The sequence below is a fragment of the Verrucomicrobiales bacterium genome, assembly GCA_016793885.1.
Lineage (GTDB): Bacteria > Verrucomicrobiota > Verrucomicrobiia > Limisphaerales > UBA11320 > UBA11320.
The window spans coordinates 1-57671 of sequence record JAEUHE010000020.1; the positions used below are offsets into that span (position 1 = coordinate 1).

The window sequence follows — 57671 nt, forward strand, 5'->3', positions numbered from 1 at the left end:
GGGTTGTGAGAAAACCACGACTAACCCAGGGTAGGCGCTCCTGCGTCGCGCCAACCCTGGGCTTTGAGCCGGAATCCCTTTGGGATTCTAACATTTGGTCGAAGAACTTGTGGGTAATGCTTAGAGAGGGCTGCCGCACTCCATATGGCCCAACTCGGTCGGGAAGCGTCTTGGAGTGCTGTAGCCCTCTAAAGCTTTTCGGCAACCGACGGAGTCGGGAGATCTCACCCACTTTTAATCACACCCGCGACGATGGCTTCGCGTTCCCCGGCTTGACTGGACCGAGCGGGTAGCAGAACTTGTGCAGATGTATCGGGTCCGCGCAGCGGATGGAACAGAGCATGGCCCTCTTTCGGTGGAAACCGTGAGAGCCTGGCTCGCTGATGGACGGGTTCTTCACCGGTCGGCCGCCCGATTGGAAGAGGGCACGGAGTGGAAGCCTTTGAGCGAATTTCCTGATTTTGCCCTGAGTTCCGTGTCAGTTTCCTCGGCCTCACTACCCCCGTCGGCCGCCCAGCCTCCTCCGCCAGTCCTGCCGCCTCCGCTTCCGCCCATCCCCCGTTCATCGCCCCAGGCCTCATCCCCTCGTCCCCGGTTCAGCATCCTGGCGATTGCCTCTCTGGTGCTCGGCCTGTTCGGGTTCCTGGTCTTTCCGGCCCTGGTCGGACTGGTGTGCGGATTCGTCGGGTTGTCGAAGATTCGCTCCAGCCGTGGGGCGCTCAAAGGCCGGATGCTCGCGAACATTGGCATCCTGCTCTCCTTTGCCATGCTGGTCCTCGTCGGCGTGGGCGTGTTCTGGGCCGTGAACCAGCATCGTCAACACCGCCCCGGCCGGCCGGCCGTGAGATCCACGGGTTGCGAAGAGAATCTCAACCAATTGGCCCATGCGGTTCGCCAGTACGCCAACGATCATGGGGACATTCTTCCGGGGGCCACGAATTGGTGTGATCAAGTCCGAGACTATGTCCCGACCATGGAGGTCTACACGTGTCCCGGCGGTAGTTCCGATCAGCGCTCGAGCTTCGCTCTGAACCGGAATGTAGCGGGAAGAAATCAAGAAACCTTGAATCCTGCCACCGTGTTGCTCTTTGAGTCAGGGGTGGGGTGGAACGCCGCTGGCACTCCAGAGATCGCCGGTTCTGCCCGGGGTTTTCTTCATGTTGTCCTGGTCAATGGAGAATTATTGCGGATCGCCCCCGAAGGTGTTTCGAGCCTGCGCTGGGAACCGTAGCCTCATTTGAGATGACTCCCGAGAGACCTCCCCCTTTGCCTCACAGGCATTCCGACGGCTCCGTGCCGAGATCGCGGTGGTGGCAGCCGGCGGTCGTCAATGTCAGATGGTGTGTCATTGTGAATCTGCTGGGCTGCCCGGGATTAGGGACCATCATGGCTCGGCAGCGTGGGGGCTATTTACAGCTGGCCTGCATGCTGACGGGGACCTGCCTTTTGATCGGGTTTATGGTGAGCTATGCTCGGGCGCTGGTGCGTCTGTTTCAGTCGGCCAATCCCGAATCCGGACCCGACCTCACGGGCCATTATTGGCTGCTGGGCTGGGGAGGAGGCCTTTGCGTGGCAGCCTGGATCGCATCCGCCTTCTCTTCATGGCAACTCTGGCGGTCTCAAAAAAGACAGGGCTGACGGATCGCTCGGCTCAGCCGCTTGAGATATTCTTCGCGCGGGATCTGGCTGGCGCCGAGTTGCTCGGTTGTGGGGTTCAGAACTTGAGTGTCGAAAAGTTGGAAACCGCGGGATTCGAGATGTTGAAGCAGGTGATGCAGGGCCACCTTCGACGCGTTGTCCGCGCGGTGGAACATGGATTCTCCGGCGAAAAGCGCCCCCACCTGGACCCCGTAAATGCCCCCCACCAAGTCATCCCCCAGCCAGCACTCCACGCTGTGGGCGTGTCCTGCGTGGTGGAGCGCGGTGTAGGCTGCGACAAACTCCTGGGAGATCCAGGTTTCCTGCCGCGTGGGTGTGGTGACCGCGCAGGCTTCGATCACCTGTTTGAAGGCCCGATCGCGCGTGATGGAGAATGGGTTCTTGCGCAGAAATTTCGCGAGGCTCTTGGAGAGGCGAAAAGAACCGTGTTCGAAAACAGCGCGAGGGTCAGGAGACCACCAGGTGATAGGATCAGCGCTCCACGGAAAGATCCCGCTTTTGTAAGCTAACAGCAGGCGCTCCAGCGAAAGATCCCCCCCGATGGCGACCAGCCCGTCGAGCTCTCCCCGCTGCGCTGTTCGAGGATCGGGAAACCAAAGCTGTCTGGTGAGCAATCGCACGCTGGGTCATTCGTCGGCGGAATCCAAAGCTCGCAGGATCCCGTCGAGCACCATTCCGGAAAAATCCATCCGCAGCAAGTCGTGGAGCCGATCGGGATGCTTCTCGATGGCGGACTCCTGATGCTGCTCCGGGCAGTCGAGGCGGTACCAGCTCGCCACGCGCAGCTCATTGACCACCTGCATGAACCAGTCGACATCTTGGAGCGGCAGGACCAGCCTGGATCCACCGTCCGGTTGCTGCTGAAGGCCAGGACCGCTTAGGAATGCCTCCAACCGACTCCGATAGGCTTCTTTCATTTCGCCGAGCGTGACACTGAGTAACTCCGGATCGGGCGAGGGAGCGGCTGGGCGGCGGTTGGTTTTTTCGCGAGACGCAGGCGGAACGGACCACGGTTCATGCGCCATTGGGTAGGCAGCGAGGGTGAAACTAAGCAGCTGCGTTTCGAGTGCGTTGAGATCGAAAGCCAGGTGCTGTTCGGTTTTGGAAAGCAATTTCACTTAATCCGGCTCCATGGTCGCATGCAGGCTGTAAGCGTGGAGCCGATGGACATAGTGCTCGGCTTTCTCGAGGCTTTCCCGCGCCACCACGCTCTTTCCCTGCTGGTGGACCTCAAGCATGTGCTTTTCGGCGGTCTTTCGGTCCCAGCCGAACACTTTCTGAAACACATGGGAGACATAATTCATCAGGTTGACCGGATCATTCCAGACAATGACGCGGAACACCGGCGCCTTGCCTTCTTTGGACTTGGTCGCGATCTCGTCTTCAGTGTCCGGCACCAAGAGCGGTAATTCCACTTCGGACATATCCTATCCTGGCTCGACGGCCAGACTAAATGGTGGTTCCGTGGGGAATGGTTCCGTTCTTAGGAATGATCACCACGCCGTCGCGAATGTGGTAGAGCGGATGGTCCAGGTCCTGGTCCTTGCCCTCCGGGGAAATGTGGCAGTTGTCTCCTATCCGGGCATTCTTGTCGATGATGGCATTCTCGATGAACGTATTCTGCCCGATGCCCAGCCGCGGCTTGCCGAGCATCTCGTTCTCGATGATGGAATCCTGGGTCTCGTAGTGGTCACAACCCATCATGACCACCCGGTTGAGGGTGGTTCCGCTTCCGACAAGGCTGCGGATCCCGATGATGGACTGCTGTATTTTGGCGTGGTTGATGATGCATCCGTCCGATACCAGGGCGTGATCGATCTGGGCGCCGTTAATTTTTGATCCTGGCAAGAACCGAGGCCGGCTGAAGATCGGGGATGCCATGTCAAAAAAGTTGAAGCGAGGAAGCTCGGCTGCCAGGTCCAAATTGGCTTCGAAGAAGGAGCGAATGGTTCCGATGTCTTCCCAATATCCTTGGAAGACATACGAGAAGACCTGTCGTTTGCCGATGGCGGCCGGAATGATGTGCTTGCCGAAGTCCTTCTCCTCGTTGTTCAGCAGTTGGACGAGCACGTCGCGGTTGAAGACATAGATGCCCATGGACGCCAGGGCATAGTCTTCCTCGCCTTCGATGCCCAGCTGAGCATAGCGGTCTCTTCCCAGCAGCAGCGATTCGAGAACTTTGGGGTCCTTGGGTTTTTCAACGAAGCGGGTGATTCGCTTGGTCTCGTCAATCTGCATGATACCCAGGCCGCCGGCATCCTTGGCCGGAACGGGCATGGTCGCGATGGTCAGTTCGGCTCCCGAATCGACGTGCTGATGCAGGATCCGCCGAAAATCCATCCGGTAGAGCTGATCTCCGCTCAGAATCAAGCAGTAGTCGAAGGAGTGGTTGAGCAGGTGAATCAGGTTCTTCCGGACGGCGTCGGCGGTTCCCTGATACCAGGACGTGTTGGTAAACGATTGTTCCGCCGCCAAAATTTCAACGAAACCGCCGGAGAATTGGTCGAACTTGTAGGATTGATAGATATGCCGGTGCAGCGACGCCGAGTTGAACTGGGTTAGGACGTAGATGCGGCGCAGATTGGAGTTAATGCAGTTCGAGATGGGAACATCCACCAGGCGATATTTGCCGGCCAGCGGAACCGCCGGTTTCGATCGCTCCTTGGTGAGGGGGAAAAGGCGTGTGCCCTGTCCTCCTCCCATGATGATGCACAGCACATTGGTTGTGTTCGGCGTAACCCGCTTAAAAAATGATGTCATATCGAAATCCTATGTAAGACCTTATCCTGGAGCTGCAACCGCAAACCTATACTCGGTTTCTGGCCTGGGGCGCAAGCGGAAGTCGCAAGCGGTTAGAGAAACGTGTAATTTCATGATCAAGACTTTCAGCGAATTGCCGAATCTCATGGAGAGACGGACACGCCCGTGACGCCCCATCGGATTTCCCGTGCGGGGTTCCCAGGCAAATAACTAAATACCAAGCACGCACATGTGTGGAATCGTAGGCTACATCGGAAAACGTGACGCGACACCCATCCTCTTGGAAGGGCTCCGCCGTCTCGAATATCGCGGTTACGATAGCGCCGGAATCGCGCTCGTCAGCGACGGGCAGCTCAAAATCCGGAAAAAGAAAGGCAAGATTGACGAGGGGCTTGCCCGGCTTATTCCCACGCAGCCGATCCATGGGATCGTCGGCATTGGCCACACGCGTTGGGCGACCCATGGACCGCCGTGCGATGAGAACTCCCATCCTCACTTGGACCACTCGGCTCGGATCGCCGTGGTTCACAACGGGGTCATCGAGAACTTCGATACCCTCAAGGAGCGGATGATCCGTGATGGGCACAAATTCCACTCGGCGACCGACACCGAAGTCCTGGCGCACCTCATCGGGGAGCACTATGGCAAGGTGAAGGGCCACAAGGACGGGGTTCACCCGCTCACCCAGGCGGTCATGAATGCGTTGCGGGAGGTCATCGGAACCTATGGTATCGCCGTCGTCTGCGTCGATTATCCCGACCTGATGGTCGGTGCGCGCCGGGGCTCACCGCTGCTGGTGGGAGTTGGGGAAGGGGAACATTTTCTGGCCAGTGATGCCAGTGCCGTGGTGGCTCATACTCGTCAGGTGGCTTACCTCAACGATTACGACGTGGTCACGATCACCCCGGATCGCTTCGATGTCACCAGCCTGGGCAACGATACTGCCAAAGTACAAATCAGCCAGTTGGAGTTCGGAGCCGAGGCGGCGGAGAAGGGGAGATTTCCCCACTACATGCTCAAGGAGATCTTCGAGCAGCCGAAGACGGTCCAAAACGCGATCCGCGGTCGCATCGATTTCGAGGAGGCGATGCCCAAGTTTGGCGGTCTGAACATGACGGTCGCCGAGATGCGGGAGATCGATCAGATTGTCATACCCGCCTGTGGAACCAGCTGGCATGCCGCCTTGATCGGCGAGTATCTGCTCGAGGAACTGGCCCATATTCCAACCGAGGTGGAGTACGCGAGCGAGTTCCGATATCGCAACGCTCCCTTGGAGAAGCATACTCTGGTGCTGGTCATCACGCAGTCCGGCGAGACTGCGGACACCTTGGCCGGCCTGCGGGAATCGCGGCGACGGGGTCACAAGGTCCTCGCGGTTTGCAATGTCGTCGGCAGCACCATCGCCCGCGAGGCGGACGGGGGAATTTACCTGCATGCTGGGCCGGAGATCGGGGTGGCATCCACGAAGGCTTTCACCTCACAAGTCAGCGTCCTGACGCTGTTCGCCACGCTGATGGGCCGTATCCGGATGTTGGCTTCGAACCGGGGCCTTCAGATCCTACGTGCTCTCGAGAAGGTTCCTGAACAGATGGAAAGCATCCTGGAGCAGAACGACAAGATTAAGCAGATCGCCTTGAAATACGCCCAGGCGGATGACTTTTTCTTTTTGGGTCGCCAGTACAGCTTCCCGGTCGCGTTGGAAGGCGCGCTCAAGCTGAAGGAGATTTCCTACATTCACGCCGAGGGGTATCCGGCCGCCGAGATGAAGCATGGCCCGATTGCCATGATCGACGAGAAGACTCCCACGGTGTTTGTCATTCCGACGGACAGCCTCTACGAGAAAGCCATCAGCAACTTGGAAGAGATCAAGGCCCGCAAGGGACCCGTGATCGCCGTGGCAACCGAAGGCAACACGCGCATCAAGGACAAGGTGGATGACGTGATCTATGTCCCGCCCACCCTCGAGCCCATTGCGCCCTTGCTGAGCGCTCTGCCTCTGCAGTTGCTGGCTTACCACATCGCCGTCGCCCGCGGCTGCGATGTCGATAAACCCCGCAACCTGGCCAAGAGCGTCACCGTGGAGTAGAGCAGAGCCGCCGAGGGCCGACACCCACGCTGATCTATTTGCGGAACATCGCGTGATTGGGGTTGCCCATCGACTCGATGTAGGCCAGTAGATCCAGGACTTCATCCTGAGTGAGGCTGTTCACCAGCCCCTCGGGCATGGCTGAGAGCTTGGCTTTGGACTTGGACTTGATCTCGGTCTTCTTGAGTTCTGTTTTGCCACCCGTCAGCGGGCTGGTCAGCAGGACCAGGCGGTCGTCCCGATCCTCGAGCACCCGACCGGTGATTTCCTCATCGTCGGTGCGAATAAAGGTCGTGTTCTCATACTGCTCACTGATGACCTTGCTGGGCTCCAGTATCGAGGACAGCAGATCGAGCCGGGTGAATCGGCTCGAGACAGCGGTGATGTCCGGTCCGATGGCTCCCCCCTCCGGACCGAATCGGTGACACGTGGCGCACTGGGCAGCGAGGAATGCCTCCTTGCCACGCTGGAAGTCGCGGCCCTGCGAGGCCTGGTTAAGCAAGGGCTCCAGGTCGGTCATGCGCCAATCCTTCACGAAGGCGCGAGCCTTCAGATTTGCCTTGGGCATCTCCTTCGATGGCTCCGCGATCAGCAGGGCGAGAGCCTGCTTCTCATCCCCGCTCAGGTGGTTGATGGCATCTCGGCGCAGCCCTTTCATGAATCCGTTAAAGCTAGCGCCGTTGTTGGCTGGAATTCCGACATCCCGAAACCACTGATCGAAAAAGGCTGGGTGAGCCGTCGCCCGGGTCGCCGTGGTGGATCCCGGGAGCGGATCCCCTGGTTTGACATTGAGCCAGGAGAAGAAGCGCTCGCGGTCTCGGGGCGACCAGCCGGGCTTGTGAGTTCTCAGGATCGACATGAAGTAGATCTGATCCTCCTGGACGGTGGAAGCATCCCGCAGATCTAGAATCCGGCTGACGATTCCCGGCGCGCCGAGCGCGGACAGGATGGATGCGAGTTCGCGGTTTAGCGCCGGGCTGGCTGCCGGCAGTTGGCGGTTGAGCTTTTCAACCGCCATCTTTTGCAGCTCAGCCGAGGGAAGCCCGTGACGGGCGAGACTCACCTCGATGACGCGCAGTTTCACCAACTTGTGTTCCTCGTCCAGAGTGTCGAGCGGCCAGCGCGCGAGGGTTTTCAACAAGGATTCTTGATCCGTGGAGGCCCCGACCCGGGCCAAACCCAGCAGGGCGTGCAGGCCGATGGTGGGATTCGTTTCGGCCCATGCTTTGGCTTTCCAGGTGGTGAGATCTTGAGACTCCAACCCAATACGGGCCGCGTAGCGAATCCAACGATCCTTGGAACCCAGATGCGGCCACACCGCCTCCGCTCCGCCCGGCTGCGACACTCCGTGGTAGGTCTCCAATTTCTTCCGGAGGGCCCGCGATTCTTGGACTCCCGCGTCCGCTACCGGAGGAGCCGGGCTGGTGGCCTCATTGCCGGTGTAGCTGATGCGATACAATCCAGCTTGCGTGCCGCGGCCCCCCGTCGTGAAGTACATCGCTCCGTCCTTGCCGACCTCCAAATCGTTCAGGTTGAGGGGTTTGCCCTGGACGAACGATTCGAACGAGCCGGTGTAGCTCGCGCCCATATCCCGGAGATGAACGGCGATCAGGCGGCCATAGGTCCAATCCATCATGTAGAAAGCCCTCTGATACTTGGAGGGAAACTTGGCACCGGTTCCGAACCGGACGCCGGTAGGGCAGCCTACGCCGATATTCACCGTTGCAGGCAAGGAGTCGGCATAGTATTCGGGCCATTTGGCCGAGCCTTCACGGAACCCTTGATCACCCCCGCTCACGAGATGGAAGGCGCGCACGGGACGGTACCAAGGCATCCCCCAATCCCATTCCATGTCACTGTCGAACCCAAACAGCTCACCCTCGAGATTGAAGGCAATGTCGTAGGTGTTCCGCTGACCCGAGGCAAAGAGTTCGCACTGGCTGCCATCGGGGTTGAGTCGCACCACGTAACCGCCCGGGGGCTTGCGTCCCGCGCCGAACCCGTTGCCATCTTCCATGCGGGGCAGAACCAGATCGTCGGCGTAGTTTTTGTGGGGGGAGCTCGCCACCAGATCGTTCGGCACGTCCACAAAATTCCCGTTCACGATGTAGAGCTTGCCATCCTGGCCTAGGACGATGCCGTGCGCTCCGTGCTCTCCCGGACCTCCTTGCCAGCGGCGAAGCAGTTCAACCTGATCGTAGGTGTCGTCCCCGTTCGTGTCCTTCAATCGATAGAGATGGTAACCTTCCTTGCCTTGGCCATTTACATAGAGGCTGTCGAAGGCGTAGAGGAGCCCCATGGCCGCTCGCACAGGTAGGTCGATGGTTTCCAGCTTGGCGATCTGGCCGGCGGAGTCGAGGGTGAGGCGCAGCATGGGCTCGTCGCCCTGGGGTGAGATGATCAGGCGCCCTTTGGAATCGATGGTCATCGATACCCAGGATCCTTCCCCGGGCTGGGATGACCGAATCAGTTCCACGCGGAAACCCGGTGCCACCTTCAAGCTCTCCGCGGGAGTGGCTACGGCCGGTTTCAATACATCGCCCCAAGGCTCGCGTCCCAGGGCGCCCAGGCTCGTGGATGCCACCCATCCTTCGGTAGGCAGCGGTGCGTTGGGGGTGCCCGTGGTGTTCTCCGTCGTGAGCCAGCTGGTGTCCGAGACCAGGGTCTGTTTACGTCCGCCCTCGAATTGAAGGTCGAGTTTCACCAGCAAGGCCGCAATACCCTCGGAGTTGCGGGCGGCGACATGCAGCGTGTTCTCGCCGTTCTGGAGCTTGGCTCCAACATCCGCGCTCGCGGGCCTTGACCACTCGCTGTTCCGCAGGACCCGTTGCCCGTTCAGAAACACCTCTGCTCCGTTGTCGCAAGTTGCAGTCAGAGTGGCGCGGCTGACCTTCGCGCCCACGCTGAAGGTTTTCTTAAAGAAGCGTGTTTCCTTGTCCTTGGGCGTCGCGGCCCAGATCCACTCGGGTGTCTGAGCTTGAAGCCCAGGGCTAGCCAGGCAAAGCAAACCCAGAACGAGGCTCAGAAGTGAAGCAGGCGGCGGCAGAGGCAGTCGGGAGCGCATGGGGGCAGAGAGGTTGGGTTGGGGTTCGGAGCTAAATGGAATAATGGATGAGAACGAGGAGAGTTCGCCAGAGGCGCGGTGCGTGGCGCTGGACGGAGTCAATCCAGCGCCACGAAGAAACTCGTGGCCGGCGTCTGAGTCGGCCCGCGGCGGCTTACTTGCTGGCGAGCGCGGCTTCGATCGCTTCGATGACGGCGGGGTCATCGGGCGTTGTCTTGGGCTCGAACCGTTTGAGAATCTCGCCATTTTTGCCGATCAGGAACTTTCCGAAATTCCACTTCGTGTCGCCGGGGAACGGGGAATCCTTCCCGGTCAGAGCGGTATAGAGCGGGTGCTGCTCGCTGCCTTTGACATGCAGTTTGTCGAACATCGGGAAAGTGACCTGATATTTGGATGAGCAAAACGATTTAATCTCCTCATTGCTCCCCGGCTCCTGGGCGCCGAAGTCGTTGCACGGGAAACCCAGCACGGTAAAACCCTTGCCTTTGAATTTCTGGTGCAGCTTCTCCAGGGACTTGTACTGCGGGGTTAGCCCGCATTGGGACGCGACATTGACAACCAGCAAGACTTTGCCCTGATAAGCCTTCAGGCTGGTGGCTTTTTGATCGATGTCCTTGAGCGGGATATCATATAGGCTCGAGGCCGCGTGGGAGAGTGTGGTCATGAGAGCAAGCAGCGAGGTGACAGCAGCTAGGAATTTCATGGGGGCGAGTATCCGCAGTCCCACGCCAATGTCAAATGCGCTTCCCACAGACCCGGCACCCCCGCGGTCGCCTCAGCCGAGTTGGAGCTCGCCTCGCTGGAAGGTGGCGCACTCCCCGCCGATGGACACGCGATCGCCGTTCAAGCGGCACGACAACTCGCCCCCGCGCGCGGAGACCTGCCGAGCGGTGAGCGTGGTCTTTCCCAGTCGATTCGCCCACAGTGGGATTAGTGAGCAGTGGGCGGATCCGGTGACGGGATCCTCGGGAACGCCCGCCTGCGGGGCGAAGAACCGGGACACAAAATCGCAGGTGCGCCCCGGAGCGGTGGCGATCACCCCCAAGCAATCCAGTGTTGCGATGAGCGCCATCTCCGGACACAGCGCCTTGACCTCTTCCTCGGATCTGAACACCGCAACATAGTCGCGGGAGCGGAGAACCTCTGCTGGTTGGGCCTTGAGGCCGGCGACCAGATGGGCCGGGGTGTCGCAGGCTTGTGGGGGTCGACTGGGAAAATCGAGTTCGATCGAGGGACCGTTGCGGCTGGCGGTCAGGCAACCGCTTCGAGTGTTAAAGCGCACGGTCTCGCCTGCGGTGCCGAGCTCATGGAACAAAACGTGCGCCGAGGCGAGGGTGGCATGTCCGCACAAATCTACCTCCACGCTGGGAGTAAACCATCGAAGCCCGTAGTCCGATCCTTGCGGTAACAGGAACGCGGTTTCGGAGAGATTGTTTTCGGCCGCGATGGACTGAAGTAAATGGTCAGGCACGGCCACCGGCAGCAGGCACACTCCTGCCGGGTTGCCGCCGAACGGCGTCGCGGTGAACGCGCTGACGCGATAGTAAGGAACTCTCACCCCGGGGAGCCTACCAGGAGCCAGCCTGGGCGCAAGCGGCCGAAAAAACCTAAGCCGTAAACCCGAACCGGAACTTCTCTTCCTCCGGCTTGATTTTGAGCGAATGGCAGATGTGTTTGGAGGCGAGCATGCTGGCGGCGGTCTTGACCATCCGATCGAACTCCGGCTTGCTCATCTCCAGCCCTTCGTGACGGATCGCATGGATGTGAAAGCCCCGTTCGAGCAGTTCTTCCACAAACTCCTCGCACGCCACCGGGTCATCGGTGGAGTGATGATTCGGCAACGTTTGCCGCCGGAAGGGAGGGGTGTATTCAACGGTGTATTTCGGAATCATAGGTTCGAGATGGGTTGATGGTGATCGTTCTTTTTGTCTTCAATCCCAGCCTGCCCCACGTAAACCCTCTTCGCCTCACCCGGATTGGGAAGCACTGAACTATTCTTGGCGCCGCCCGGGAAATCTCCGGCTGACGGATCCGCTTCGGTCCTATCGCGCCCGGTAGTAACCGGCGGGGTCGCTGAAAGCCCGAGCGTCCAGGAACACGAAGACCCCGTTCGTATCCGGGGTTGTGGTTCCGAGGAGTTGCCAACTGGGAGCCGAGAGGCTCGGGGCTGATTCCACCAGTATGGTGCGGTTGGTCGCGCTGAGTCCTTCGAGCCTAATCTGGTTGCCGGCCAGAGGGCGGATGCTGCGCAGGGCGAGTGAGCCCACCGGGCTGATGGTGAAATCATTGCCATCGCCGCCGCGATAGCTCACCTGAAAGACCTTTTGGCTGTCCATGAGCAGTCCTCCCTCCGGCAGGGCCTGGAACTGTCCTTGGATGGGATCTGTGCCGTCGTTTTGGATAATCACGGAGGTGGAAGTGATCGGCCCTCCGGTGGGCAGGATGCCGAAGCTGCATTCGGCAATGCTTACGCGGCCGGTGACGCTCAGTGCGCCGGGCACTCCGGAGCTAAAGGCAGTGACTCTCAAACTGGAGCCCGGACCGAGAAGCGCGTCGCCGTTGACGGTGATGCTCCCATTCGGGGAGGCGCCGTTGAGCGTGATCTGTCCTCCATCAAGGCGCAAGGATCCCACGTGATTCAGGGTGGCTACGTTGATCAGATGTCCATTGGTGAGCACAGTCATCGTGGGAAAGTTGGCGAACTGATTGCCGGTCTGGAGTACAAAGCTCGCGAAATTGGTAGTGCCCCCGACGGTGATCGAATTGCGAAACAAGGGGCCACTGAAGCCCGCCCCCCCGAAAAATCCGCGTTTGAACCAGGTGGCTCCCTGGTAAGCTCCCATCACCGGGCCGTTGAATCGAAAGTCGCCTCCTCCATCCAGCGCCAGCAGGGTGGTCGGAGGCGCGCTGAGTTGGCCGGTGACACGGATGGTGCAGCCGGGGGCGGCGTTGATCTCGACCGCAGGGCCGGCGAGTCTGAGCGGCAGAACCAGCTCGACGACCAACCCAAGCATTTGCGAGGTGTAGCTGATCCCGGTCTGGAGGGCCAGTTCCACGCCGGATAGCCTCAGAGAATTGGCTTCGATTCGCAGCTCGGTGAGGACAAGTCCGGAAAGATCATTGGTGTTTGAGAGCTGCGCCGATCCCGCCGGAAAGCGTACTGCATCGCCGCTTTGCGGCACCCCGTTCTGCCAGTTGGCAGTGTTCGACCAGAGGCCGTCGGTGCCGGCTCCGCTCCACAGGCGCTCTTCACCCCAAGCTGAGCACGCCGTCGCCAGAACGAGGCATACTCCCATCCACCACGAGCGAAGGCCCGACGACGGGTGGGGCCGACTGACGAGGCACGGCCTCGCCTTGACCGCTGCCTGTGCCCGCCACGGTAAAGATCGATGCAGTGGAAACGGCTCTTTCTCGCGGGATCTCATAGGACTCTCCTCACACGCTGGATTTTCAGGATGGGCATTCTATACTACAAACGGTGGGAACTTCACAAGCCAAAGCGTTCGGAGGGATGGCTTGGCCAGGGCTCTTTCCGGGTGAGGCCCGCAAGGACAGCGTCACCCCAGGTAGGGCGGGCCTCTCAACGTCCCTATTTCCCGAGCCCTAACGATTTAACAGGTTGAATGCAGCGCCGGCCAAAAGGCCGAGGAACGAGCCGCAAACCAATTCAGGCGGGGTGTGACGTCCCAACTCCAGGCGAGACCAAGCGACACCTGCCAAGAAGAGGGCTCCGAGCCCGAGCCAAGCGGGTTGCCCCCAGAAGAGCAGGATGCTGAAAGTGCCAAACGCCAGATGGAGGGAGCTTTTGAGCCGGTTTCCCAGGAGCAGGGCAGCGAGCACGATTCCTCCACCGAGGCTGAGTGCCCAACCTACGGGCCGATAGGCGTCACGTTGAAGGAGTATCAGACCAGGCAGCAGCAGAAGGGTGAGCAGCACCAGGTTCATGGTCTTCCGGTCTTCTCGTCGAACCGCGTCGACATGGGTCCATCGGCCTGACTTTACCATGAGCGCGGAGAAGAGGAGGGTGGTGCCCACCAGCCCTCCGAGGATTGCAACAACGGTGCGCAGCTGAGTGGCGGTGGCTCCCGATTGGGCGGCGACACTCGTGGCCGAGGCGGGCACGAGCAGAACGGGGTGGCCTAGGATCGATAGGGCTCTCGCCAGTGTCTTGCGCATTGGAGATAAATTGCGGAGATTCGCGCCGCAAGGCGAGCTTCGCCTGTCAAAGATTGGGACAATCGTCGTATGGGCGGTCTTGGCCCAAGGGGGTGGGAGAGGGAAAGGAAAGGGAACGTCCGAGGACGGACGTCGCTCCAGTGTAGTGTGGGCCGTCTCAGCTTAAAGGGCGTGCGCCTGATGACTAACCCCCCTTCCACAAAAGAACTTTCAAAGCTTCCGACTTGGGTTATGGTGAGGCATGTTGTTGTGCGTGGGTAAAGGGCTGTGGGCTAGCCGGTTGAGGTTGTGGCTAGGGAGGCTGTCCATCGCTCTGGGGGTGCTACCGCTTGGTGCGGTGCTGGCCGAGGGGGCTGAGCACGCCACCTGGACCTTCCGTTTTCCACAACTTCGCAGCTTTTCTCCGGCGCTCGTGCTTGTGGCGGAAACGTTGGATGAAACCGCAGCTTGGATGCCCGTTCGGCCCGCTTCCGAGCCTGATCAAACCTGGTATTTTGGGGATCGCGTTGTTCTGCAGGTGTCGATGGGAGTGGATCCCTTCGGACTTCCGGGGATGGAAGGCCTAAAGGTCTCCCGAACTGTGGCTGCGGATCTCTATCTAGTACAGACCGCCAGTCCGTCGGCGGCAGTGGCTTTGGCGGAGTTGCTCAGCTCCACCATCGGGGTGAGCAGCGCTTATCCCAGCTATCGGCGTCCGGTGGAAATTGAGTATGCCTATGCGCCCGCCCCCAACGATCTGTTCTTTGGTCCCCAAGTCGCGAACGTTTCAGGGCAGTGGTATCTGGAGAACCGCAACTCGACCAACGGCTTGCCACTGGGTGTAGATCTCAACGCTCGCGGAGCCTGGCCTTATGCCCGAGGGGCGGGGGTCACCATCGCCATTGCAGACTCCGGCGTGGAATTGGATCATCCCGACCTGGTTGACCGAACGACGGGCGCGCCGCATCGCAATTTCATCACCGGTTCCGATGATGGTTCACCTGTCACGCGATCCGGACTCGGCGGTGCCCACGGAACGGCTTGCGCGGGCCTGGCGGCGGCGACCGCCAACAATGGGCTTCCCATGACCGGAATGGCTCCCGAGTCCGGGTTGGCTTCCTGGGTTATCGTGGACCGACAGGGGAAGCTAACCAGCGATGAACGATTGGCGGAGATGTTCATGCACGCGTTGGAGACGGTCTCGGTTCAGAATCATTCCTGGCGAATACCCACCAAAAAGCAGGACGGCCCAGGCTTGCTGGAAGATGCGGCGATTCAGGAAGCTATTTCCAACGGCCGGGCTGGCAAGGGAGTGGTGATGGTTCGCGCCGCCGGCAACGGGAGAGAGTCGGGGCAGAATGCCAACGACGATTCCTATGCTAACGACTGGCGGGTGATTTGCGTCGGAGCGGTTAGCTCGGTAGGGCGGGCGACCAGTTACAGCCAGCCGGGAGCCTGCTTGTTGGTGACGGCGCCCGGAGGTGGGGGCAGCACGTCGGAGAGCGGTTTGTTTACCACCGACCTCAAGGGGACAGATGGCGCGAACTTTCTCGGGTTTTTCCCGCCCTTCGAATACCTGTCCTCCTATCTGTTTAATAGTCTGGGTTTCGTTGGAACCTCCGCCGCCGCGCCCTTGGTTTCCGGGCTGGCTGCGCTGCTTCTGGAAGTGAATCCGAATCTCACTGTTCGTGATGTTCAGCAGATCCTGCTCCTTTCGGCCCGGCAGTTTGATCGGCGCGATCCCGACCTCGGGAGTAACGGTGTCGGATTGCTCACCAGTCACAATACCGGGTTCGGCATTCCGGATGCCGGTGAAGCGGTGCGATTGGCGCAGCGCTGGAGCAATCGTCCCCCCGTGGAGATTCACGTGATCCCTCCTCAAGAGGCTCTGGTGCCCATCCCCGATGATGGCCTGCGTGTCTGGATCACCGGGCAGGATATTCCCGAGGAACTCAAATCATTGAGAACCTTGCCCAGCACTGGGCCGTTCGCGGACGTCCCTATCGGAGATTTGCCGCTGCGGCCGGCTGGACCTTCCGACGGCGGAGCTGTTCTCAATCTCACCAACTCAGTGGCGGTTATGGAATTCGAACGGGGCAAGGTGGTGCAGCAAATTGAGTACGCCGCCCGGCAAGGGGCCAGCTTCGTCATGGTTTACAACTGCACCATCGATGGAACGAACCCTTGCCCGCTTCGCGTTGGGCTTCCTTTAACGAGTACGGACTACACCTCCATCCCGGCGGTCTTCGTAGGGCGCACCAATGCTTTGGCGCTGCTCGAGCTCTCCCGGACGAACCCTACGGTTCGGGCGCGACTGCAGGTTTCCTCAGCGGAGTTTAGCATTCCCGTCACGAACACCCTGTCTCTTGAGCATGTTCGCTTGAGGATTCAGACCGACCACCCGGTTCGAGGTGACCTGCGGATTACGCTGACCTCGCCTGCGGGCACTCGCAGCATTTTGCAGCGGCTCAACGACGATACCACTCCGGGACCGGTGGACTGGACCTATTCCTCCACCCGACATTTTTATGAGCCCAGCCGAGGGGAGTGGAAGGTGGCGATCTCGGATCTTTCGGCGGGGGGCGTCGGTCAAGTGCTGTCGTGCGGACTCATTTTAAACGGGGTCTCCATCCCCGACACTGACAATGACGGTTTAGATGATGAGTGGGAGAGGACATTTCTGGGCGACCTGTCCCGCGGTCCTCAGGACCGTGTGGCTCGCGACGCCTATTCGCTGATACGAAAGTATGTCAGTGGAATGGATCCTCGCGTGGAGTCGGCACCGTTTTACTTGGACATGTACCGTTGGAGCGAGAATCTGGTCCGGCTGAGTTGGCCCGCAGGAAATGGGGACGATCGATTGCTTTCCGGCGATGCATTGGGGCAACTGAGTCAGGTAACCGAGCCTGGGTTAGCCTTTTGGGAGTCGGTGTATTTTGTGCCGCTCACCAACCGGGCCGAGTTCTTCCGGGTGGAGTGGCCGTGATGGGATTTTTTTTGGGGTAGCCTGCTCCGAGACACGTCACCCAGTTAGATTAACCTTTTGCGCTTCTCGCCGTGGCACCTTCAGCCCTTTCAAGCTCTGAGCATCCATGGGCTCAACAGAGTTTCGCCCTCCCCCGCCACGCGGAGAGCAGCCCGAATCTTCTTGTGATCGCAGGGGAAGGTCGATTAGCCATAGTGAATGGCTAAGATGGATCATGCTCAAGGTATGGTTGGGTTCCAGGGGTTTTCACTTCGCGTGGGGCCTATCCTTGCTTTACTCGGGGTCGTCCTGTCAGTGGGTTGCTCCACGGGGGATGTCTCTGCGCCTTCTACTTCAAAGCCAGCTGCGTCGGCTCGTTCCCTGACTGCGCTGGATCGCTACGTCGCCGCGCCGGACACCAACTTCTCGTGGAAGCTCATCAGCTCCACCAAGGCCGAAGGCTGCACGGTGAGCGTGCTGCAGATGAATTCGCAGGTGTGGCTGACTACCAATGAGGTGGACCGCCCGCTCTGGCAGCATTGGCTGACGGTGGTTCGTCCGGACTCGATTCAGTCCTCCACCGGCTTTCTCTTCATTGGCGGGGGGAGTTCCAAAAGCGGCGCACCGAAAAAGGCTGACGACAATGTGATGCGATTGGCGCTCACCACCAAATCGGTGGTCACCGAGCTGCGGAATATTCCGAATCAGCCCGTGACCTTCGTGGGGGAGAGCAAAGGCATGGTGGAAGATGAGTTGATTGCGTACACTTGGGATAAGTACTTGCGCACGGGCGATGAGAAATGGCCGGCGCGATTGCCTATGACCAAGGCGGCGGTTCGAGCGATGGACGCCATCACGGCGTTCTGCGCCACCCCCGAGGGTGGTTCCATGAAAGTGGATCGCTACATGGTGGCCGGCGGATCCAAGCGTGGCTGGACCACTTGGACGACAGCGGCGGTGGACAATCGGGTTGTGGCGATCGCCCCGATCGTGATCGACATGCTGAACATCGTCCCGAGCTTCATCCACCACTGGGAGGTTTATGGATTTTGGGCTCCCGCCGTGGGTGACTACGTTCGACGCGGGATCATGGACTGGACTGGCAGCAAGGAGTATGAGGCGTTGATGAAGATCGAAGAGCCCTATGAGTATCGCGATCGTCTCACCATGCCCAAGTTCATCGTCAACGCCTGCGGCGATCAGTTTTTCCTGCCGGACTCCTCCCAATTCTATTTTAATGATCTGCCGGGTGTGAAGTATCTGCGCTACGTGCCGAACACGGATCACTCGCTCCGCGGCTCCGATGCCTGGGAGTCGGTGACGGCCTGCCACGACGCCATCCTTAAGCAGGCTCCCTTGCCGCAATTCTCCTGGTCGCGCCAGCCCGATGGTTCCATCAAGGTGCAAACCAAGGACCGTCCGCTCGAGGTGAAGCTCTGGCAGGCGACCAACCCCCAGGCTCGGGATTTTCGTTTGGAGACGATTGGACGAGTCTGGACCAGCACAGCGTTGGTGGATCAGGGCGGGGGAGTCTATGTTGGGTCAGTGGCGAAGCCACCCATGGGTTGGACCGCTTACATGGTCGAGTTGACCTATCCCAGTTCGAGCCCGCATCCGTTCAAGTTCACCACCGACGTTGTGGTCAACCCCAACACCACCGTTCACAAATACGTTCAGCCGAAGCATCCATGAAGGACCAGGACGGGCCACGAACGGAGTCAACGGCAAAGGAACCTGGGCCTTTCAAAACGGCAGCAGGCGCCCGGAGCGCCGACTCGTCGAATCGAGTCAACTTTCGCCAGCAGAGTCTGGTCGCCTCCCAGCAGGCGGTGCGACAGATGATTGCCTCGCGGCCGGCGGCCAAACCGACCTTTCGCATGACGCTGGGCCGCTGAGATCCTGATGGGACGGACAATTCATGATTAGTTTTCTTCGCGGCAAGTTGGTAGATAGCCTTCCCACTCATGTGACGGTGGACGTCAACGGGGTGGGCTACGAGGTTCAGATCCCACTGAGCACCTTTCATGTGCTCCCAGCTCTGGGCTCGGAGGTGAAGCTGTTGACTCAGCTGATTGTCAGGGAAGATGCACACCTACTCTTCGGCTTTGCGACTCATCCGGAGCGGGATATGTTCAAGCTGCTGATTAACACGGTCAGCGGCATAGGTCCCAAGATCGCGCTGAGTTTGCTGAGCGGTTTGAGCGTCACCGCGATTCGGGGCGCCGTTGCCAGCCGCGACATCAAGGCCCTATCCTCGATCTCGGGTGTTGGAAAGAAGACTGCGGAGCGAATTGTGGTCGAGTTGGGGGACAAGGTTGGGGCCTCTGGCGCTTGGGAAGCCAGCAGCGCTCAACACTCCCTTTCTTCCTCGGATCAAAAAGTGAACGATGCCGTTCTGGCCCTGATGGCCCTGGGCTACAAGCAACCTGAGGCATTGGAATCCATTCGGACCACTCAGGCTGTTCTGGGGGGCGAAGCGGCGGTGGAAGATTTGGTGAGAGCGAGCCTCAAGCGATCCCGGGCATGATTGTGTCACAGCCTCCGACGCGGGAAGCGCCGCTCCGATCCAAGAATGTTGTGATCCCTCGCAAATTAAAATGGCATGGAGAATGCCTGGCCTGGCTCATCCATTGGGTGATCCGCGGTCTTGGGTTGACGCTGCGGGTGCGCTTCGAGGCGGCACCGGAGGTGACGGAGCGCGTCCTTAAGGGGCCGGTCATTTTTGCCATTTGGCACAATCGACTCTCGCTCGCCCTGCCGGCGTATGGCTGGACCATCAGGAAACACCGTCCGCATCGGCGCATGGCGGCGATCGTGAGTGCCAGTCGGGATGGAGCGCTGGTCGCCCGGGTTCTGGAGCTCTTTGAGGTTCAGCCGGTTCGCGGCTCGTCCAGTCGTCGCGGGTCGCAGGCCTTGCTGGAGCTCGTTACCCAAGCGGAGCGAGGCTTGGATCTGGCGGTGACTCCGGATGGCCCTCGTGGCCCGGCTTACCGAGTCCAGGAGGGGGTCATCGCGATGGCTCAGCTGACGGGTTTTCCCGTCATCCCGTGTAGTTATGTCCTGGATACCAAGATTCAGCTCAAGACCTGGGATCGGTTTCAAATCCCCATTCCTTTCACTTCAGTCCGGGTTCGTATGGGGGAGCCGGTGGAGGTTCCGCGCGACCTTCCAGCCGCGGAACGTGAAGGGTTTCGCCAGTTGCTGGAGCAGCGGATGGCGGCTTTGGCGGGGGATTAGCGGACTGAGGCCCTCACAACTTTCCGACTCGGCGCAGGAGGTTTCCGCGTCATGCTGGTCCAACGGTGGGGCCATCGATACCCTGCGAATAGTTATTGGCAACCCGACTGTCAGTTCCTAGATTCTCTGCCGCAAGCCGATGCAACGTTTTGTCGCTATTGCTCTCAACGGATTTTTGGAACTGGCACGACAGCCGGTCGTGTTGCTGTTGTGTACCAGTTCGGCGGTGGTCATTATCTTCCTGGCTTCCATCCCCTATTTCGGCTTTGGCAGCGATGCCAAGCTGGTGAAGGACACCGTTCTGGCCGTGATGTTCCTCAGCGGCCTTTTTGGAGCCGTCCTCAGCGCTTCCAATTGCGTGGCCCGGGAGATTCGGACCGGCACGGCCCTGGCGGTGCTTTCCAAGCCCGTGGGCCGCACGCAGTTCTTGCTGGCGCGCTATGCCGGCTTGGTGGGGATCCTCACCGTAACCGTTTACGTGAACCTTCTGGCCTGCCTGCTGGCCACCCGGATGGCTTATGATGCCTATGGGGATGCGGATCTGAGGTCGCTAGCCATCTACTACGGGAGCATCGCACTGGCCTATGTGGCGGCCGGTTTTTCCAACTTCTTCCTCAGGCGGCCATTTGTCTCGGATGCACTCATGGGGGTGGTCATCCTGACGAGCTTAGCCTTTGTCCTCATCAACTTTTACGATCGGGAGGGCAAACCTCAGGATTTTGGTCATGGAATCGATTGGCGGGTGATTTCTGCCGGCTTGCTGATCCTGTTTGCCATCTGGACTTTGGCGGCTCTGGCGCTAGCTTGCTCCACCCGGTTGGAGATGGTGTCTACCCTCGCGGTGTGCACCACAGTTTTCCTCCTGGGATTAATGTCGGACTACCTGTTCGGCCGAGCTGCCGGGCAGGGCGAGTTCTGGGCCAAGATCCTCTATGGGGTCGTGCCGAACTGGCAAAAGTTCTGGATGGCCGAGGCCCTGGGCGAGGGAAATCACATCCCCCTCACCTATTTGGGAACGGCGTTTGCTTACGCCGCAGCGCAGGTGGGTGCCGCTCTGGCGCTGGGCTTGAGCTTGTTTGAAGACCGAGAATTGAGCTAACCATGGAACGAAATGGACAAAGTGGGGCAGTAACGAATTTCCTGCTCCTCCTCCTGGCCGGTGTCTTGGCCTTCAGCATTGGCCGATACAGTCATTCGCTTTCGGCTCAGGTCGCGAGTTACACGATCGCGTTCGCCGTTGTCATCACCTTGGTGAGCTGGGTGCAAATGCGGCTGGAGGAACAGGAGCGTCTGGAGCAGCTGGAATTCGAAGAGGTGACCCGTGGCGGAGCAAGTTCCTCGCTGTTCAACACGGGCGAATCGGAGACCTTTCCGGCCCGTCGCACCCGGGAGATCTACGAACGAATCTTCGTGCCGATTTTCAGCGGAGTGGTGGCGGTAGGCCAGGGGGTGGTTGCCTATCTGGCTTGGCGCTGGCTGACCTCCTCGGGCGCGGTCCCACTCCGGCAGCCGCTTCTGGCGCTGGGTTTGTTCGGCGGCCTCTTCATCGTTTTATTCCTCATTGGACAATATTCCACCGGCGTGGCGCGGCTGGAGAGCCGACGGTTGTTGCGTCCGAGCGGCAATTTCCTGCTGCTGGCTTCCTATCTCATGGCGATCGCCTCCGCTGTGGTTGGGGCGGCGGTGGCCGATTTCCCGCGGGCGGATTTCTATGCGGCCAAGGCGCTTTGCATCTTGCTCGGACTGCTGTCTCTGGAGGGCGTGATCTCCGTGGTGTTCGATATCTATCGCCCGCGAATCAAAGGCAAGGTTGCGCATCCGCTCTATGACAGTCGGCTGGTCGGTCTGCTGAGCCATCCGGAAGGGGTCTTCAGCACGGCCGCGAGCGCGCTGGACTACCAATTTGGCTTCAAGGTCTCCGAGACCTGGTTCTATCAGTTCCTGCGTACGAACTTTCCCTGGCTCGTTCTGGCTCAGCTCGGATTGCTCCTGGTGAGCACTTGCGCCGTCATCATCAATCCGGGGGAGCAAGCGTTGCTGGAACGGCTGGGGCGTCCCGTCACCGGGCGCGAAGTGCTCGGGCCTGGATTGCATTTTAAGTGGCCTTATCCGGTCGATGATGTGCGCCGGTTTCGCACCGACGAGATCCAGTCCTTTCTGGTGGGAGCGATTCCTAATCCGGACACCGAGCACGATCCGGCGTTCCTTTGGACGGTGAGCCACTACAAGGAGGAGTTCAACCTTCCCACTCCCAGTGCCGCGCTGGCGGCTTCGGGTACGTCGCGAAGCGTCTCGACCACCAACACTCCGCTGAGCCTGCTTACCGTCAGTGTTCCGATTCATTACCAGATCAGCGACCTGCGGGCATACGCCTACAACTACGACAATGCGGGGGAGGTGCTGCAGCGCTTGGCCAATCGGGAGCTGACCCTCTACTTTTCCAAAACCGACGTTCACGATCTCCTGACCCGCGGTCAGTCCACCGCCGCCGAGCAGCTCCAACGAGAGCTTCAAAAGCGGGTCGATGAACTCAAGCTCGGCGTCAAGCTGTTGTTCGTAGGCCTGCAGGACATCCATCCTCCGGTCTCGGTGGCCAAGGATTATGAGGCCGTGATCAATGCCAGCCAGTGGCGGGGCACGAATCGCCTGGACGCCCTCGGTTTCCAAGCCATGACCAACAGTCTCGCCACGGCGGAATCGAACCGGATCGTGGTGGCGGAAATATCCCGCAGCAGCAGCGAGGTGAACTACGCACTGGCCCGCGCGGCGCGCTTCACCAATCAATTGGCGGCCGATGCCATCGCTCCGGTGGTTTATCGACGCCGATCGTTCCTGCAGGCCTATACCAATGCTCTGGGGGCTCCCAAGAAAATTGTCATCACCACCACGAACACCGACGGGGTGATTCAGTGGAATCTGGAGGAAACCATCGGCGAGGAGTTCCTGAAGCGCCTTGCGCCGGCTGCGAAACCCTGAGCCCAGCCTTGTTTAGAACCCATTTGAGAGACGACCGATCATGAAAAAGAATCCTATTTCAATCGCAGTGGGAGCGCTGCTCCTGCTGATCTTTGTCATCCTCCTGTTCGTATACCAGGTGAGAACCACCGAAGTCGCGGTGATCACCACCTTCGGCAAGCCTACCGACCAAAAAACGGAGCCTGGCGCTTACTTCCAGTGGCCCTGGCCGATCAACAAGGTCTACAAGCTCGACAAACGCACGCGCAGCCTGGAGATCGGTCTCCAACAGTCCACCACCGCCGATGAAAACAGCCTGCTCGTGATGAGCTATCTCGGCTGGGCGGTGGATGATCCGAAGGAGTTTTTCCCCCGCTTCGACCGGGGAAGCCATGTGGCGGCTGAAAGCAAACTCAAAGAGATGCTGCTGAACGCTCAGAAGCAGGTGGTGGGCCGGCATCGGCTTCAGGACCTGATCAGCCTCGACCCGTCCCAGCTCAAGTTCACCCAGATCGAGCAGGAGATGCTGGAAGTCCTGCGGACGCAGTGCAAAACCCAGAAATACGGGATCGATGTTCAGTTCGTTCACATCAAGCGCTTGGGCTTGCCGGAAGGAACCACCACCGCCGTGCTGGATCGCATGAGTGCTGAACGGCGTCAGCTCGTGACCAAGATCAAGGCGGATGGGGATGCGGAGTCGGCGGAGATTCGCTCGCGTGCCGCGATCGAAGCGCAGAGCAAGATCAAGCAGGCCACCTCCGACGCATTGCGCATCAAGGGCGAGGGGGAGGCTGAGGTGAACAAGATCTTGACGGTGCTCGAGAAGAACCCCGAATTGGCCACCTTCCTGTCCAGCCTCACCGCTCTCGAGTCGATCCTGGGGAGCCGAGCGACGGTCATCATGGAGCCCAATTGGCCCTTGATAGACCTTCTGACGCCGAAGGGTGGCGTCAAAGGCAGTTCTAACCACTGAATCCCGCTATGAGCGAAGGCACCAGCCCCTCATCCGGTTCCGGATCCAAGCCGTCGGGCAAACCCGCCCACGACCATCCGCATTCCCATGCGGGTCATGAGCACGCGCACGATCATGACCATGATCATCCCCATGCCCATGGTCATGATCACGATCACGATCACGGGCATTCGGCCCCGCCCCCGCCGACGCCCGATCCCGACGCAGACTTGCTGAAGGATTCGGGCGCGCAAGCCCTGTCCGAGGCGCTGCGCCGCAGCTTTGGAATCTTGAAGATCGTCATGATCCTGCTGGTGCTTGTTTTCCTTGGATCGAATCTGAAAGTGGTCGGTCCGGAGGAACGGGGCGTCATTCTTCGCTTGGGAACCCCGGTGGGCCAGGGAGAGGCGATGCTGATTCCGCCAGGTCCGAAGCTCGCGTGGCCCTATCCGATCGATGAGTTCATCAAGATTCCCATGAGTCGTCTGCAACAGGTGAGTTCCACGGTGGGTTGGTATCAAACATCCGTGGCGGCTGAGGCGACTGGAACGGAGCAAGGCTTCGATCGTTTCCTCAGTCCGGTCCGCGATGGTTACACGATCACTGGGGACACGAACATCGTGCACGTTCGTGCCACCTTCGGCTACCGCATCACCGACCCGGCGCGCTATGTGTTCGCCTTTGAGAACACCCCGCAGTTGCTGACCAATGCGCTCAACAATGCCATTCATTACGCATCGGCTCGGTCGCCGGTGGCTTCGTTGCTCCAGACCGGGCTGGCCGACTTTAAGGACCGGGTTCGGGAGCGTCTCAATACCCTGATCGAACAGCAGCGATTGGGAATCACGGTGGACAACATCACGGCCACCATTATCGCTCCGCGGCAGGTGAAGGAGTTTTTCGATCAGGTGCTCACCGCCCGCAGCGAAGCCGATTCTGCGAAAAGCGACGCGAACGGTGCCGCCATTCAAATCACCCAGGACGCCAGCAGCACTGCCAACGGGATTGTTTTCGCCGCCCGGAGCGAGCGGGACAATGAAACCAAGCGGGTCTTGGATGAGTCGAAGCGGTTTCAAGCGCTGCTTCCCGACTACTTGCGTGCTCGCGAGTTGTTCCGGCAGAGGTATTTAAGCGAGATGATGCAGCGGATCGGACCCGGACTGCAGGACCGGCTGATCATGACTGACCCTCACGGTGGCCAGAAACGCGAACTGAGGATACTATTGAATCGTGATGAACGGATGCAGAATTCGAAACCAGCGACGCCGGCGGTCTTGGTGCCAGCACCGGCAGGCGACAAACACTGAGCATCTCTTGCCATGAACGTTTCCTCCCATGTTCCCAGCTCACCGGGTCGGTCGCGTCACAATCACGATCACGATCATGATCATTCGCATGATCACCACCATCACCACGATCACGACCACACTCACGATCATGGGGATGGTTCGGGCTGTTCCCAATGTGGACATGACCATTCGCATACGAATGTAAAAATGAAGCAGGTGTTCATCGGCCTGCTCTTTATCCTCAATGCGTTTCTGGTGGAGTGGTTCTTCGAGGACGGGGTCACGCTGGCTTCCTTTAGTGCGATGGCCGGCGCTCTCATCCTGGGTGTGCCGATCGTGATGACTGCGGTCAAGGATCTGCAACGCGGTGTCCTCAGCACCAATGAGCTGGTCGGCATCGCAGTGCTGGCTTCCTTCGCTTCTGGCAACTATATCGAGGCGGGTGTGGTGGCGTTCTTCATGTTGCTGGGCGAGATCATCGAGACCCGAACCGCGGAGGGTGCCCGATCTTCCATCGAATCTCTCATTCGACTGACTCCTACCAAGGCTCGTCGGATTGTGAGCGGGGCCGAGGAAGAGGTGGCGGTGCGGGATCTGGCGATCGGGGACGTGATTCGCGTTCGGCCGGGTGACAACGTCGCGGCGGATGGCGTGATCCTGACGGGGCAGGGTTCCATCAACCAGGCCAACATCACGGGTGAGTCCTTGCCGGTCGACAAGAAAACGGGCGATGAGGTCTATGCTGGCACTCAGAATTTGAACGGCGTGCTGGAGATCAAAGTCAGCCGTGCCGGACAGGACACCACCTTGGGTCGAGTACGGGGGCTCATTCTTGCTGCGGAGAAGACCAAGCTCCCCATCATGCGGATCGTCGATCAGTACATGAGCTTCTATACGCCATTGGTCCTGGTGATCGGTGCGTTGGTCTGGGCGTTCACCCAAGATTTGAGCCGGGTTATCGCGGTGTTCATCGTCGCCTGCCCGTGTGCGTTCGTCCTGGCGACTCCAACCGCGATGGTCGCTGCACTATCGGCGGCGGCTCGGTTGGGGATCCTCATTAAGAATGTGGGCGACATCGAGTTGGCGGCCCGTATCAACGCCTTTATTTTCGACAAGACCGGTACGCTTACGACCGGGAAGCTCGCGGTGAGTCGGTTGAATCCGCTGGGTGACACGACCCCGGCCGATCTGCTGCGCATCGCGGCGATCGCCGAAAAATACAGCAACCACCCCACCGCCAAAGCGTTGTCTCAACTGGCTCAGGAGGCGGGAGTGTCGATGGGGGAACCCGTCGACTTTTCTGAGACGGCTGGACGTGGAGTTACCGCGACGGTGGATGGCAAGAAGGTCTTGGTTGGCCGTGCGCAGTGGCTCAAGGAAAGCGGGGTCCTCGGTGATTTCATCAACTCGGTCGATTTGAACGAAACCGAGGGGTACAGCCTGGTGTTCGTCGCTCAAAACGGGCAGTGCATTGGCTGGATCGGTTTGCAGGACCAGACCCGTGCCGAGGCTCGGGAGTCCTTGGCAGAACTGAAAGCGATTGGTGTTCGCCGAATGGCCATGGTCTCGGGGGATCGCACGCCGGTCGCCAAACGTGTGGCTCAAGAGATCGGGTGCGAGGAGGTTCTGGGAGATTGCTTGCCTCAGAACAAGGTCGAGTATGTGAAGCAGATGAAGAGCAAGGGCTATCGCGTCGCGGTCGTGGGGGATGGTGTCAACGATGCCCCGGCCCTGGCGGCGGGAGACTTGGGAATCGCCATGGGCGCCGCCGGTAGCGAGGTGGCCATCCATAGCGCCACCATTGCCCTGATGAACAGCGACCTGCGCCGTTTGCCTTTCCTGATCCGGCTGTCGCGCCAGACCCGGATTGTGATCAACCAAAACTTCCTTTTCGGAGTGTTCTTCGTCATTGGCGGCTTGGTCTTCGCCGCGTTGAAATACATCAACCCCATCGTCGCCGCGGTCATGCACGTTGCGGGATCGCTGTTGGTGGTGTTCAACAGCTTCCGTCTCGTCCGTCAAGGGGAGGAGTTGGAGCCCTTCCAGGTGCCAGGTGCTGCAGGAACGGGACCTGATGGTGGATCGGATGGGCACTCGCCTGCCGATCATTCGCATCACGATCATGGGGCTCCCGCGGTCGCCTCGATCCAGTTCAAGCCGCGTGCTTCGGCGGGCTGAGGTTAGCTGCCGAACACTACCGGGACCCCTCCGGGGGTGCCGAAAAGCTGTAGAGGGCTACAGCACTCCAAAGGCTTCGCAACAAAACCGAGTCGTATGGAGTGCGGCAGCCCTCTGCCGCTTTGTCCCCCCGGCGTAGCCGGGATCCCCTGCGGGGATGCCGAAAAGCTGTAGGGGGCTACAGCACTCCAAAGGCTTCGCAACAAAACTGAGTCGCATGGAGTGCGGCAGCCCTCTGCCGCTTTGTCCGCCCGGCGTAGCCGGGATCCCCTCCGGGGATGCCGAAAAGCTGTAGAGGGCTACAGCACTCCAAACGCCTCGCAACAAAACTGAGTCGTATGGAGTGCGGCAGCCCTCTGCCGCTTTGTCCCCCCCGGCGTAGCCGGGATCCCCTGCGGGGATGCCGAAAAGCTGTAGGGGGCTACAGCCCTCCAAACGCTTCGCAAAAAAACTGAGTCGCATGGAGTGCGGCAGCCCTCTGCCGCTTTGTCCGCCCGGCGTAGCCGGGATCCCCTCCGGGGATGCCGAAAAGCTGTAGAGGGCTACAGCACTCTAAACGCGCCGAAGCCTCGCACTTGCGCAGCTCTTCGTGCTTGGCATTCCTCCTGGCTAGGTTGCATGCTCGGGTTAATTCAATTCCAACTCATACTTATGCGCGCTCTTCTTCGCTCACGGTCCCTTCAGACTCAGTTGGCTCTCTCTCTCGTGCTCTTCTCCGTTGGCTCCCTGGCGGCCCAGGCTGCGGTGGGGGTGGGAGCTAAACCCATCCGGGGAGCGGAGATGTTCATGGATGGCAGTCGTCAGATGCTGGATGAAAAGTGGACCTATTGGCAGGGGCCCGGGTTCAAATCGAGTCTTCCCATCAAATGGCAGATTGTTCCCGATCCGGTGGATCACGGAACGGTGGTGATGACCGATGATCCTGCGGCGGCCGGCGGTCAGTACGGGGCGGCCGACTTGGTGACCAAGAAGGAATTTCGCGACTTTCGGCTGCATGTTGAATTCCTGATCATGAAGCCCGGTGGCAACAGCGGGGTTTACCTGCAGAACCGACATGAAATTCAGGTGCTGGACGGCGACCGAACCAGCCACGGTATGGGTGCGGTGATCAACGAATCGCCTTCGCCGTATCACGCTTATAATGGAGTAGGAAAATGGAACGCGTATGACATCGTCTATCGTGCGGCGCGTTTCAAGGACGGCAAGCGGGTCGAGAAGGCGCTGGTCACCATGTATTTCAACGGAATTAAAGTGCACACGAACCACCCAATCTCTCAGGTATGGGGAGGCCCACGCTCCGGAATCGATGGCGGCAACGATGGTGGAAAAGGAATCACCGACACGCCCGGGGGGCTCAAGCTGCAGTGTGAGGGTCACGATGTTCGCTACCGTAACATCTGGATCAAGGAGCTGAACTTGAAAAAGCCCGATACCGACTTCAAGCGGTAGGTAACAAGGTCCCACCGGGGGACGGACCTCTCTACAATTGTCCGCGATCGCCGCCACTCAACGCCTGAACGGCTTCCTGCCGCAACACTGAATTCGGGAACTCTCGTAGCCTTTCGCTGCGCTTCTCCCCGAGGTCCGAAGTCTTCAGGTTTCCTGCCCTTACCGCAGCCAAGAGCATCCGCACTCGCTCCTCTCCTCGGAGCATGGCATCCAGAGCGAGTTCGCGGTTCGTACCTTTCAGGTGAGCGAGCGATCCCAGCAGGGCCGCAGCAGATTGAGAACCCGGCATATCCGCCAACCCGCTCACCGCTCCCATTTGCAACTCTTCATTGGTTCCGGCCGCGAGGTAATGGGCGAGTTGCTTCCCACGTTTGTCCCAAGGCTCGACGCCCAGCATCCTCAGCGCATCATAGCGTGTGCCCGTCGGAACCTTCGAATCCGCGGCCATGGCCGAAGCCAGTTCGAGGGCGCGAGTCCATCGAGCCTGTAAGGAAGTGTCGTCCGCTAGAATCGCTCGAATGCGTTCGGCTGGCCAGAGATCGAGCTGGCTGAGCCCGTTGATGATGCCGCCACCCAAAGCGACCGCTTGCCAATCGCGTAGTGCGGTTGTTTCCGAGGGCAGGGATAACTTGAGCAGTTCCAACAGTTGCGGGGCGTCGTTTCTGCGGGCCGTGAGGAGGGTCAGCCGCCAAATCCAGGGGATGCGACGATACTCCTCCGCCGTCTCGAGAGGCAGTTCTCGTGTCAGCTCCGCCAGAATCGCCGCCGCTAAATGGGGATGCGTCGTGGTGGCCCCCTCTTTCTCCGCTTCGCTGCTCTTCGGGTCCAAAATGACCCGAGCCAGCGACGCCGCATCCCGGGGCGGATTCCCCGGCGCAGCGACCGAGCTGGCTCGAGGCCACTGCGGACTTCCACCCGCGGGGACCAGAGCAATGGCGCGAAGATCCATGAGCGCCTGCTTCAGCGAGCCATCCGGGGAGATCGACAGCGAGTGACTCCCCTCCGTCAGGCTGAGGGAGCCCACACGCACCTGCACGTAGTCGCTCCAGTTGGGGCCGGTTGCTTCGACCCGACCGCGAATGATTTGATTTCCCAGATGCAACTGAAACGTATTGCCTGCCGAAGTGGCAGCGCAGGCATAGTCCAGGTAAACATCGTAGTTTCCTGCCCCGGTCGACTCGATTCTCCACGTTGCTTGGTCCGTGGTTCCATGCCACATGCCGATGTTCTCGAAGTCACGCTCAAAAGTAATCGTGCCTCCCCGCAGCTCGGCCGCCGACGCCGGCAAGAAGAGCGAACCGTCCTTGCGGCCCCGCAGGCTGCGCAGGGCTTGACCGGCGATCACTTTGGGTGGAGAGGATCGCCGCAAAAATCCCACGAGTGCGGCGAAATCCACGGGAGGAAGCACAGCCTCGAGTCCTTCCGGCATCAGGGACAGGCCGAGTCCTCGTATGCTTTGCAGCTCCGATCTCAGAAAGGTTTCCGTCACCCCGCCCGGTTGAACCAACAGCAGGCTGGTGCCGGTTTCAGATTGAACGATCCCGCTGGCGCTCCGGCCATCCCGGGTCTCCACCTCATAGGCTACGAATCGCGGCTCCACCACGGCGTTCGGATCCAGGATGTTCTTCACCCAGAAGTCGAGTTCCCGGCCGGCCAGCGGATCCAGATCGGGTCCCACCCGATGTCCCGAGCCTCCCGCTTGATGGCAGGTCGAGCAGTTCTTAATGAAAAGTTCGCGACCTCGATTCGCCGCGTCATTTCCCGGATCGGGTAGGCTCTGATAGCGGTGCAGCACCTCGTCTCTGGACGCTTGCGCTTTGAGCGGAAGCACCAGCTCGGCAAGCTTTTTGATTTCGTCGTTGGAGCTGGTGGAGAGGCGCTCACGGTCAACCGACGAAAGTTCGTTGGCTTGGATCGTGCCTTCGCGGGCCGCCTTTAGAACCGCGAGAGACCAGCTTTCGCGCCCAAGCATCCATCTCAAGAGGTCCTGTCGAATCGCCGGGGAGAGCCGAGCCCAATTCTGCAGTAGGAGCCCCGGGATTTCCGGTGAAGACATGCGGCTGAGGCGTTTCAGGGCCGCCTCGCGTAGCTGGGAACTATCGGCATCGGTGGCCAGGCGTGAAAGCTGCAGCAGGTCGTCGGCGAAGGTTTTTTGGTTGCGGCCGAGCAGTCTGACCGCGGCGACCTGATCGGCCACCTTAGCCCGGGAATCGTTGGCAACGGCCGAGATCTCCCCCAAAACTTCAATCAGGCGCTCCTTGAACGCCGCGTCGAGCGGGGATTCATTCAGTAGCGCGTTTACCGAGAAGAGTGGATCGTTGGGTGCGTCGAGGACGCGTGACAGCGCGTGAAGCCTCCAACCCTTTACCGAGCCAGTTTGGGGAAGTAGGGCTTTCAGCGTCGGCACGAGCTGTGCCTCATGGGGGCAGGAGGCCAAGAGTTTTTCCAGAAAGGGCTGGAACGAGACCGGGGGATCTTCCTGGGGCTGGACTCGGGCGAGCAGGGCTCGGAGAATGACGACTGCATGCGGTCCCGCAGACGTCAGGATAGCGGCTTGTTGCCAAAGCGACGGTTCAGAGCTGGTAGCGATCTGGGCGAGCAGTTCCCCCGCGCGCGGGGTTGTGGAACTGCCCAGCGAAAGCGCCAGCTGGTGGGTGACGCGGGGATCTGGGTGGGAACTCAATGAAGCCAGCGACGTCCAGAGCTGGTCCAGCGTTGGCGTTCCCGGGGAAAGAGCATCGTAATCCAGCCCGGGGCTGATCCACAGTTCGCTCTGAATGAGCGCCATGGCGATTACCGACGGTTCAGGATCTTTGAGCGCTTGGATCAACGCGTCGAGCGGAACCAAGGGTGTCGCGCTAGCCGCGAGCGCTTGAGCCCGCACTTCGGGTCGGCTGGCGTTGCGAGCCAGCAACTTCAGCGCGCGGACCGAGTCGGTTCCGTTTCGCTGCGCCAGTGCGAGCTGAACGCGATCTCGTTCGGTTCCGTTGGCGGAGTCGAGTGAGGCGACGAGGTTCTCCGTCGTCAGTGGGATGAGGTTCCTCACGGGACGGAGGGGTTGGCCGACCGGCCGGAGGCGGTACAGACGTCCCCGGTCCGCTCCCGCACGCATGTCCAGACTGGCCAGACGCTGCGGCGAGATCCAGCGGGGATGCTCCATCAAAAAACGATACATATCCACGATCCAGAGCGCTCCGTCAGGCCCGGTGCGAACTTGTACTGGGCGAAACCAGTTGTCCGAGGATGCGAGGAACTCGATGCCCGTTTCGTCCTCCGGCTTGCGAACCTTCACCATGGCTCCCTGAGGGACGACCTTGAGTCGATGGACGAGGTTGTGCACCGGCTCGCAGGTGAAGAGGTCACCCTTGAACTCGGCTCCCAAAAAGTCGTCACGGTAGATCCCAATGCCGCAGGCGCTGGTCACGCGGTTGAGATGGTCCAGGTCGTTGAAGCGCTCCAGAGCCCGACTGATCGGATGGAGCCGATTTGGATTGGGTTCGTCGAACGGGGAGAGGGAAGGGGGAGGTCCCGCAATACGGGGGTTGCGTCGAACATAGTGATCGTGAATCGGATAGTGGTGGACGAGCGTACTGTTGTCGCATCCGAACCAGCGGTCCCAGTCGTCGCGAACGCGACCCTGCTGGCTGAGGCCAGTCGCCGTTTCGAAACGGGCGCTCGAGAGATCAGCCGCGAGTCGAAAACGGAAATCTCGTCCGCGGATGTCCACCGTCCCGCCGGACAGGTGGTTGGTAATCAGGCCCCCCAGCAGCCCGTTGGCTCCGTAAATCCAACCATCCAACCCCAGGGCCAGTCCGTTCAGCCTGGCTTGATAATTTTCCGTCGAGAACCCCGAAAACAATTTCTGCACTCGGTCGGCCTTTCCATCCCCGTCGGTGTCTTCGGCGTAGAGCAGATCCGGAGCAGCGCACACCAGCACTCCGGAGCCCCAGGCAAACACCCCGGTTGGAAAGGGGATTCCCGGGAGAAACACCTGGCTTCGATCGTATCGCCCGTCGAGGTTGGTGTCTTGGAGGAAGGTGATACGCCCGCCGGGTTGAAATCGGTTGTCCAACCCTTGCGGATAATCGTACATCTCGCAGACCCAGAGCCGGCCGTCGGCCCCCCAATCGATCGCGACCGGTGAGGTCACCAGGGGTTCGCTGGCCACCAATTCGAGCTCCAATCCTGCCCGGACGCGAAAGCTCCTCAGGGCATCCGCGGCCCCCAGCGGCTTGGTGCCGTCGGTTCCTTGGGGGGCGAGGAAGTCGGCCGGAATCTGACCTCGGATGGCATCGATGATTTTCTGTTCCAGCCCCGGTGCAAAGCGCGTGGGCCGGTCGTAGTAGATCATGGCGTCACCGCCCTCGTAGCCGCCTTCCTTCAAGATCCGTTCGCTGGGGATGTAGCACGGCGCTTCGTTGGCGTAGCCGTTCACCCAAAGGCGGGTTCGATCGAATTCGCGTTTCAACCGGAGGGAGTAGTCCACGACGACTTCCCCCGGCAGATTGATCATGGCCAGGGAGTTTCCCAGGGTCCACGTCTGAATGGTATAGGGCAGTTCAGCGGGCAGGACTTCGCCGCGATCCAATTTTGCGAGGTTGAATCGGGCATGGTAGCCGACGGCATCGGTCCGCTTAGCTTTCTCCTCCAGTTCGCCGCGGGTGGGTAGCTTATCGAACGGCAGGATCACACGGCTCATCGCTGCCCGGAGCGGGCCCGCCAAGGGTTTTAGGGGCGTCTTGAGGAGGCGCTGGATTTCGGCGGCAATCTGTTGGCCTTGGGCAGACGCGATGTCGACCTTGTCGCCGGTGACGCCCGAGCTTGGATTCGAATCAGCGCCGCATCCCACCGAAGTGAGAGCCAGCGTCCCGGGGAAAGCGCGCTCGATCTCCTCCTGAGCATAGCCCGCCCAGTCTCCGCTGATTTTGTTGTGGGAAAGCGTCACACAATGGCAGGCATAGCTGGTGTAGATCGCGAGAAGTTGGCCGTCGCGGGATCGCACGGCCAGGACCGGCAGATCGTGGTCGACCGGTCCTCCTTTGGTTCGACGGTTCGCGGCGAAAGTGACCTGGCCCAGCGCGTAGGATAGCGTGGCGGGCTGGAGATTCCTCCAGGCCTCGAGCGCCACACGTTCCATGGCGTCGATGAGTTCGCCGGTGTAACGGTCGACTCGCGCTAGATGATCCGGAGGAATCGGTACGCTGAAAATCGTGGGCGTAAACCGGCTCAGCAGCGGAGCCGTGTGGGTGTGAGTGGCGGTCAGTGCGATCCGCTCGGGCTTCAGCCCCAACGGACCTGCGAGACGGCGAGTGAGCTCCTGATGGATGTAATCCGGCACTCCCAGGTTGTCGATGGCGATGATCAGGGCTGGACCCGTGGCAGGATCCTGGAATGCGAGGGCCTTGGCCCAGATGCGTTGGGAAACCCCCTCTGACTCGGTTCGCCGTCCCCCGAACCCATTGAGACGGATGGGATAGCTGGGAGTGATGTCGATGCGCGCTGTGCCAACCTGGAGTTCAGCGGCAGGGATCGCCGGATGGATGGCCAAGAGCATGAGACCGAGCAAGACCATTCGAGGACCCAACGGGGAGCCGGGTAGACCGTGGTGGCTGGGGGCGTTCATCGAAACGCAGGTTTGCATCAAAAGGAACCTCGCGCAATGGAGAACCGTCCGCTCGAGGCATGGTCAACAGCGAAATTGACAAACCCGAGATTCGGCAAATGATGGACCGGCTTTTAACGTCCTTGTTTAACTTTATGACTCGTCGCGAATTCTTGGTTGGCTCGGGTGCGGTGGTTGGCTCGCTGGCCCTGCCGGCCAAATTGGCTGCCGCTAAACCCTCCGATCCCATGGCTCAATCCACGTCCGTACGTCCGCTTTTCGTTTCCACCTGGCCCTTCGGCAAGCCGGCGAACGAAGTCGCGCTCCAGACTTTCGAAAAAGGGGGAAAGCTGCTGGATGCGATCGAGCAGGGGATTGGCCTCGCTGAGGAGGATGTCTCCAATGCTTCCGTGGGGATCGGTGGGATTCCCAATGCGGCTGGGGTAGTTCAACTTGACGCCTGTATTATGGATGGGCCCGGGCACAAGGCGGGCAGCGTGGCAGCGATCGAGGGAATCCTGCATCCGATTTCGGTGGCGCGCCGGGTGATGGAAAAGACTCCGCACGTCATGCTCGTGGGAGCCGGTGCCCGCGAATTCGCGCTCCAGCAAGGGTTTCCCACCACGGAGCTGTTGACGGACGGGCAGCGGAAACAATGGGAGAAATGGAAGAAAGCTCGGGAAGCCGAGAAGGCCAAGAACCCGAAGAACCATGATACCATCGCACTGATTGCCTTGGGTGCGGATGGAAACCTCTGCGGCGGCTGCTCGACCAGCGGCTGGGGTTATAAGCTGCCTGGTCGGGTAGGCGATTCTCCGATTATCGGGGGTGGGCTCTACGTCGACAACGAGGTGGGTGCGGCTGGCGCCACGGGTCTCGGCGAGAACGTCATGCGCTACTGCGGTTCCTATCAGGTGGTCGAGTTCATGCGTCAGGGCCTGTCACCGGAGGAGGCCTGCATTGAAACCATCAAACGCATCGCGCGTCTCGATCCGAAGGGTTTCGACCTCAGCATCAACTTTATCGCGATCGACAAAAAGGGTCGATTCGGTGCCGCAGGCACCGGTCAGGGGTTCCAGTATTCGGTGACCTACCCGGGCTACAGCAAGGTGCTGCAGAGCCCAGGCCTGACGGCCAAGAACGTGGGTCCGATCGGCGGTAACATCAAACCCTGAGTCCGATTAAGCCTTTTTTCTTCCTTTCGTCCCTAGGCTGGCCTAATTCTTGGATCGTTGCACATGGCCACGATTCCACTCGAAGACACGTTCGTTGATGTCATCAGTAAGGCCCAAAACGGGTTCAAGCTGAGTGATGCCGATTTGGCGAGGCGTGCCGACGTGGCGCCCGAAGCCATCGCTCGCATCAAGAAGGGCGAAGTGCTGGAGGACGAGATCCGTAAACTCGCCCGCAGCCTCAACCTCGGTAAGTCCTCGCTGGCGGAGATGGCCAAGAATAGCTGGGCTCCTGATCCACTCGCGGTGCCCGGTCTGCTCCAGTTCAATACTCGGTTCGGTGACATGACCGTCAACGCCTACTTGGTTTGGGATGAGACGACTCGTCAGGCTGTGGCGTTCGATACGGGTGCCATCGCGCTGGGGATGATGAAGTCGATTCAAAGCCAAAGCCTGCAACTCAGGTATCTTCTGCTGACTCACACTCATGGCGACCATGTGGCGGACGTGGAGCGCTTCCAGTCGGATACCCAGGCGGAGATCTGGGTTTCGGAGAAGGAGCCTTTTCCCGGTGCCAAGACATTCGCCGAGGGAACGGTGTTTAGCGCCGGAGGACTTCAGATCGAGACGCGATCCACCACCGGTCATTCTCCGGGTGGGACCACTTACGTCATTCGCGGGCTGAGCCGGCCCATCGCGGTCGTGGGGGACGCGGTTTTTGCAAGCTCGATGGGAGGTGGCAAGGTTTCCTACCTCGATGCGTTGGGCAACAATCGCCGCAAGATCATGACTCTGCCCGATGACTGTGTGATCTGTCCAGGCCACGGGCCCTTGACCACGGTCGGGCTGGAGAAGAAGCACAACCCATTTTTTCCGGAGTTCCAAAAAGGTTAGTCGTCGTTACTTCATCATCGTTACTATCAATTAGAGAACAAGAGAACACATATGGCAGAACGTATTGCATTCGTTGGAGTGGGTCGCATGGGGTCCAATATGGCCCGCCGACTCAAGGAAACTGGATTTGAAATCACGGCGGTCTATGACACCCACCGGCCGATCGCTGAAGCGTTGGCTAAGGAGTTGGGTTGCTCCGCTCCGACGACCTTGGCGGGAGTGACCGCCCTGGCCGACGTCGTAGTCACCGTCGTGACGGATGACAAGGCCATGGTTCGGATTTTTGCGCCGAAGGGGGACAGCCTGCTGGTTGGCGCCAAGGGACGCGTGTTCATCAACTGCGCCACGGTGTCTCCCAAGACCCACGTCGACGTTGAAAAGCTGGCCAAGAAGGCCAAGGCCGCGTCGCTGGAAGCCTGCATGGCCTCCAGCATCACCCAGGCCCGTCAGGGGACCCTCTATCTGATGCTCGGTGGCGACGAAGCCGTTTACAACAAGGTTAAGCCCGTATTGGAGAAGCTCAGCAACTCCATGCGCTACGTTGGGAAATCGGGTCAAGCCGCGCGCGTCAAGGCGTTGGTGAACATGGTGATGAACATCAATACTGCAGGTTTGGCGGAAGGTCTCGGGTTGGGACAGGCGCTGAAGCTGGACCTGACCATGCTGCGTGAGATCTTCTCGCAGACCGGCGCCAACAGCCGGGTGCTGGTGACTGATGGCGAGGACATGCAGAATCGGGATCACAGCTGCTTCTTCTCCGCCTCGCATGCCGCCAAAGATAGCGGCATTGCCCTCAAACTCGGTCAGGAGGCGGGGTTGACCTTGCCGTTGGCCGCCGCCACCAAGAAGCAGTATGATCGCATGGTGAAGGAAGGCCTGGGCGAACTGGACAAATCGGGTATTGCCGAGCTGACGTTCAAAGGGCGTCACAAGTCCAAAAAGAAGAAGTAACCAGGATTCATCGAGGCGGCTCGGTGGAGAGTCGCGAAAGCGGTCGTTGGATAGTTTGAGTCACCGATTAGAACTCCTCCGCGGGCCTGTCCCGCGGAGGAGTTGTTACTTTTCTGAAAGTCATTCTCCTTATGAAACCACTCACTAAACCACAGCTGAAGGCCGCTCTAAAAACCGTTCCCCTCTGGCGCCGCCAAGGCACGACGATTCGGTCCAGTTTCGAGTTCAAGGGCTTTGTTCAAGCGATCAGGTTCGTGAATCAGCTCGCTCGTCTAGCGGAACGCGCCGGGCACCATCCCGATATAGACATCCGCTGGAATCAAGTGCATCTGGTCTTGACGACGCACGACGCCGGTGGCCTGACGGCCAAGGACTTCGCCCTGGCCGCCCAAATTTCAAAGAAGGCCTCCAGCAAGGCCTCTGCTAAGGCTGAAAAAGCCTGAAGTATCTCTCTCGTTCCGAGCTGGTGTTGGTGTAGAAGTTCAAAGTCGACACCTGGCCCGTGACGATATTCACCCAATTGGGTGCCTCAGCGGGACCAAACAGATTCGTGGTGGTTTGGAGCCCATACGCTCCGAACCAGCTGAGCAACTGGGAGGATCCCTCTATTCGCTGCAGCTGCAGCACCAGCCGTGGCACGATGGTGAGACTGACGGGGGTGCGGTTGGTGCTCAGGCATCCTGACTGGGCATTCCTCGCTTCGGCATAGTAGAGATAGGCTCCCGCCACCAGATTGGTGGGCTGGAAGCTATTGGTCCCGGTGGCCAGGGCGACACCGCCGGTCGCGGAGCTGAACCAGTCAACAACCACATTGCCGGTTGGGGCTTGCACCGCCAGCGGCGGTGAAAGGGTTCCCTCGACGGTGTTGGTGACATCTCCCAAGCTGATGGGAACTGCCGGAGCGGGGTTGACACGCACGAGCACGTTATTGCCCGCGATATCCTCCGGAAGGGCCGCACAGTTGGCATCCTGGAGCGCCCGTACGCTGTAGGTGGACAGTCGGGTGGGTTGAACGATTCGATTCGTTGGGCTCGCGAAGTAGGTCGCCACTTCGCCATCCGACCAGGTGACCGTCCAGGGTCCTTGACCGGATAATGTGACTTGAAGCAGTGCCGTATCGCCGGCGCAAATACTACCGCTGGGACTACTCACGGTTACGGTGGGTCGCTCCGGTGTGACGAGAATGGCTTCGCCAGTGAGATCCGCCGGGCGAGCCTGACAATCGCCAGAAGTCAGCGCGGTCAGGAAGAAGCGATTCGTTACCGCATTCCCACCCGCATTGTTGGTGAGCGAGATGAGTCGAGTCACCGGGCTTTGCAGGATGTTCGACTGAACAAATCCGTCCGACCACGTCAGCGTCCAGGGTCCCGTGCCGGTCAAGGTCGCCTGGATCGGGACGGTCTGCCCCAAGCACGGCGTGGCATCCCCGGATACGACCGCCGAAGGGGGGGCACTGAGGGTGATCGTAGCGTTACCTCTCAATTCGGAGGGATCGGCATCGCAGCGTCCATCGGTAAGACTGGTGAGAAATAGGTTGGTCGTCGTCGTCGGGTTGACCACACGAAGCGCGATCGGCCCGTTGGTAATTTGTTGGAAGCCATCTGACCAGACTAAGGTCCACGGTGCGGTTCCGGTCAGCTCCACCGAAAGAACAGCCGCCCCCTCGGTGCAAACCGTCCCGCCCCCGGTGAGGGTTGCTCCGGTTCTCGGATACACGTTCACCAAGCCTCGCCCCTTGAGCTGGGTGACCGAAGCCGTGCATATCGCGTCGACGAGATTCGTGATGGTGTAGCTGAGCGCGGTCGTTTCGGTGGCGCTTGGATTTACCGGGCTCACCAGGCGATTCGTGATCGCGTGGGCAACGTTTTGAACAAAGCCATCCGACCAGCTTATTTCCCAAGGCCCAGTGCCCGTGAGGGTCAGTTGGATCAGGGCAGGCTGGCCACTGCAAACCGTGTTGGTTCCTGTGACCGTCGAGGTCGGCCCGTTTTGCACCCGAACGATGGCTTCTCCTTGTAGATCGGAAGCCTGTGACCGGCATTCCAGGGTAGCAACGGCGCGCAGGGAGTATCGGTTGGTGACCACGGTGGCGGGTGTCTCGTTGGTGCCGCTCACGATTCGAACCACCGGGCTCTGGAGGACATTCGATTGGACCAAGCCATCCGACCAGGTGACCGTCCAGGGGCCAAGGCCGGTCAAGTCGGCTTGGATTTCGGTCGATCCACGATTGCAAATGGTTGCCACTCCGCTGACCGTGCCTCGCGGGCGAGGCAGGACGTCGACGGTTACCAGACCCGTCAGATCCTCCGCCCGAGCGGAACAGTTCCTATCCGAGAGCGCCTTCACCCGATATTCCGTGGTGCCTGCGGGTCTGACGGTTCGTCGGGCCGGACTGGCGGTGGCATTCTCGATCACCCCATCGGACCAGACGACCACCCAAGGTCCCACGCCGGTCAGGATTGCTTGGATGGATGCGGTGCTTCCTTCGCACAGTGTGATATCGCCGCTCACGACTGCGGTGGGCCGAGGTGCCACATTGAGAATCGCGCTCCCCTTGAGATCGGCTGCCGCCGCGGTGCACGACGCGTTGGACAAGCTCCTGATGGTAAAATTGGTGGTGATGGTTCGGCTGGCGTTCGTGTTGATCGCGGTGACTTCCAACACAGCGGGGCTGGTGGTGGCGGTGCTGGTCGAACCATCGGACCAGGTGACAATCCAGGGACCTCGCCCCGTGAATGCCACCCGCAGCTGCTGCGGCTCGCCGCTGCACACATTCGTGGTGATGTTGGAGAGCGTCGCGGTGAGCTTGGGTTCCACCCGAATCAGGACACTTTCACCGAGGTCCTCGACGTTGGCGGTCCCGCTGGCGTCCGAGAGGCCGGTGAGGAAGTAGGTGACGTTGTTGGTGGGAGAGACGATCCGAGTCACAGTTGCCTCGACTGAGGTCTGCTGCACACCATCCGACCAGGTGAGCGTCCAGGGAGCGGTTCCGGTCAGGGCCACGCCGATGGGTGTTGGTTGGCCGGGACAGACCGTCCCGTCACCACTCAGCGTTGCGGTGGGGGTTGCGTCCGCTGCGAGGGTGACGCTATTGGCTGAGATAGGAGGATCCGAGGGGGCGGTCGAACCGCGCCAAGGCATGAGGATAAGGCAGACACATAGGGTGAGTAGGGTTTGCTGCATAACTAGAGGTCACTCGTGTTTGGGGTTAGAACAACAAATGCTCCGCTGATTTGACTGAACCGCAGTGCACTAACCAAAGCTAGCCTCGCCGTCCATCCTAAAAGCGTTTCTAAGCGAGAATGGAGGACGGCTAGCTAGAGGCGACCACCTTCGGGGTCTGGCGAAATCGCAGGCCTCCAAACCAATTCTTGCTAAACCGTTCCCGACACCCTGCCGATTACACAACTTGTTGGGAAGGGTATGGGGTATGACACCAGCTTTTGGGGTGGTGAGTCGTGCTGCCAGTCGGGGGTGGCTGAGTCATCCTGGTAAATGGGGGGCGGCACCATTGTCTTTGTTTAAGCGGGGAGGTATCAATGCGACAAACTTGGGGGAGCAACATTCGGTCCAGGCGGCATCAAGGTAGCGTTCAACCTTTGAAGCGTTGCCCCGCATTGGCCTTACCAGCAGGCGGCGGTTCGAGATACCGGAGCAGTGGAGTTTCTAGACTCAACTAGGTCTGCGTTATGGATCTCACTTTTACGCACAGTTCGGATGGGGCGGTGAAGCTGACGGGCGACCTTGATCTCCACACGGGATTCCTGCTTCGCGAAACGCTTCTGGAGCTGGTCACCTCGAAGTCTGAGATTCGATTGGATCTAAGCGATGTGCGAACCTGTGATTGGGTCACCCTGCAGCTGCTTTGCTCGACCCGAAAGTCCGCTCTCGCCGCCAACAAGCCGTTCACCATCTCTGCGATCTCGCCGGCGGTCGTGGAGGCGAGCGCCGCGATCGGACTTCCTCTGGCGGCACTTTCCGATAACCAAACCACGTGATTCCTGATCTCTGACCTATGAGCAAAACCATCATGACAGCTGACGACTCTGCCAGCATGCGACAAATGATTTCCTTTACCCTTCGCAACGCAGGTTTCGAGGTGGTGGAGGCGATGGATGGGAAGGAGGCCTTGAGCAAACTGGACGGCGCCCCCCCGGTAGGCATGCTGATCACTGATCTGAACATGCCAGAAATGGATGGCATCGAGCTGATCAAGCGGGTTCGGGCACTGCCTCAATACAAGTACGTTCCGATCATCATGCTCACCACTGAGTCTCAAGATGACCGAAAGCAGGCGGGCAAGGCCGCAGGTGCCAGCGGTTGGATCGTGAAACCCTTTCGCAGCGAGCAACTCGTCGCGGTAGCGAAGAAGTTTCTACCCTAAGCCCAGCATCGCTCTCATGTCGCAGCCCAATCCCGCCATCACCTTTCTTCAGGAAGCCGACGATCTGCTCGGGCTGATCGAGGAAGTCGCGCTGGAGGTGGACCCGCTGGCGCCGGACGCCGAGGATGTGAACCGTTTGTTTCGCGCCTTCCACACGATCAAGGGATCCGGTGCCATGTTCGGATTCGATGCGGTCGCGGCCTTTACACACCACGTTGAAACGGCTTTGGATCGGGTGCGCGAGGGACAGCTTGGTCTCTCGCAGGAGCTGATCGGTTTGGTTTTGGCCGCCAAGGATCATATCAAGTTTCTGCTGGATCCGGCACCAGCACCGTCGTCCGGCTCGGCCGATGAGAGCGGTAGGATTATCGCTTCGCTGAATGGGCTGTGGAATCCCGGTGGCGCCTCGGTTCTCCGGAACGATACTCTCCCAGCTCCGCCCTCGGCTACGATCCCGCCTCCCCCGACGGGCATTCGCCCCCGGGAGAGCTTTCAAATCCAATTTCGTCCGGACCCGGCGTTGTTGCTGAGCGGTACGAGTCCGGTTGCACTGCTCAAGGAGCTGCTAGCCTTGGGCGATGGTACCCTCGTGGCCAAGTTGGAGGAAGTTCCTGAGCTCGCCTTGCTTCAGCCGGATCAATGCCACTTTGCCTGGGATATCCATCTCAGCACTGACAAGGGCCTGAATGCCATTCAGGATGTCTTCATCTTCGTTCAGGACGGTAGCACGATCCTGATCGAACCGGTCCCTCCGTCGGCCAAGGGCGCGCTGATGGTTCAGATTCCGGAAACGAGTCCCCGCGCAGCTTCCCAGCCAAATCCGGCCGCGACTGCTCCAGCCTTAGGCCGAACGGAGGGTCGGTCGGCCTCCACCCCCAAGACCTCCGCCGTTCCGACCGGGGTGGGAGCTCGCAAAGCCCCCGGGAAGGACAACACAGTTCGCGTCCCATCTGAAAAGCTCGACCACCTGGTCAACCTGGTGGGCGAACTGGTCATGAACCAGTCTCGGCTTAGCCAGGCGGCATCACGATTCGACTCCCCGGACCTCGCCGTCCCGGTTGAGGAAATCGAGCGCCTGGTGTCCGAGTTACGGGACGATGTACTCGGTATCCGCATGATGCCGATCGGCTCCACCTTCAACCGCTTCAAGCGGCTGGTTCACGATCTCTCCGCCGAGCTCGGGAAAGAGATCGACCTCCTCACCGAAGGGGCTGAAACGGAACTCGACAAGACGGTGCTCGATCAGCTGGGTGATCCGTTGGTTCACCTCATTCGCAATAGCTTGGATCATGGGATCGAAGCGGCGGATGTTCGTCAAAAGAGGGGCAAGCCTCGCCGCGGAACCATTCGTCTGGCGGCCGCTCACACGGGGTCCAATGTGGTCGTCACTATTCAAGATGATGGCAAGGGCCTGGATACGGCTGCGATCCGAGCCAAGGCCGTCGAGAAACAGCTCATACCGGCGGATGCCAGTTTGAGCGATAAGGAGATTTTCAATCTGATCTTCCTTCCCGGCTTCTCCACCGCCCAACAGGTGACGAGCATCTCCGGCCGGGGTGTTGGCATGGACGTGGTGAAGCGGCAGATTGATGCGCTTCGCGGATCGGTATCCATTGCTAGCGAAGTGGGTGTAGGCACCACGATAGCTCTCACGCTGCCTCTGACGCTGGCGATCATCGATGGGTTGCTGGTCGAGTTGGGGGGGGATCAGTTCATTATTCCGATGTCGATCGTGACCGAGAATGTTGAACTGCTGCGCCACGAGCGGAGCCGGAATAACGGCCGCAACGTCGTCGCCATCCGAGGTGAGCTGGTGCCCTATCTGCGGCTGCGGGAGGTGTTCGACGTTCGTAGTGCCGAACTCGACTTGGAGAAGATTGTCATCGTCCGCCATGAGGACCAGCGCGTGGGACTAGTGGTGGACCGAGTCCTGGGTAGCCACCAGACCGTCATTCAATCCCTGGGCCGGTTCTATCGCAATGTCGGGATCGTCTCCGGTGCGACCATCATGGGCGATGGACGAGTGGCGCTGATCTTGGATCTAGTCGGGCTCATCCAGTCGGCCCGCACCCGCGGCGCCGGCCCCGCGCAACGCTCCTCTTCTGCTCCCCATCTCGGCACCTCACCTTTACCATGAATCCAACCACTTCCTCATCCGTGTCAACCTCCTCGATCTCCGCGACAGCTGAGTACATCACTTTCAAGCTGGGAGATGAACTTTTCGCCATCAATGTCGCCCAGGTGCGCGAGGTGCTGGAGCTTCCCCAGATCACGCGGGTGCCCACGGCGCCTGATTACATGCGTGGGGTCGTCAACGTTCGCGGCAAGGCCATCCCGGTCGTGGATTTGCGGCTGAAGTTCGGGCTGCCTCAGATCCCGGAGACGGTGAACAGCCGCATCGTGGTGATGGAACTGGATCTCGAGGGCGAGGTTACCGTCGTGGGAGGTATCGCGGACAGTGTTCACGAAGTCATTGAGCTGGAGCCGGCGCAGATCAGTCCGCCGCCGCGGATCGCAATGCGTTGGCGCTCCGAACTGATCCAGGGGATGGGCCGGCGCGGCGACCAGTTCATCATTCTGCTCGATATCAAAGCGGTGTTTTCCTCTAACGAACTTTTCTTGCTGCAAGATCCGTCGGATACGGCGGAAGTCAGCCACTAAACCCCACCTAATTTCCTATTCCCATGAAACTCACCATCGGCAAACGTATCGGTCTGGCCTGTGCCGGCCTTTTCCTTCTCACCGCCACCGTCGGGATCCTGAGCTTAATCGGCCTGTCCAGAACCAAGCAAGGGCTCGAAACCGTCTACAACGATCGGGTGGTGCCACTCAAACAGCTCAAAACCATCTCGGACAACTATGCCGTCTACGTCATCGATGCCCTGAACAAGGGCAATGCCGGTACGCTGACCGCTGAGCAAATGCTTACCTCGATCAATGAGGCGGTTGGAAAATCCAACGTCGACTGGAAGGCTTACATTGCCACCAAGCTGACCGACGAGGAATCCCGGATGGTTGAGGACACGAAGAAGCTGCTCGCTCAGACCGAACCCCGGCTGGCGGAAGTGGTGACTTTCTTAAGTCAAAAGCGAGGGAAGCTGGCCGGCGAACTCAATGCCTTTGACGGGCCGCTGTACGATGTGATCGATCCCCTGACCTCGAAGATTGGTGAGCTGGTGGACTTGCAGCTGCGGGTTGCCCAGGAGGAGTATCAGGCGGCGAATGCTCGATACGACCGTGCTCATCTAACCGTGGTGGTCATTCTGGTCGGCGGCATCCTCCTGGGGGGCTTTGCCTGCGTGCTCATCACGCGCTCCATCACCGTTCCCATGCGCTCCGCCGTTGATCTTGCCAATGACATCGCGGCCGGCGATTTCAGCAATCAGCTCAATTTCAAGCGCAATGACGAGGTGGGTGAGCTGTGCGATGCCTTCAATCGCATGACGAGCAATCTGCGTGCGAGCGCTGCCGCTGCGGAGACCATCAGCCAGGGAGATCTCACCGTCCAGGTTCATCCGCTCTCCGATCGTGATGCGCTCGGCAACGCCCTCGCGAAGATGCTCGAGAATTTGCGCAGTGTGGTGGGTGAAGTCAGCCAGGCCGTGAGCAACGTGGCCTCGGGGAGCGAGCAACTCAGCGCGACCGCCCAACAGTTGTCGCAAGGAGCCAGCGAGCAAGCGGCCTCCGCTGAGGAAACCACCTCCTCCATGGAGCAGATGACCTCGAGCATTCAGCAGAACGCCGACAACGCCCGGCAGACGGACAAGCTCGCCTCCAAGGCCGCCGAGGATACCCGATGCAGCGGCGATGCGGTGGTGCAGACGGTCACAGCGATGAAGGACATCGCGGAAAAGATCACCATCATCGAGGAAATCGCCCGCAAGACCGACCTGCTCGCCCTGAACGCCGCGGTCGAGGCCGCCCGGGCCGGCGAACACGGGAAGGGTTTCGCAGTGGTGGCTTCTGAGGTTCGCAAGCTGGCTGAGCGCAGCCAGACCGCGGCGGCGGAGATCAGCAAGCTAACCGTGGAGGGGGTGAAGGTGGCCGAGGGGGCCGGGCAGCTCCTCACCAAACTGGTTCCGGATATTCGGAAAACAGCCGAGTTGATTCAGGAGATCAACGCCGCCAGCGCGGAGCAGGGCACAGGCGCAGGCCAGGTGAACAAGGCCATCCAGCAGCTCGACCAGGTCATCCAGCAGAACGCCGCCGCGTCTGAGGAATTGGCCTCAACGGCCGAGGAGCTCTCCAGCCAGGCTGAGCAGCTGCAGGCAAGCATCGGGTTCTTTAAGGTCAACACCCACAATCGGACGGCCGCCTCCGGGCTCGGGTCGGCGCGGGCGGCCGCAGCGGCCAAGCCGAAGAGTGCCAGGTCTGAGTCTGCGTCCTCGCCGGCTCGCGCCGCCAAGACGACGGGCAAGTCGATTGATTTGTCGGATCCGAATGCCGAGTCGGATCAACACGACAAGGAATTCACCAGCTACTAAACCACGCACCCTCAAACCATGCCCGCTCGTCCAAATGTGAAGGTTTCGTCGGGAGGGAATGGCCAGCCTGAAGCGGTCGCCCTGAACGATGCGCTAAACCTGTCGGCGGACAATTTTGCCCGCTTTGCCGAGTTCATTACCCGTGAGTTGGGAATCATGATGAATGAGAGCAAGGTTTCGATGCTGCAAAGCCGGCTGATGCGGCGGCTGCGGCATCTCGAACTCGATTCGCTGGACGACTATCAGGATTACCTCTTCAATTCGCCGAACGCGGAGGAGGAGCGCGTTCACTTCATTGATGCCGTCACGACCAACAAAACGGATTTCTTTCGCGAGCCCCGGCATTTTGAGTATTTGACCCGAACCGCGATGCCCAATCTCGCCCTCCAATACGGAAAAGGCCCGAACTGGCGCTTCAAGCTCTGGTGCGCCGGGTGTTCCACGGGCGAGGAACCTTACACTCAGGCGATGGTCCTGGGGGAATACGCCCGCGAGAGGAGAGGGTTCGATTTTGTTGTGCTTGCCACCGACATCTCCACTCGCGTGCTGGAGCAGGCCAGCGCGGGGATCTACGAGGAGGCTCGCATTGAGCCTGTGCCCGAACCGTTACGCCCGCGTTACCTGATGCGGAGCAAGGATCCGGCACAGGGATTGGTGCGGATCGTTCCCGAACTGCGTCGCCGCATCCACTTCCATCGGTTGAACTTCATGGATGGCAATTACAACGTTAAGGACGAGTTCGAAGTGATCTTCTTTCGGAACGTGATGATCTATTTCGACAAGCCGACGCAGGAGTCAGTGATCAACAAGCTTTGCCGCAACCTTAAGCCCGGCGGGTATCTTTTCGTGGGACACTCGGAATCACTGGCCGGTTTGAACATCCCCGTGACCCCGGTCGCGTCCGCCGTGTTTCGGAAGCCTTTATGAAGGCATCGAAGCTACCCCAGCTTCACCTTAAGCCCGGCGAACTCATTCTTTGCCGGGAGCCTAGCATGATTGTAACCGTGCTCGGATCGTGCGTCTCCGTCACCATGTTTCACCCGCGATCCCACCTCGCCGGGATTTGCCACGCGATGCTGCCGGACGGCCGTCCCGGGGCCGCCGGTGACCAGGAGGCATGCCCCTACCGGTATGTCAGCGAGGTCGTCCCGCGCATGTGCGATCATTTCCGGCAAGCCGGACTCAGGCCGGAGGAGATCGAGGTGAAACTGTTCGGGGGCGGCAATGTCATCAGCATGTCAGAAGTCCCCTCCCGCGAACGATGGATCGGGAACGCCAATGTGCGTCGGGCTCGGGAACTGCTTAAGCAAGCCGGGTTCACCATTCACGCCTCCAACGTCGGGGGAACCGATGGCAGAAAAATTCTATTCAACACCGCGACCGGGGAGGTGATGCACAAACATCTCGGTCATCGGAATCCAACTCGCTTGCCATGAATAAACCCAAGATCCGAGTGCTGGTGGTAGACGACTCCGCGACCGTCCGACAGAGCCTGAAGGAGATTCTCGAGACGGATCCATCCATTGCTGTGATGGCGACTGCGAGCGATCCCTACATGGCGGTTGAGCGGATCCGCGAGGAGGTTCCCGACGTCATCACCCTCGATGTTGAGATGCCGAGGATGGATGGTATCACCTTTCTGCAGCGGATCATGAGCCAGCACCCGATCCCGGTCGTCATCTGCTCGACGTTGACTGAGAAAGGGTCGGAAACCGCCATCGCGGCCCTGGAGAAGGGCGCCGTCGACATCATCACCAAACCGAAGCTGGGCACGAAGCAGTTCTTTCAGGAGTCGTGTGTGCACATTTGCGACGTGGTGAAATCAGCCGCCCTGGTCCGCGTGCGGGAAAGGCGTGCCGCCGCTCCGGCGCTGCAGGTGCAACCCAAGCTCTCAGCCGACTCAGTCATCGCCAAAGCCACCTCGCAGGCCATGATCCAGACCACGGAGAAGATCGTTGCTATTGGCGCATCGACCGGCGGCACCGAAGCGCTTCGGGAGTTCCTCCAGGCTTTGCCCGCCGATTCGCCCGGCATCGTGATCGTGCAGCACATGCCGGAAAAGTTTACCGCCAGCTTTGCTGCACGCCTGAACGAGCTCTGCGCGGTAACAGTGAAGGAGGCCGCGGACGGGGATTCCGTCATCCGGGGCCAAGTCTTGATTGCCCCAGGCAACAAGCACACGCTGCTGAAGCGTAGCGGCGCACGCTATTTCGTCGAGGTCAAGGACGGCCCCCTCGTCAGCCGCCATCGGCCGTCTGTCGATGTCCTGTTCCGATCTGCCGCACGATATGCCGGGAAGAACTGCGTAGGCGTCATCATGACGGGCATGGGTGACGATGGCGCTCGCGGAATGCAGGAGATGAAGGAGGCCGGAGCACTGAACATCGCCCAGGACGAGGCGAGCTGTGTAGTTTTTGGCATGCCCGCCGAGGCCATCAAGCATGGGGGTGTCAGCAAGGTGTTGCCGTTGTCCACGATTGCCGACGAAGTGGTGCGACTCTGCTCCTGACTCATGATCATCCCCAGCAACTATTCTCCTTGCTAGAGTGCGGGGTGATAGGCTTATTTTCGGTTCATTGACCTCCACGCAGGAACCCTAATGTGGAAGCCGCGGCATCGGGCCTATGAATGAACCTGTCCATACCTCCGATACCAAGAAGTCACCAAGGCATTGCTCTCTAAACCGACGTCGATTTCTTTCGGGCCTGGCCGCCGTGGGGTGGTGCTCCCAGAACTGGTTGGTTCCTCACGCGGCGGCGCTCGATAAACCGGAACCGTTTGTCCAGACCGTCACTGGTCCCATCCCGGCGGCAAAACTGGGCCGTACCCTCGTGCATGAGCATGTGATGTGCGACTTTGTCGGCGCCGGGCAGACGGGGCGTCACCGGTGGGACGTCGACACGGTGGTCAAGCGCATGCTTCCCTATTTGCGAGAGCTTCGCGACCGCGGTTTCACCGGGTTCGTCGATTGCTCGCCGGCGTTCATCGGCCGCGACCCTCGGGTGTTGAAGCAGCTCGCCGAGGCAACCGGCCTCCACCTGATCACCAACACCGGTTATTACGGCGGGGCTAACGACAAGTTTGTGCCGCCGCATGCCTACGATGAGTCCGCCGACCAGCTCGCCGGGCGTTGGACGGCGGAGTGGGAGCGCGGTATCGAGGACACGGGCGTCAAACCCGGCTTCCTGAAGATCGGGGTCGACGAGGTTAAGGGCGACTCTGTTCGGCTGTCGGAGATCGATGAGAAACTGGTTCGCGCCGCGGCTATTACCTCAGGTCGAACCGGACTCAGCGTGACGTGTCATACCGGTGGCGGACCTGCCGGTCTGGCCGCAACCCGGCTTTTCGCGGAGCAGGGGGGAATGCCGTCCCGGTTTGTCGTCGCTCACTCAGACAGCCATGGACTTTCTTTTAACCAACAGATTGCCGAATTGGGAGCCTGGGTCTCCTTCGATGCGGTCAGCCGCCGCCCATTGGAGCAACACCTCAAACTGGTGGCTGCCCTGCTCGAGAAACACGCCGGTCGGCTCCTTCTGTCCCAGGACAACGGATGGTACAACGTAGGCCAGGAAGATGGGGGCGAGGTGCGGGGATTCACCTATCTCAACGACACGTTGTTGCCCGCACTCCGAGCCGCGGGCGTGGCCCAGGCTGCGATCGACCGACTCACGATTCAGAATCCCGCCCAGGTTCTGGGGATCACACCGTTGAAACCGCGGTGAGCGCGAGACCCCGCTGCCTCCGTTGCTCTGTATCGGCCGGGAATGATTTAGCAGATCCTCGCTCCTTCGGATGAGGTCCTGATTTCATGACATCTAATACCAAAGGTCCGAAGCGGCTGTATTGCCGAATTTGTCCGATCCTCAGTTTTGGAGGCAAAGAAGCGGGTCCTCTGCCGCGTTAATACCCACGGTGGGGTCGGCCCCCCCAATTTCACCCACTTCTAGTGGCACCTTAATCGGCCCCTTGCGCGATTGACTGAGTGGCCGGACGCGATTATCGTGTCACAATGTCGTCATGCTTCCTTCGCAAGGAACCTAGATCTCCTTTCCGGATCCGGTGGGCGCGTTCCACAGGAACGGCTGGTTGTGCGTTTGTGTGGCTTCTTTGCGGCTGGCTTTCGGGCTTGGCTGATGCCCAGGTGGCTCAAGATTGGATCGGCGTTAGTTCGGCCTATCCGAGCGGCTCGGGTCAGTCGGGACTCGGGGTGACAAGCCTCGATCCACGAACCGGTAGCTTTGGCACCAATAGGCTCGTGTTCGTCACGGCAGGTATCTCTCGTGATGGTCGGCGGATCGCCTATCGTACTGGAACAGACCTGCGCGTGGCCAACCTGGACGGTAGCTCGGACAAGGTCATTGTCTCCGGTCTCAGCACTGCCAACGTGAATGCCATGGTTCGGTGGTCACCGGTTGGCGATCGGCTCGCCTTTCTGACGACAGGCATCGAGATCGTGTCCCCTCTGGGCGCGTCCCTCGGCAAGATCGAAGATGGCAGCATCGCCTCGTTCGATTGGTCCCCTGACGGGTCCAAAATTGTCTACTCGAACACGAAAGGGGTCCAGGTGAAGATCCCCAATGCCAGACGCGGGGAAATGCAATTCATCTTGGGAACGGAGGGCAGAATCAAGGTCCGGGACTTATCGACGGGAAGTACCCGCGTCATTCATGAAAGCATTCCCACCGTGGATTGGGTAGACAACTTCTTCGTGGTCTACACCTCCGCCGGTCCCTCTCCGGTCCAATTCCGATGGTCACCTGTCGGTGACGTTCTAGCGATTGGACACGCTGTCACTAAGACCGTGATCAGAGCCGTTGGAGGAGCGCCACGGCCGAAACCCGCTGGGATCGAGGATGATCAACGGAGCCTGTCTCTGTTGGATGTTCGCACGGGCGCCATTCAGCATCTCGTGACCTCGCATTGGTCGGCGTTCAACCCTGCGCTGCCGGCGTGGTCACCCGATGGTTCGGAAATCGTATACGTCGCCGGCGCGGCGGGTTTGCATGTCATCAGCAGTTCCACATCTGCGGGTGGATTGCCGGCCATCGGATCGCACACTCCCCTCGGGCGGTTGCTCGCCCGGCCGTCGTCCTATCCAGGACCGGACGTGCGGCCTCTAGACTGGATCGACCCGGTTCCCGTCCGCTTTCTGATTTCGACGCGCTCCAGCCATTTTGAGCCTGGCCAAACGTTCACCGCCACCGTGACCGCCGCTCTGACACGGCCCGAGCCTCACACCGTTCGCTTCGAGCACCCGTTGCTCCAGGTCGATGATCCGCAAATTCTCGAGCTAGGGGATCGCGAGGCTGTCGGCGCCATACAACTGACCTTGGACCAGCCCAGCGCATCCTTTTCCGTGGCCATGACCGCGCTCGAACGGGGAGTTGCCGAGCTTACCGCGATGGCGACCGCCGTGAACAGCGAGAGCAACCAGACGTCGCTTCGCGCCTCCAAGAAAGTCGTGGTGAACCCGTTGGAGGTGGAGATTGACATCACGCCTCCCAACCTGGTGCTGAACCTGACCCCGCAGAGCCGCAAGAGCGCGGAGTGCGTCCTCCTTGAGAACGGTGTCGTCAAGCAAGCCACGAACTGCATCGAGATCGTGGCGCGTATCCGGAACTCTTCAGCCTTTGAGGTGAAGAGCGTGGGAATCACTTTTGCGGAGAAGGTCCTGGCTCTCATCCAGAGCACCATCGCTACGAATCCCGCCGTTCCTCTCCTCCCCGTGCTGTTCACCCCTCCGTCGGGGCTGGAGCCGGGCGGCGAAGCGAAGCGAGTCGATTTGGCCCCGGGCGAGACGGCGGTCTATCGCTGGAATCTCGACGCTTTCGCGGCTCCCGCCTCCCTCAGCATCAAGGTGCGGGCGACCGGAGCTCTCAAGGGCACTGAAGTGGTCGGATTTCGCCAGAAAGACTTTAAATTAGTGGACAGGGTGCTGCTGGAATGGGGCATCCGGCCGACGGACGGCAGAACGGCATATCTCTCTGGGCAATCGGTACGGGTTGACGGCTTCCTGAAAAATGTGTCCAAGGCCAGCGGGGAGGCGAAGGATTTGGTGGCGATGGTCTACCAGCTACCTGAGGGGAACCTGGGAGGAGGATTCATGGCTCCGTCGACACAAGCCGGCCTCACGGCCGACCGCTATTTCATTTTTGAGATTCCCGCTGAAGGCCCTTTGAGTCGGATCCCCATCAGCTCGGTAATGCGCTCCTTTCACACCTACTCGCCAGCTCGGGGAAAGGTTCGGTATGGGGTTCGCTTATGGGTGCGGGAGGCCAGTGGGTCGCTGACTCCCGCCACCGACCAGGCGCTTCTCGACGAAGAATGGCGCGATGAATTCGACGTGCAATTTGCGGCTGCTCCCCCTCCTCCCGACGGCTTTCGGGAGGAGTGTTTGGACGCAGGAGTACCCTCGATGATCTGCGGCCTGAGCCATGGGATCTATTTTGAAGGGACCGAATCTGTTCTCGGCTTACTGCAATTCGCGGGTAGTGCCGGCAGCGAGTTGAAAAACCTTGGGGGGATGATTCTAGGGCAGCATGCGTTTCTGGCCAGCCGGCTTTGGAGGACGGTCCAGGGCGATCCCGCGGCCTTGGACGCGCTGCTTCAGGAGGCGTATGTGGAGTATCTCACGTTCGTTAATTTGGGGGTGATGGCGGGGGAGGCGGGCGGCAAGATTCCCATGGCATTCCAGGCCTTCTCGGTCGCCACTGTTGGGGCGGTCGATCGCTTTTTCAGGGCGGTGGACGAGGGCGATCTTGAGGAGGTGCAATTCCAGGTGGGCAAATTCTTCGGGGCTAACCCGGATCTTCTGTTCGAGCCCTTGGTCGTCGCTCGGAATTTCCAAACCCTCACCCGCAGCCTTAAGAATCTGGCCGAAGGCGCCACCGACAATGTCATTGCGAAGGCTCAACGGCAGGAGGCGGAACGTCAGGCTGCCAGCCTGGACGCCAGAATAGCGGCCGCCGAAGCCGATCCCAACGTAACGGATATCGCCACGGCGCTTCGTGCGGGTGACTCGCTCACCGACAACCTTCTCGCAAAGATCTACGGAATCTCCTCCGAGCAGCGCCGCCGCCTCCAGCAGTTCGCTAAAAAATATGATGCGATTGTTACCTTCCGGACCCGGCATCCGAGATCCCTTCAGCTGCTGCGCGAAAAGCTCGCGTGGCCTAAGCCGCAGGCGCTGAAGTGGAAGTGTGTAAACGATATCGATGTCGACTTCCTCGGCTATCGGAGGGAGTCGCTGGCCCGGATCGAACTGGTCGAACCTCCGGCAACCCTTGTGGGTAAGACCGGGGATGCGTTGGACGACTCCTTGGATCGCTACATGGCGCAGCTTAAGCAGAGCAAACCTGCGCTCAATGGAAACCCCGTGCTCGAATCGGAGGTCCGGCAACGTTTGAAGCAGCGCGTGGAGGAGTGGGACAAGTTAAGCCCCACCCTGGATCTGAAGGGCGAGGTGTCCACCACCAAAATCGACATTGATTTCGATGCTGGCGCCCAGGGCGTTTCTGGACGCAAGGCGGGAGTCACCGACGAACGAACCGTTACCCAAACCCCGGTAGGTGCGGTGACTGACCCTGTGAGCGGAGCTCCGCGTCGCACGTGGGAGCTCAAAATGTCGGGACCGAGCGGAACGGCGGATCGCTTCGTGACGGGAGATGTAGACTTTCTCGCCATTTTTGACCGGCATAGCGGGATGATTCGCGACGAGAATACGCGGATCAAAATGTACCACGAACTTGCCGTCATCATGGATATGCAACACGGTGAAAGTTTCACGTTCTTCCTACAGGATACTCGCGTCGAGTATCTCCGTTGTTGCGTCGAGGGGGCAGGGGAGGCGATGGCAACGATCGGTCCGTGGGGAAGATCCACTCCGACAGCCGGCTATTTTGTCGATAACCTTTCTGTTTTCGAGGATGGACCCAATACGAAGTTCCTGGGTCCCCGAAAATATCTGCTGAACTCCGAGGGAACTCCCAAGCTGAAGGATGGCAAGCCGATCGAGCTTCGACGCGCGGATCCCACTGGCGAGTTTATGCTCATCAACGGGATGGCATCTGCGGCCAGTGTGAAATACGGTCTCATTGCGCACTTTCTCCCGCTGACGTTTCAGCAGTCGATAGCGGGATTTTTGCAGCGTCTCCCCTTCTATTTTCCGAGTTACCTGGCACGACTCCTTTCTCCCCCCGATGATCCGGCGTCCTTGCCATCTACCGCACCGATCCCGTTCCTTGCCGATGGTTTCCTGCCCCCGCCTGCTCAGGTATTCTTTGACGTCGGGGGGCCGGTTCTCCAAGGCGGCGGCCTGGCGCCCGGGGAGCAGGGTATCGCGGGGCTTCAAGTCTGGACACGCGAGCGGCGATGGAGTCCAGTCACCCCCGCACAGGCTTTGGCTCTCGGACAGCCCGGCGTCGCTGACATAGCGCCCATGACTTCCGTGGCCGGGAATGCGGATGCTGGGGTCCGCACTTTCGAGATCACCACACAGGATGAGCTGGAGACCAGTGGCAGATTTCTTCAACCCGGCGACCAGGTCGTCCTGAGTCCCGGTGGTCTCAACGAAGAGTTTGCGGTAATCACATCGCTCGCTCCCTTCACCCTCGCCAGTCCGCTGGTTTTCGATCACGCCCGAGGCGATATCATCGCCTTCCTTCAAGCTGGAGCCAGCGATTCGGATGGAGATGGCCTTACGGATGCCGAGGAAGCGGCTGGCCGTACCGGGCCAAACGACCCTGACACGGACCGCGATGGCCTTTCCGACGGCGGCGAGGTGCTGTTGGGGACGGACCCGTTAGATATCAATTCCGTGTTGCGGATTTTCTCCATCCGGCATGATCCGGAGACGGCCGCCGTCTCCATCTTCTGGTCTGCGGTTCCGGGCCGAACCTATACCCTGGAGGTTCGACTAGGGGCGGCTTCAGAACCTTGGACCCCGGCCGCGGTAGCGATAGCTCGCGAAGCCGTGTTGGCGGTCACCTTGCCGGCCGACGATGAAAACCCATTGTTAACTGAACGTTTCTATCGCGTTCGGCTCGGGGATTAACAAGCACCTTAGCCCAGACTGGTTACATAGGATGTCAGACCGCTGCTTCACGACGCCCCCCGAGGGTTGTCGTGCTCATCACGGCTGGGCCTGCTTTTGTGAACTCCCTCAGCGGCCTACTCCGCGTAGCCCAGCGCGTTGCGGTCGGGGGCGTGTGTGGCCGTCGAGGTGTTCCAGCGGAAGATGCCGGCGTCCGATGCCGCGGTCCCCGAGCCGGACTGTATGGTGAAGCTTGTCAGGTCGAACCTGGTCTGGCCGGCGGGGAAGGTGCGGGTTCCGGGGTCGGTCTGATAGGAGGTTTGGACATTGTCGAACGTCGTTGTGACGGTCATGGCGTTCTTGGCTTTGGCGATCATGCTGACGCCGCCAGTGCCGTCGCTGAAGAAGCTTAGCGAACCATAAAAGGCGGAATCGACTTGATTGAATCCAACATAGGTAATGGTTAGGTCCACCGGCCGAGGAAGGCTCCAAGTTACCGTTCCATTTCCATCGGGATAGGGATAGACACCCGAGGCATGGCTCACGCGGCAGGTCGAGTCAGACGCCGCGGTGGCCCCCGAACCCCGGAAGGTGGGTTCTTCGTAAGGGCGGAGGCGCGATGAGTGAACATCGGCGCGAAAATGCAGACGGAACTCGGTGGTGGCGGAGGGCTGCGGCCTCCCGATGGAGAAGTATTTCTCCCCAGTCGCCTCGAGCCACCATTCGGTGAGGGGAACCGTGTTGCTGTCGTGTCCCCGCTGCACCACCGTCACGTCCCCGGCTGAGGGCTGTCGTCGGGCCGGCAAAGGACATACGACCTCGGTGGGATTCAGTGCCATCCCGCTATTTTCAATCCGTCGCGCGGTCGCCGGTATCTCCACGCTGGCCGTTCCGTTCCCCAACCGCACGGTCGTGGGCGCATCAGGATCAAACAAGCCAACGATCCGAAGCTCCTCCTTGCTCTCGTCGACATGCATCGAGAAGATACTGGGGGCCAACAATCCAAAGTTGCTCCCCCGGTCCGCCGACTCATACCAACTCAGCTTCGCACCGTCCTTCGGATCGGTGTCGAAACCCGACCTTTGGAGATAGTCCACGGCAGCCAGACGATCGAAGGCACGTTGAGGGGGGCTCACGTCCAGTATCTGGCTGCCGCCGAGCAGCGTGTCGAAGACCACTTGAGTCGTCTGCAAGGCACCGCCGTCGTCGACCTCCTTGGACCAACCTGCATACATGTCGGTCCCTTTGGCGATGCAAGCTTCCACGAACGAAGATGCGCCCGCGCTGCCGCCATGACAGGTGTCGATGTAGACCAGGCTGTTCCTGCCGAAGCTCCAGTGTTGGCTGACGAAGCGCGGGAGGATGCAGTAAAAGAGCGGAAAGGTGGTTGGCTCGCCGGATTCGCGTCGCAGTCCTTTCAAGGCGGCTGGCCCCAGGGCTGCATAGCAAACCTCCCCTTTGTCGAAATCCGCCTTGAACAGGCTCTCGTTGGCCGGGGTCACCAGGGTTGAGGTCGCCACCGCGAATATGCTTTGGTCCATAATGATCCGGTCCCCGGTAGTCCCGTTGGTCGTGATGGAACGGAGCATGGCGAGACCTCCGTGGGAATCGATGTACAGGATGCCGATATCCCCGCCCAGGTTCGCCACGTTCTTCAACTGAGGCAGGGTAGCCTCGCCCCCCATCACCTCATACTGGCGATTTCTGAAAGCAGGCACCAATGAGTTCAACACCGGGGCTTCGATGCTCGGTAGCGTTGCTTTGAACAACACTGCTCGTGAGGAGAAGGGCAGGGCGGTCGGCCGGACAGGTTGAACATCCATGAGCTGCGGTGGAGGGGGCACCGTGAGGCTCCCTGTGGAAACGCCCGTGCGCAAGAGGGGGCGAGAAGGAATGGGAGGTAACGACTCGAGCCCCTGAACTGCCTGCGGCTTCCTCACGATGGGGTTTGAGTCAGCGGGCTGGCGATTGTTGATGATGAGCAAAAGCCGCCCGTCCGTAAATCGAGCCCACACTGACGAGTCGCTGGATATTCCTGAGTCATTGAACTCCCCGAGCCCGGAGAGGAAGGACAGGAGGTCGCGGCCGTCGGCGTGAGCGTCATCTCCGGGGAGGTCCGCGATGCGCTGATTTACCGCCTCCATAACGCGCATCCGGGTCGTGTCGTCCACCGGTTTGTCGGGTGCGAGGGTAGGACTCGTCACGACCCGATAGAAGCGGGTCGTTCCATCCACGGCTAAAACGGCGTTGGAATGGGTGGTGATGACCGCCGGTCGCCAGCGAGGGTCGCTCAGGCTTGAACTCGCCTGCACCTCGAAGGATGAGGAGTTACCCGTCCAGGCCAGATGCAGAGCGCCAGCCGAGACGTGGGAGCTAGTGATCCGTGGAAGATTCTGGCCTGAGC

The 57671-nt window shown here is 60.1% G+C and carries 41 protein-coding genes (1 of these 41 running past the window's edge); 28 read left to right on the top strand and 13 right to left on the bottom strand.

Annotated elements, in window-relative coordinates; genetic code table 11:
- The first annotated feature begins 307 nt into the window (after positions 1 to 307).
- Together JNN07_02500 and JNN07_02505 are read left to right on the top strand one after the other, a co-directional pair.
- Entirely contained in the window at positions 308 to 1231 is a 924-nt protein-coding gene (locus JNN07_02500) for a DUF4190 domain-containing protein (protein ID MBL9166595.1), read from the top strand.
- Positions 1232 to 1293: 62 nt separating this feature from the next.
- On the top strand, positions 1294 to 1638 hold the full coding sequence (locus tag JNN07_02505; GenBank protein MBL9166596.1) for a hypothetical protein: 345 nt from the start codon (positions 1294 to 1296) through the stop codon (positions 1636 to 1638).
- Here the strand turns inward: JNN07_02505 and JNN07_02510 are convergent.
- The 4 genes from JNN07_02510 to JNN07_02525 are packed head-to-tail and all read right to left on the bottom strand — an operon-like array spanning position 1620 to position 4419.
- Positions 1620 to 2279 (bottom strand): leucyl/phenylalanyl-tRNA--protein transferase, encoded by a 660-nt coding sequence (locus JNN07_02510; GenBank protein ID MBL9166597.1) that lies wholly within the window; start codon positions 2277 to 2279, stop codon positions 1620 to 1622. The two genes, JNN07_02505 and JNN07_02510, sit on opposite strands and share 19 nt — an antisense overlap.
- A gap of 6 nt (positions 2280 to 2285) precedes the next feature.
- A complete protein-coding gene (locus JNN07_02515) occupies positions 2286 to 2777 on the bottom strand; it encodes a hypothetical protein (GenBank protein MBL9166598.1) in 492 nt (163 codons plus the stop codon).
- Positions 2778 to 3083: an ATP-dependent Clp protease adapter ClpS gene (gene clpS / locus JNN07_02520; GenBank protein ID MBL9166599.1), complete on the bottom strand. Its 306-nt coding sequence runs from the start codon at positions 3081 to 3083 to the stop codon at positions 2778 to 2780.
- A gap of 25 nt (positions 3084 to 3108) precedes the next feature.
- Positions 3109 to 4419 (bottom strand): glucose-1-phosphate adenylyltransferase, encoded by a 1311-nt coding sequence (locus JNN07_02525; protein ID MBL9166600.1) that lies wholly within the window; start codon positions 4417 to 4419, stop codon positions 3109 to 3111.
- A gap of 229 nt (positions 4420 to 4648) precedes the next feature.
- Here JNN07_02525 and glmS point away from each other — a divergent pair, with 229 nt between their 5' ends.
- Entirely contained in the window at positions 4649 to 6505 is a 1857-nt protein-coding gene (gene glmS, locus JNN07_02530; protein MBL9166601.1) for a glutamine--fructose-6-phosphate transaminase (isomerizing), read from the top strand.
- A gap of 34 nt (positions 6506 to 6539) precedes the next feature.
- Here the strand turns inward: glmS and JNN07_02535 are convergent, their stop codons facing one another.
- The 6 genes from JNN07_02535 to JNN07_02560 form a co-directional block, all read right to left on the bottom strand.
- Entirely contained in the window at positions 6540 to 9569 is a 3030-nt protein-coding gene (locus JNN07_02535; GenBank protein ID MBL9166602.1) for a c-type cytochrome, read from the bottom strand.
- 154 nt (positions 9570 to 9723) lie between these two features.
- A complete protein-coding gene (locus JNN07_02540) occupies positions 9724 to 10272 on the bottom strand; it encodes a glutathione peroxidase (protein ID MBL9166603.1) in 549 nt (182 codons plus the stop codon).
- Between the two features lie 72 nt (positions 10273 to 10344).
- On the bottom strand, positions 10345 to 11127 hold the full coding sequence (locus JNN07_02545; GenBank protein MBL9166604.1) for a PhzF family phenazine biosynthesis protein: 783 nt from the start codon (positions 11125 to 11127) through the stop codon (positions 10345 to 10347).
- A 49-nt stretch (positions 11128 to 11176) separates the two neighbouring features.
- A complete protein-coding gene (locus tag JNN07_02550) occupies positions 11177 to 11461 on the bottom strand; it encodes a hypothetical protein (protein MBL9166605.1) in 285 nt (94 codons plus the stop codon).
- Between the two features lie 150 nt (positions 11462 to 11611).
- Complete coding sequence (locus tag JNN07_02555; protein ID MBL9166606.1) at positions 11612 to 12865, bottom strand: hypothetical protein; 1254 nt, start codon at positions 12863 to 12865, stop codon at positions 11612 to 11614.
- Positions 12866 to 13172: 307 nt separating this feature from the next.
- The gene (locus JNN07_02560) at positions 13173 to 13745 is read right to left on the bottom strand and encodes a hypothetical protein (protein MBL9166607.1); all 573 of its coding nucleotides are present in this window, start codon (positions 13743 to 13745) and stop codon (positions 13173 to 13175) included.
- A 319-nt stretch (positions 13746 to 14064) separates the two neighbouring features.
- Here JNN07_02560 and JNN07_02565 point away from each other — a divergent pair, with 319 nt between their 5' ends.
- The 11 genes from JNN07_02565 (at position 14065) to JNN07_02615 (ending at position 28749) form a co-directional block, all read left to right on the top strand.
- Positions 14065 to 16710: a S8 family serine peptidase gene (locus tag JNN07_02565; GenBank protein ID MBL9166608.1), complete on the top strand. Its 2646-nt coding sequence runs from the start codon at positions 14065 to 14067 to the stop codon at positions 16708 to 16710.
- Positions 16711 to 16908: 198 nt separating this feature from the next.
- The gene (locus JNN07_02570) at positions 16909 to 18381 is read left to right on the top strand and encodes a PhoPQ-activated pathogenicity-related family protein (GenBank protein MBL9166609.1); all 1473 of its coding nucleotides are present in this window, start codon (positions 16909 to 16911) and stop codon (positions 18379 to 18381) included.
- Between the two features lie 226 nt (positions 18382 to 18607).
- Positions 18608 to 19216 carry a Holliday junction branch migration protein RuvA gene (ruvA, locus tag JNN07_02575; GenBank protein MBL9166610.1) on the top strand — a complete coding sequence of 203 codons (609 nt, stop codon included), beginning with the start codon at positions 18608 to 18610 and terminating at the stop codon, positions 19214 to 19216.
- Entirely contained in the window at positions 19213 to 19926 is a 714-nt protein-coding gene (locus JNN07_02580) for a lysophospholipid acyltransferase family protein (GenBank protein ID MBL9166611.1), read from the top strand. Before ruvA ends, JNN07_02580 begins: the two co-directional genes overlap by 4 nt.
- Before the next feature lie 139 nt (positions 19927 to 20065).
- On the top strand, positions 20066 to 21025 hold the full coding sequence (locus JNN07_02585; protein ID MBL9166612.1) for a hypothetical protein: 960 nt from the start codon (positions 20066 to 20068) through the stop codon (positions 21023 to 21025).
- 2 nt (positions 21026 to 21027) lie between these two features.
- Positions 21028 to 22902: a hypothetical protein gene (locus JNN07_02590; GenBank protein MBL9166613.1), complete on the top strand. Its 1875-nt coding sequence runs from the start codon at positions 21028 to 21030 to the stop codon at positions 22900 to 22902.
- Positions 22903 to 22942: 40 nt separating this feature from the next.
- Positions 22943 to 23854 carry a protease modulator HflC gene (locus tag JNN07_02595; GenBank protein ID MBL9166614.1) on the top strand — a complete coding sequence of 304 codons (912 nt, stop codon included), beginning with the start codon at positions 22943 to 22945 and terminating at the stop codon, positions 23852 to 23854.
- A gap of 8 nt (positions 23855 to 23862) precedes the next feature.
- Positions 23863 to 25140 (top strand): protease modulator HflK, encoded by a 1278-nt coding sequence (locus JNN07_02600; GenBank protein MBL9166615.1) that lies wholly within the window; start codon positions 23863 to 23865, stop codon positions 25138 to 25140.
- Positions 25141 to 25168: 28 nt separating this feature from the next.
- A complete protein-coding gene (locus JNN07_02605) occupies positions 25169 to 25327 on the top strand; it encodes a hypothetical protein (protein MBL9166616.1) in 159 nt (52 codons plus the stop codon).
- A gap of 2 nt (positions 25328 to 25329) precedes the next feature.
- A complete protein-coding gene (locus tag JNN07_02610; GenBank protein MBL9166617.1) occupies positions 25330 to 27300 on the top strand; it encodes a cation-translocating P-type ATPase in 1971 nt (656 codons plus the stop codon).
- Positions 27301 to 27951: 651 nt separating this feature from the next.
- Positions 27952 to 28749, top strand: coding sequence for a DUF1080 domain-containing protein (locus JNN07_02615; protein ID MBL9166618.1), 798 nt, complete (start codon positions 27952 to 27954; stop codon positions 28747 to 28749).
- A 31-nt stretch (positions 28750 to 28780) separates the two neighbouring features.
- Here the strand turns inward: JNN07_02615 and JNN07_02620 are convergent, their stop codons facing one another.
- Positions 28781 to 34372 carry a neutral/alkaline non-lysosomal ceramidase N-terminal domain-containing protein gene (locus JNN07_02620; protein MBL9166619.1) on the bottom strand — a complete coding sequence of 1864 codons (5592 nt, stop codon included), beginning with the start codon at positions 34370 to 34372 and terminating at the stop codon, positions 28781 to 28783.
- Between the two features lie 134 nt (positions 34373 to 34506).
- Here JNN07_02620 and JNN07_02625 point away from each other — a divergent pair, with 134 nt between their 5' ends.
- From JNN07_02625 to JNN07_02640, 4 genes are all read left to right on the top strand, one after another.
- Positions 34507 to 35526, top strand: a complete 1020-nt coding sequence (locus JNN07_02625; GenBank protein ID MBL9166620.1) for a N(4)-(beta-N-acetylglucosaminyl)-L-asparaginase — start codon at positions 34507 to 34509, stop codon at positions 35524 to 35526.
- 63 nt (positions 35527 to 35589) lie between these two features.
- Positions 35590 to 36417: an MBL fold metallo-hydrolase gene (locus JNN07_02630; GenBank protein ID MBL9166621.1), complete on the top strand. Its 828-nt coding sequence runs from the start codon at positions 35590 to 35592 to the stop codon at positions 36415 to 36417.
- A gap of 51 nt (positions 36418 to 36468) precedes the next feature.
- Positions 36469 to 37368 (top strand): NAD(P)-dependent oxidoreductase, encoded by a 900-nt coding sequence (locus JNN07_02635; GenBank protein MBL9166622.1) that lies wholly within the window; start codon positions 36469 to 36471, stop codon positions 37366 to 37368.
- Between the two features lie 131 nt (positions 37369 to 37499).
- The gene (locus JNN07_02640) at positions 37500 to 37811 is read left to right on the top strand and encodes a 4a-hydroxytetrahydrobiopterin dehydratase (protein MBL9166623.1); all 312 of its coding nucleotides are present in this window, start codon (positions 37500 to 37502) and stop codon (positions 37809 to 37811) included.
- On the opposite strand, the gene JNN07_02645 is transcribed toward JNN07_02640, so the two are convergent.
- Positions 37792 to 40551, bottom strand: a complete 2760-nt coding sequence (locus tag JNN07_02645; protein ID MBL9166624.1) for a hypothetical protein — start codon at positions 40549 to 40551, stop codon at positions 37792 to 37794. The two genes, JNN07_02640 and JNN07_02645, sit on opposite strands and share 20 nt — an antisense overlap.
- 506 nt (positions 40552 to 41057) lie before the next feature.
- Between JNN07_02645 and JNN07_02650 the strand changes: the two genes are divergently transcribed.
- The 10 genes from JNN07_02650 to JNN07_02695 all read left to right on the top strand — a co-directional run bounded on the left by JNN07_02650 (position 41058) and on the right by JNN07_02695 (position 55288).
- On the top strand, positions 41058 to 41366 hold the full coding sequence (locus JNN07_02650; protein ID MBL9166625.1) for an STAS domain-containing protein: 309 nt from the start codon (positions 41058 to 41060) through the stop codon (positions 41364 to 41366).
- A gap of 17 nt (positions 41367 to 41383) precedes the next feature.
- Positions 41384 to 41752, top strand: coding sequence for a response regulator (locus JNN07_02655; protein ID MBL9166626.1), 369 nt, complete (start codon positions 41384 to 41386; stop codon positions 41750 to 41752).
- A 16-nt stretch (positions 41753 to 41768) separates the two neighbouring features.
- The gene (locus JNN07_02660; protein MBL9166627.1) at positions 41769 to 43889 is read left to right on the top strand and encodes a chemotaxis protein CheA; all 2121 of its coding nucleotides are present in this window, start codon (positions 41769 to 41771) and stop codon (positions 43887 to 43889) included.
- Positions 43886 to 44413, top strand: coding sequence for a chemotaxis protein CheW (locus JNN07_02665; protein ID MBL9166628.1), 528 nt, complete (start codon positions 43886 to 43888; stop codon positions 44411 to 44413). The genes JNN07_02660 and JNN07_02665 overlap by 4 nt, the downstream gene beginning before the upstream one ends.
- A 23-nt stretch (positions 44414 to 44436) precedes the next feature.
- Positions 44437 to 46236 (top strand): MCP four helix bundle domain-containing protein, encoded by a 1800-nt coding sequence (locus tag JNN07_02670; GenBank protein ID MBL9166629.1) that lies wholly within the window; start codon positions 44437 to 44439, stop codon positions 46234 to 46236.
- A gap of 18 nt (positions 46237 to 46254) precedes the next feature.
- Positions 46255 to 47163 (top strand): protein-glutamate O-methyltransferase CheR, encoded by a 909-nt coding sequence (locus tag JNN07_02675; protein MBL9166630.1) that lies wholly within the window; start codon positions 46255 to 46257, stop codon positions 47161 to 47163.
- Positions 47160 to 47672 carry a chemotaxis protein CheD gene (locus JNN07_02680; protein ID MBL9166631.1) on the top strand — a complete coding sequence of 171 codons (513 nt, stop codon included), beginning with the start codon at positions 47160 to 47162 and terminating at the stop codon, positions 47670 to 47672. The genes JNN07_02675 and JNN07_02680 overlap by 4 nt, the downstream gene beginning before the upstream one ends.
- On the top strand, positions 47669 to 48745 hold the full coding sequence (locus tag JNN07_02685; GenBank protein MBL9166632.1) for a chemotaxis response regulator protein-glutamate methylesterase: 1077 nt from the start codon (positions 47669 to 47671) through the stop codon (positions 48743 to 48745). Before JNN07_02680 ends, JNN07_02685 begins: the two co-directional genes overlap by 4 nt.
- A 115-nt stretch (positions 48746 to 48860) precedes the next feature.
- Positions 48861 to 49958, top strand: a complete 1098-nt coding sequence (locus tag JNN07_02690; GenBank protein MBL9166633.1) for a hypothetical protein — start codon at positions 48861 to 48863, stop codon at positions 49956 to 49958.
- 374 nt (positions 49959 to 50332) lie between these two features.
- The gene (locus JNN07_02695; protein MBL9166634.1) at positions 50333 to 55288 is read left to right on the top strand and encodes a PD40 domain-containing protein; all 4956 of its coding nucleotides are present in this window, start codon (positions 50333 to 50335) and stop codon (positions 55286 to 55288) included.
- Positions 55289 to 55404: 116 nt separating this feature from the next.
- Here JNN07_02695 and JNN07_02700 read toward each other — a convergent pair whose 3' ends face one another.
- Positions 55405 to 57671, bottom strand: the 3' portion of a protein-coding gene (locus JNN07_02700; GenBank protein MBL9166635.1) for a hypothetical protein. Its footprint extends 58 nt past the window's final position; the window shows 2267 of its 2325 coding nt (coding positions 59-2325); its start codon lies off the right edge, out of view; the stop codon is at positions 55405 to 55407.

What these genes read in the sequence shown, in the direction of transcription:
- JNN07_02615 (MBL9166618.1), top strand. Translation starts at nt 27,952, where the DNA reads ATGCGCGCTCTTCTTCGCTCACGGTCCCTTCAGACTCAGTTGGCTCTC.
- JNN07_02540 (MBL9166603.1), bottom strand. Translation starts at nt 10,272, where the DNA reads ATGAAATTCCTAGCTGCTGTCACCTCGCTGCTTGCTCTCATGACCACA.
- JNN07_02645 (MBL9166624.1), bottom strand. Translation starts at nt 40,551, where the DNA reads ATGCAGCAAACCCTACTCACCCTATGTGTCTGCCTTATCCTCATGCCT.
- JNN07_02685 (MBL9166632.1), top strand. Translation starts at nt 47,669, where the DNA reads ATGAATAAACCCAAGATCCGAGTGCTGGTGGTAGACGACTCCGCGACC.
- clpS (MBL9166599.1), bottom strand. Translation starts at nt 3,083, where the DNA reads ATGTCCGAAGTGGAATTACCGCTCTTGGTGCCGGACACTGAAGACGAG.
- JNN07_02655 (MBL9166626.1), top strand. Translation starts at nt 41,384, where the DNA reads ATGAGCAAAACCATCATGACAGCTGACGACTCTGCCAGCATGCGACAA.
- ruvA (MBL9166610.1), top strand. Translation starts at nt 18,608, where the DNA reads ATGATTAGTTTTCTTCGCGGCAAGTTGGTAGATAGCCTTCCCACTCAT.
- JNN07_02650 (MBL9166625.1), top strand. Translation starts at nt 41,058, where the DNA reads ATGGATCTCACTTTTACGCACAGTTCGGATGGGGCGGTGAAGCTGACG.
- JNN07_02590 (MBL9166613.1), top strand. Translation starts at nt 21,028, where the DNA reads ATGGAACGAAATGGACAAAGTGGGGCAGTAACGAATTTCCTGCTCCTC.
- JNN07_02605 (MBL9166616.1), top strand. Translation starts at nt 25,169, where the DNA reads ATGTTCCCAGCTCACCGGGTCGGTCGCGTCACAATCACGATCACGATC.
- JNN07_02550 (MBL9166605.1), bottom strand. Translation starts at nt 11,461, where the DNA reads ATGATTCCGAAATACACCGTTGAATACACCCCTCCCTTCCGGCGGCAA.
- JNN07_02525 (MBL9166600.1), bottom strand. Translation starts at nt 4,419, where the DNA reads ATGACATCATTTTTTAAGCGGGTTACGCCGAACACAACCAATGTGCTG.
- JNN07_02600 (MBL9166615.1), top strand. Translation starts at nt 23,863, where the DNA reads ATGAGCGAAGGCACCAGCCCCTCATCCGGTTCCGGATCCAAGCCGTCG.
- JNN07_02570 (MBL9166609.1), top strand. Translation starts at nt 16,909, where the DNA reads ATGGCTAAGATGGATCATGCTCAAGGTATGGTTGGGTTCCAGGGGTTT.
- JNN07_02665 (MBL9166628.1), top strand. Translation starts at nt 43,886, where the DNA reads ATGAATCCAACCACTTCCTCATCCGTGTCAACCTCCTCGATCTCCGCG.
- JNN07_02680 (MBL9166631.1), top strand. Translation starts at nt 47,160, where the DNA reads ATGAAGGCATCGAAGCTACCCCAGCTTCACCTTAAGCCCGGCGAACTC.
- JNN07_02640 (MBL9166623.1), top strand. Translation starts at nt 37,500, where the DNA reads ATGAAACCACTCACTAAACCACAGCTGAAGGCCGCTCTAAAAACCGTT.
- JNN07_02595 (MBL9166614.1), top strand. Translation starts at nt 22,943, where the DNA reads ATGAAAAAGAATCCTATTTCAATCGCAGTGGGAGCGCTGCTCCTGCTG.
- JNN07_02690 (MBL9166633.1), top strand. Translation starts at nt 48,861, where the DNA reads ATGAATGAACCTGTCCATACCTCCGATACCAAGAAGTCACCAAGGCAT.
- JNN07_02660 (MBL9166627.1), top strand. Translation starts at nt 41,769, where the DNA reads ATGTCGCAGCCCAATCCCGCCATCACCTTTCTTCAGGAAGCCGACGAT.
- JNN07_02560 (MBL9166607.1), bottom strand. Translation starts at nt 13,745, where the DNA reads ATGCGCAAGACACTGGCGAGAGCCCTATCGATCCTAGGCCACCCCGTT.
- JNN07_02585 (MBL9166612.1), top strand. Translation starts at nt 20,066, where the DNA reads ATGCAACGTTTTGTCGCTATTGCTCTCAACGGATTTTTGGAACTGGCA.
- JNN07_02500 (MBL9166595.1), top strand. Translation starts at nt 308, where the DNA reads ATGTATCGGGTCCGCGCAGCGGATGGAACAGAGCATGGCCCTCTTTCG.
- JNN07_02630 (MBL9166621.1), top strand. Translation starts at nt 35,590, where the DNA reads ATGGCCACGATTCCACTCGAAGACACGTTCGTTGATGTCATCAGTAAG.
- JNN07_02535 (MBL9166602.1), bottom strand. Translation starts at nt 9,569, where the DNA reads ATGCGCTCCCGACTGCCTCTGCCGCCGCCTGCTTCACTTCTGAGCCTC.
- JNN07_02670 (MBL9166629.1), top strand. Translation starts at nt 44,437, where the DNA reads ATGAAACTCACCATCGGCAAACGTATCGGTCTGGCCTGTGCCGGCCTT.
- JNN07_02555 (MBL9166606.1), bottom strand. Translation starts at nt 12,865, where the DNA reads ATGGGAGTATGCCTCGTTCTGGCGACGGCGTGCTCAGCTTGGGGTGAA.
- JNN07_02635 (MBL9166622.1), top strand. Translation starts at nt 36,469, where the DNA reads ATGGCAGAACGTATTGCATTCGTTGGAGTGGGTCGCATGGGGTCCAAT.
- JNN07_02675 (MBL9166630.1), top strand. Translation starts at nt 46,255, where the DNA reads ATGCCCGCTCGTCCAAATGTGAAGGTTTCGTCGGGAGGGAATGGCCAG.
- JNN07_02620 (MBL9166619.1), bottom strand. Translation starts at nt 34,372, where the DNA reads ATGAACGCCCCCAGCCACCACGGTCTACCCGGCTCCCCGTTGGGTCCT.
- JNN07_02580 (MBL9166611.1), top strand. Translation starts at nt 19,213, where the DNA reads ATGATTGTGTCACAGCCTCCGACGCGGGAAGCGCCGCTCCGATCCAAG.
- glmS (MBL9166601.1), top strand. Translation starts at nt 4,649, where the DNA reads ATGTGTGGAATCGTAGGCTACATCGGAAAACGTGACGCGACACCCATC.
- JNN07_02625 (MBL9166620.1), top strand. Translation starts at nt 34,507, where the DNA reads ATGACTCGTCGCGAATTCTTGGTTGGCTCGGGTGCGGTGGTTGGCTCG.
- JNN07_02610 (MBL9166617.1), top strand. Translation starts at nt 25,330, where the DNA reads ATGAAGCAGGTGTTCATCGGCCTGCTCTTTATCCTCAATGCGTTTCTG.